This is a genomic window from Streptomyces sp. NPDC000151, from assembly GCF_040301705.1.
Taxonomy (GTDB): Bacteria; Actinomycetota; Actinomycetes; order Streptomycetales; family Streptomycetaceae; genus Streptomyces.
Map to the genome: position 1 here is coordinate 1 of NZ_JBEPFC010000009.1, position 57,671 is coordinate 57,671.

At 68.6% G+C, this 57,671-nt stretch carries 38 protein-coding genes and 2 pseudogenes (1 of these 40 running past the window's edge); 20 read left to right on the forward strand and 20 right to left on the reverse strand.

The genetic code is table 11. The annotated features are described in order from the left end of the window. A partial coding sequence (locus ABT381_RS04950) for an adenosylhomocysteinase (RefSeq protein ID WP_351587956.1) occupies positions 1 to 95 on the forward strand: 95 nt, incomplete at its 5' end. A 37-nt stretch (positions 96 to 132) separates the two neighbouring features. Here ABT381_RS04950 and ABT381_RS04955 read toward each other — a convergent pair. Together ABT381_RS04955 and ABT381_RS04960 are read right to left on the reverse strand one after the other, a co-directional pair. Continuing rightward, complete coding sequence (locus ABT381_RS04955; RefSeq protein ID WP_351587959.1) at positions 133 to 870, reverse strand: SDR family NAD(P)-dependent oxidoreductase; 738 nt, start codon at positions 868 to 870, stop codon at positions 133 to 135. Between the two features lie 270 nt (positions 871 to 1,140). Then, positions 1,141 to 1,764, reverse strand: a complete 624-nt coding sequence (locus ABT381_RS04960; protein WP_351587787.1) for a ScbR family autoregulator-binding transcription factor — start codon at positions 1,762 to 1,764, stop codon at positions 1,141 to 1,143. 131 nt (positions 1,765 to 1,895) lie between these two features. Here ABT381_RS04960 and ABT381_RS04965 point away from each other — a divergent pair, with 131 nt between their 5' ends. Next, the gene (locus tag ABT381_RS04965) at positions 1,896 to 2,831 is read left to right on the forward strand and encodes a ScbA/BarX family gamma-butyrolactone biosynthesis protein (RefSeq protein ID WP_351587790.1); all 936 of its coding nucleotides are present in this window, start codon (positions 1,896 to 1,898) and stop codon (positions 2,829 to 2,831) included. Positions 2,832 to 2,912: 81 nt separating this feature from the next. Here ABT381_RS04965 and ABT381_RS04970 read toward each other — a convergent pair whose 3' ends face one another. Then, a complete protein-coding gene (locus ABT381_RS04970; protein ID WP_351587793.1) occupies positions 2,913 to 3,677 on the reverse strand; it encodes an SDR family NAD(P)-dependent oxidoreductase in 765 nt (254 codons plus the stop codon). 223 nt (positions 3,678 to 3,900) lie between these two features. On the opposite strand from ABT381_RS04970, the gene ABT381_RS04975 reads away from it, so the two are divergent. The 3 genes from ABT381_RS04975 to ABT381_RS04985 all read left to right on the forward strand — a co-directional run bounded on the left by ABT381_RS04975 (position 3,901) and on the right by ABT381_RS04985 (position 6,180). After that, the gene (locus ABT381_RS04975) at positions 3,901 to 4,716 is read left to right on the forward strand and encodes an SAM hydrolase/SAM-dependent halogenase family protein (protein ID WP_351587795.1); all 816 of its coding nucleotides are present in this window, start codon (positions 3,901 to 3,903) and stop codon (positions 4,714 to 4,716) included. 92 nt (positions 4,717 to 4,808) lie between these two features. After that, positions 4,809 to 5,450: a class I SAM-dependent DNA methyltransferase gene (locus ABT381_RS04980; protein WP_351587798.1), complete on the forward strand. Its 642-nt coding sequence runs from the start codon at positions 4,809 to 4,811 to the stop codon at positions 5,448 to 5,450. A 67-nt stretch (positions 5,451 to 5,517) separates the two neighbouring features. Beyond that, positions 5,518 to 6,180 carry a class I SAM-dependent methyltransferase gene (locus ABT381_RS04985; RefSeq protein WP_351587800.1) on the forward strand — a complete coding sequence of 221 codons (663 nt, stop codon included), beginning with the start codon at positions 5,518 to 5,520 and terminating at the stop codon, positions 6,178 to 6,180. 56 nt (positions 6,181 to 6,236) lie between these two features. Here the strand turns inward: ABT381_RS04985 and ABT381_RS04990 are convergent, their stop codons facing one another. From ABT381_RS04990 to ABT381_RS05000, 3 genes are all read right to left on the reverse strand, one after another. Then, positions 6,237 to 6,905, reverse strand: a complete 669-nt coding sequence (locus ABT381_RS04990) for a hypothetical protein (RefSeq protein WP_351587803.1) — start codon at positions 6,903 to 6,905, stop codon at positions 6,237 to 6,239. Beyond that, positions 6,902 to 10,303 (reverse strand): CHAT domain-containing protein, encoded by a 3,402-nt coding sequence (locus tag ABT381_RS04995; protein ID WP_351587805.1) that lies wholly within the window; start codon positions 10,301 to 10,303, stop codon positions 6,902 to 6,904. The genes ABT381_RS04990 and ABT381_RS04995 overlap by 4 nt, the downstream gene beginning before the upstream one ends. 74 nt (positions 10,304 to 10,377) lie before the next feature. Next, positions 10,378 to 13,272 carry a helix-turn-helix transcriptional regulator gene (locus ABT381_RS05000; RefSeq protein ID WP_351587808.1) on the reverse strand — a complete coding sequence of 965 codons (2,895 nt, stop codon included), beginning with the start codon at positions 13,270 to 13,272 and terminating at the stop codon, positions 10,378 to 10,380. Positions 13,273 to 13,377: 105 nt separating this feature from the next. Here ABT381_RS05000 and ABT381_RS05005 point away from each other — a divergent pair, with 105 nt between their 5' ends. Further along, positions 13,378 to 14,292 carry an MBL fold metallo-hydrolase gene (locus ABT381_RS05005; RefSeq protein ID WP_351587810.1) on the forward strand — a complete coding sequence of 305 codons (915 nt, stop codon included), beginning with the start codon at positions 13,378 to 13,380 and terminating at the stop codon, positions 14,290 to 14,292. Between the two features lie 21 nt (positions 14,293 to 14,313). Continuing rightward, positions 14,314 to 15,924, forward strand: a complete 1,611-nt coding sequence (locus tag ABT381_RS05010; protein WP_351587813.1) for a carboxylesterase/lipase family protein — start codon at positions 14,314 to 14,316, stop codon at positions 15,922 to 15,924. A gap of 24 nt (positions 15,925 to 15,948) precedes the next feature. On the opposite strand, the gene ABT381_RS05015 is transcribed toward ABT381_RS05010, so the two are convergent. The 3 genes and pseudogenes from ABT381_RS05015 to ABT381_RS05025 form a co-directional block, all read right to left on the reverse strand. Next, positions 15,949 to 17,331 (reverse strand): esterase-like activity of phytase family protein, encoded by a 1,383-nt coding sequence (locus tag ABT381_RS05015; protein ID WP_351587816.1) that lies wholly within the window; start codon positions 17,329 to 17,331, stop codon positions 15,949 to 15,951. Between the two features lie 169 nt (positions 17,332 to 17,500). Further along, positions 17,501 to 17,941: pseudogene (locus ABT381_RS05020) on the reverse strand (caspase, EACC1-associated type); the annotation flags it as partial. Continuing rightward, positions 17,938 to 18,417: an effector-associated constant component EACC1 gene (locus ABT381_RS05025; protein WP_351587818.1), complete on the reverse strand. Its 480-nt coding sequence runs from the start codon at positions 18,415 to 18,417 to the stop codon at positions 17,938 to 17,940. The pseudogene ABT381_RS05020 and the gene ABT381_RS05025, both read right to left, overlap by 4 nt. Positions 18,418 to 18,453: 36 nt before the next feature. Between ABT381_RS05025 and ABT381_RS05030 the strand changes: the two genes are divergently transcribed. Then, entirely contained in the window at positions 18,454 to 18,954 is a 501-nt protein-coding gene (locus ABT381_RS05030) for a hypothetical protein (RefSeq protein WP_351587820.1), read from the forward strand. A 277-nt stretch (positions 18,955 to 19,231) separates the two neighbouring features. Here ABT381_RS05030 and ABT381_RS05035 read toward each other — a convergent pair whose 3' ends face one another. Next, a complete protein-coding gene (locus tag ABT381_RS05035; RefSeq protein WP_351587823.1) occupies positions 19,232 to 19,465 on the reverse strand; it encodes an SMI1/KNR4 family protein in 234 nt (77 codons plus the stop codon). Between the two features lie 276 nt (positions 19,466 to 19,741). On the opposite strand from ABT381_RS05035, the gene ABT381_RS05040 reads away from it, so the two are divergent. Continuing rightward, positions 19,742 to 20,125 (forward strand): MarR family winged helix-turn-helix transcriptional regulator, encoded by a 384-nt coding sequence (locus ABT381_RS05040; protein WP_351587825.1) that lies wholly within the window; start codon positions 19,742 to 19,744, stop codon positions 20,123 to 20,125. 135 nt (positions 20,126 to 20,260) lie between these two features. On the opposite strand, the gene ABT381_RS05045 is transcribed toward ABT381_RS05040, so the two are convergent. Genes ABT381_RS05045 through ABT381_RS05065 form a run of 5 tightly spaced genes read right to left on the reverse strand, consistent with a single transcriptional unit; the run spans position 20,261 to position 25,111 of the window. Then, on the reverse strand, positions 20,261 to 21,238 hold the full coding sequence (locus ABT381_RS05045) for a hypothetical protein (protein ID WP_351587828.1): 978 nt from the start codon (positions 21,236 to 21,238) through the stop codon (positions 20,261 to 20,263). A 31-nt stretch (positions 21,239 to 21,269) separates the two neighbouring features. Beyond that, the gene (locus ABT381_RS05050) at positions 21,270 to 21,824 is read right to left on the reverse strand and encodes a carboxymuconolactone decarboxylase family protein (RefSeq protein ID WP_351587831.1); all 555 of its coding nucleotides are present in this window, start codon (positions 21,822 to 21,824) and stop codon (positions 21,270 to 21,272) included. Beyond that, positions 21,821 to 22,360, reverse strand: coding sequence for a hypothetical protein (locus tag ABT381_RS05055; protein ID WP_351587834.1), 540 nt, complete (start codon positions 22,358 to 22,360; stop codon positions 21,821 to 21,823). Before ABT381_RS05055 ends, ABT381_RS05050 begins: the two co-directional genes overlap by 4 nt. Further along, complete coding sequence (locus ABT381_RS05060; protein WP_351587837.1) at positions 22,308 to 24,395, reverse strand: beta-ketoacyl synthase N-terminal-like domain-containing protein; 2,088 nt, start codon at positions 24,393 to 24,395, stop codon at positions 22,308 to 22,310. The genes ABT381_RS05055 and ABT381_RS05060 overlap by 53 nt, the downstream gene beginning before the upstream one ends. Continuing rightward, on the reverse strand, positions 24,392 to 25,111 hold the full coding sequence (locus ABT381_RS05065; RefSeq protein WP_351587840.1) for a 4'-phosphopantetheinyl transferase family protein: 720 nt from the start codon (positions 25,109 to 25,111) through the stop codon (positions 24,392 to 24,394). Before ABT381_RS05065 ends, ABT381_RS05060 begins: the two co-directional genes overlap by 4 nt. 701 nt (positions 25,112 to 25,812) lie before the next feature. Here ABT381_RS05065 and ABT381_RS05070 point away from each other — a divergent pair. Continuing rightward, positions 25,813 to 26,333, forward strand: a pseudogene (locus ABT381_RS05070) (transposase); the annotation flags it as partial. Positions 26,334 to 26,743: 410 nt separating this feature from the next. Here the strand turns inward: ABT381_RS05070 and ABT381_RS05075 are convergent. Beyond that, the gene (locus ABT381_RS05075) at positions 26,744 to 29,050 is read right to left on the reverse strand and encodes an NACHT domain-containing protein (protein ID WP_351587842.1); all 2,307 of its coding nucleotides are present in this window, start codon (positions 29,048 to 29,050) and stop codon (positions 26,744 to 26,746) included. Positions 29,051 to 29,966: 916 nt separating this feature from the next. On the opposite strand from ABT381_RS05075, the gene ABT381_RS05080 reads away from it, so the two are divergent. Both ABT381_RS05080 and ABT381_RS05085 read left to right on the forward strand, forming a co-directional pair. Next, positions 29,967 to 30,377: a hypothetical protein gene (locus tag ABT381_RS05080; protein WP_351587845.1), complete on the forward strand. Its 411-nt coding sequence runs from the start codon at positions 29,967 to 29,969 to the stop codon at positions 30,375 to 30,377. 151 nt (positions 30,378 to 30,528) lie between these two features. After that, complete coding sequence (locus ABT381_RS05085; protein ID WP_351587848.1) at positions 30,529 to 31,410, forward strand: recombinase zinc ribbon domain-containing protein; 882 nt, start codon at positions 30,529 to 30,531, stop codon at positions 31,408 to 31,410. A 118-nt stretch (positions 31,411 to 31,528) separates the two neighbouring features. On the opposite strand, the gene drmC is transcribed toward ABT381_RS05085, so the two are convergent. Genes drmC through drmA form a run of 3 tightly spaced genes read right to left on the reverse strand, consistent with a single transcriptional unit; the run spans position 31,529 to position 37,967 of the window. Next, positions 31,529 to 32,293, reverse strand: coding sequence for a DISARM system phospholipase D-like protein DrmC (gene drmC, locus ABT381_RS05090; RefSeq protein ID WP_351587851.1), 765 nt, complete (start codon positions 32,291 to 32,293; stop codon positions 31,529 to 31,531). Further along, positions 32,290 to 34,182 carry a DrmB family protein gene (gene drmB / locus ABT381_RS05095; RefSeq protein ID WP_351587854.1) on the reverse strand — a complete coding sequence of 631 codons (1,893 nt, stop codon included), beginning with the start codon at positions 34,180 to 34,182 and terminating at the stop codon, positions 32,290 to 32,292. The genes drmC and drmB overlap by 4 nt, the downstream gene beginning before the upstream one ends. Next, the gene (drmA, locus tag ABT381_RS05100; RefSeq protein WP_351587857.1) at positions 34,179 to 37,967 is read right to left on the reverse strand and encodes a DISARM system helicase DrmA; all 3,789 of its coding nucleotides are present in this window, start codon (positions 37,965 to 37,967) and stop codon (positions 34,179 to 34,181) included. Before drmA ends, drmB begins: the two co-directional genes overlap by 4 nt. 223 nt (positions 37,968 to 38,190) lie before the next feature. Here drmA and ABT381_RS05105 point away from each other — a divergent pair, with 223 nt between their 5' ends. Next, complete coding sequence (locus ABT381_RS05105) at positions 38,191 to 40,362, forward strand: UvrD-helicase domain-containing protein (protein ID WP_351587860.1); 2,172 nt, start codon at positions 38,191 to 38,193, stop codon at positions 40,360 to 40,362. 102 nt (positions 40,363 to 40,464) lie between these two features. Here the strand turns inward: ABT381_RS05105 and ABT381_RS05110 are convergent, their stop codons facing one another. Beyond that, entirely contained in the window at positions 40,465 to 46,107 is a 5,643-nt protein-coding gene (locus tag ABT381_RS05110) for a PDDEXK-like endonuclease domain-containing protein (RefSeq protein WP_351587863.1), read from the reverse strand. A gap of 319 nt (positions 46,108 to 46,426) precedes the next feature. Here ABT381_RS05110 and ABT381_RS05115 point away from each other — a divergent pair, with 319 nt between their 5' ends. The 7 genes from ABT381_RS05115 to ABT381_RS05145 all read left to right on the forward strand — a co-directional run. Further along, entirely contained in the window at positions 46,427 to 47,260 is an 834-nt protein-coding gene (locus ABT381_RS05115) for a hypothetical protein (protein WP_351587962.1), read from the forward strand. Between the two features lie 220 nt (positions 47,261 to 47,480). After that, positions 47,481 to 50,027: a GmrSD restriction endonuclease domain-containing protein gene (locus tag ABT381_RS05120; protein WP_351587866.1), complete on the forward strand. Its 2,547-nt coding sequence runs from the start codon at positions 47,481 to 47,483 to the stop codon at positions 50,025 to 50,027. Between the two features lie 15 nt (positions 50,028 to 50,042). Beyond that, entirely contained in the window at positions 50,043 to 50,267 is a 225-nt protein-coding gene (locus ABT381_RS05125; protein WP_351587869.1) for a hypothetical protein, read from the forward strand. A 249-nt stretch (positions 50,268 to 50,516) separates the two neighbouring features. Next, complete coding sequence (locus tag ABT381_RS05130) at positions 50,517 to 50,885, forward strand: hypothetical protein (RefSeq protein ID WP_351587872.1); 369 nt, start codon at positions 50,517 to 50,519, stop codon at positions 50,883 to 50,885. A 97-nt stretch (positions 50,886 to 50,982) separates the two neighbouring features. Beyond that, the gene (locus ABT381_RS05135; protein ID WP_351587875.1) at positions 50,983 to 52,992 is read left to right on the forward strand and encodes a serine/threonine-protein kinase; all 2,010 of its coding nucleotides are present in this window, start codon (positions 50,983 to 50,985) and stop codon (positions 52,990 to 52,992) included. Between the two features lie 180 nt (positions 52,993 to 53,172). Further along, a complete protein-coding gene (locus ABT381_RS05140; RefSeq protein WP_351587878.1) occupies positions 53,173 to 54,558 on the forward strand; it encodes a phage tail tube protein in 1,386 nt (461 codons plus the stop codon). A 277-nt stretch (positions 54,559 to 54,835) separates the two neighbouring features. Further along, positions 54,836 to 57,671, forward strand: the 5' portion of a protein-coding gene (locus ABT381_RS05145; protein WP_351587881.1) for a type ISP restriction/modification enzyme. It continues 467 nt past the right edge of the window; 2,836 of the gene's 3,303 nt are visible here — the first part of the coding sequence; the start codon lies at positions 54,836 to 54,838; the stop codon falls past the right edge of the window.

The following is a 57,671-nucleotide window of genomic DNA, read 5'->3' on the forward strand; positions in this document are numbered from 1 at the left end:
TCGGCGTCAAGCTCACCGAGCTCCGCCCCGAGCAGGCCGCCTACATCGGCGTCGAGGTCAACGGCCCGTTCAAGCCCGACCACTACCGCTACTGAGCCGTACCCGGACCCTGTACACGGAGGGCGGGGGCGCTCAGACCGCCGAGCAGCCCCCGTCCACGGGCACCACGCCCCCGGTGACGAACGATGCCTGGTCGCTGCAGAGCCAGGCGGCGGCGCGGGCGACCTCGACGGGGTCGGCCAGGCGGCGCTGGATGGCGCGGGCGACGAGGTCGGACTCCTGCAGCCCTGCCGCCTGTTCCAGGGCGCCCGTGAGCATGTCGGTACGGGTGGCGCCCACGAGGAGGGCGTTGACGCGGATGCCGTGGTCGCCGTACTCGGCGGCCGCGGTCTTCGTGAGCCCCAGGACGGCGTGTTTGGCGGCCACGTACGGGGCGATGGCACCGGTTGCGAACAGGCCTGCTGTGCTGGAGGTGTTGACGATCGCGCCGCCGGTGTCCTGGGTGAGCATGGCGCGGATCTGGGCGCGCAGGCAGTTCCACACACCGCGGACGTTGACGTCCATGATCCGGTCGAAGACCGCCTGGTCCGTCTCGTGAATCGGGGTGCCGAGCGTGCCCTGCCCGGCGTTGTTGAAGGCGGCATCGAGGGTGCCGAAGTCCGCCACCGCCACGTCGACGGCGCGGTCGACGTCGTCCTGGCTGGTCACATCGCCGGTGACCACCGCGGCCCGGCCCCCGGCGTCCTGGATCTCGCCGGCGAGGGTACGCAGCCGGTCCCCGCGCCGGGCCATGAGGACCACAGCGGCGCCCTCCTCTGCGAAGCAGCGGGCGGCGGCCGCGCCGATACCGCTGGAGGCGCCGGTGATCATGACGGTCTTACCGCCGAGTGATCCGGGGTTGCGGTCTCCGCCGCTCCTCTTCGGGGCCATCCGTCGTCCCGGATCGATGTGCTGCCCCTGACGTCCGGCTCCCGTGCGCGGTGTGGTTTCTGCGGCCTGTACTGGAATCGCAGATGTCATTCAGCCCCCGTATGTAGACAGCCACTGGATCGGATCATAGGGAGTTTCGGTTTGTCACCGTGGTGCTCATGTGTCATTTCACCGAGCCCACACAACCCCGATCGAGGAGCTGATGGGCCGTCAAGATGCCTTACCGCGGCTGATATCGAGGTCGATCGCAGCTCTCGCCTCCGGCGTGGCCAGGGCCGGCAGCAGGCATCCCCACATCTCGGCCACCCGCACCGGCAGGTCACGGTGGCCGGTCGCCATCTGGGCATGCATCTGCGCTCCCGTACAGGCGTTGACGATCAGGCGGGCGAGGGCGCCCCTGTCGCAGCCGTCGAGCAGTTCGCCGCGCTCCTCCGCCGTCGCCAGTTCCGCCTCGAAGATCCGCACCCACTGCTGGTGGGAGTTCTGCTCCGGACCGATGAACTCCTCCTGCTCCATCACCAGCCGCGCGCCGGCGAGCAGCACGGGGTCGTCCAAGAGCTGCCGGGCCCAGGCCAGGGTGATGTCGACGGCGTGCTGCAGGCCGACGGAGGTCCGCGGCGTCTGCACCCGTCCCGGTTGGTCCAGGACGATCTCGCGAGCCAGCGCCGCCTTGTTCTTGAAATGGAAGTACATGGCCCCCATCGTCAGACCCGCGCGTTCAGTGATCCTGGTGACGCTGGCGCCCGCGTAGCCCTGCTCGGCGAAGACCTCGGCCGCCGCCCGCACGATGGTGGCCCGGGTGTGGAGGGCCCGGTCCTGTCGCTGTCTTGACATGCATCTTTCCGGTCTGCTCTCGACAGAATAAATAACGTTCTCTATGTTACGGCACGCGGCTGGTTCAACTCCATCCCCAGTCGCACCAGTTGTTGCACACGACGTTCCACCCACCCATGAGGAGAACTCGTATGCCCGCCCCCCTCGCCGTCCCCGTCTCCGCGGCCCCCGGGACGGCCCCGGTCCCGGGCCGCCTCGTCCGCAAGCACCTCGCCGACGAGGTCCTGATCACCGACTGGCGTCCGGTCTCCGGTACCACCCACACCGTCACGGCCCGCTGGCCGCAACAGCACAGCTTCTACACCCCCCACGCCGACCGCTACAGCGCCCTGCTGCTGGTCGAGACCGTGCGTCAGGCTCTCGCCCTGCTCTCCCACGCGGCCTACGAGGTGCCGCTGGAGTACCGGCTCGGCTGGGACTACTGCTCCTGCACCCTCAGCCCCGCCGCGCTGGACATCCGTCCCGGCGACGGCGGGGCCGAGGTCGAACTGACCGTCACGCACGCCGTGGCCGCCGCCCGCCGCAAGGGCGGCTCGGTGCGCCTGGAGGCACAGATCACCGCGGTGCGCGACGGCGAGCTGCTCGGCGCCGCGCATCTGCGCTACACCTGCCATCCCCCCGCCATCTACGACCGGCTGCGCGGCCGCCACGCCGATGCCCGCGAGGCCACCTCGCTGGCCCTGCCGCCCGGCACTCCGGTGCCGCCCGAGCGCGTGGGCCGAACCCGCGAGGAGGACGTCGTCCTCTGCCCGACGGACCAACCGCGCCGCTGGCAGCTACGGGTCGACACGGCGCACTCCGTGCTCTTCGACCACGCCCACGACCACCTTCCCGGCATGGTGCTGCTGGAGGCCGTCGGCCAGGCCGCTCAGCACCTCGCCGGTCCCGAGCCCACCACGCCGGTGACACTCCGGACGCACTTCTCGCGGTACACCGAGCTGGACGCACCCTGCTGGATCGAGGCCACGCCGCTGGAGTGGCCGCAGCCCGACCTCGCCCGTACCGAGATCACGGGTACGCAGAACGGGCAGACCACCTTCACCACGCAAGTGGTGACGCGGCGCTGAAGGAGCGCGGGCCGGACATGGTGCGAGGGGGCGGCCGGCGGCCGCCCCCTCCCCCCTTGGCGAGATCACCCCATGCGGGGGTCACCACATGAACTGACCGCCGTCGACGATCAGCTTCTGACCGGTGATGTACTCGGCTCCGTCGCCGACGAGGAACTCCAGCGCCGACGCCATTTCCTCGACCGTGCCGATGCGGTCCTGCGGGATGCTCGTCAGCATGCTCTGGCGGTGCTCGGGCGCCGCGGTCCGCACCCGCATCTGCATGTCCTCGGTGTCGATCATGCCGGGGATGAGCGCATTGACGCGGACGTGGGGCGCGAGCTCCAGCGCCAGACACTTCGTCAGATGCAGCAGACCGGCCTTGCTGGCGGCGTAGTTGACCCCGTTGAAGCGGGGCCGGATGCCGGTCGTCGCGGCGATGTTGACGATGGATCCGCGTCCTGCCTCGCGCATCGCGGGGGCGAAGGCGCGCGCCAGGTAGAAGGGGCCCGAGAGGTTGGTGTCGAGGACGGTGTGCCACTCCTCGTCCGACATCTCGGCGAACGGCCGGTCGATGTTCCGTCCCGCGTTGTTGACCAGGACGTGCGGAGTGCCATGATCGGCGAGGACGCGTTCCGCGAGGCGGGCGACCTCGGCGCTGACGGAGACATCGGCCTGGAGCACCGTACAGGCCTCGCCGAGCTCCGCGGTGGCCGCACCGGCGGCCTCGGGGTCATGCCGGTACAGCGCGACGACCCGGTAGCCGAGCTTCACGAGTTTCCTGCTGAAAGCCAGTCCTATTCCCTTGGTGCCGCCGGTGACGACGGCCAGCCGGCCGGCACTACCGGCCATTTCGCGGGCACTCATGCAATCCGGTCCTCTCTCCTCGGGATTCCACGGAAAACTCTTCTGCTGCGGGCCGCTTGCGTCAATGTCCCTAAGGTGGCATCGGAGATTGTCACCATCGCCGAATGGTGCCGAATGGGCGCTGCGCAGCAAGCTGGTGAAAACCCAGCCGGAAACCCGGAACGAGTCCTCAGTCATCCCGGACGGACCCCGGAACATTCCTGGACCACGGAAGGTCGAATCGGTGAACAAGCCCATCATCGCTTACCTGTCGGACATCGGTAACCACGACGAGGCGCACGCGCTCGGCAAGGGCCTTATCAAGACCATTGCCCCGGACGCGGAAATCGTCGACATCACCCACCAGGTCACGCCGTTCGATGTGCGGGAGGGTGGCCTCTACCTGCTGGACGTGCCGGCCTCGTTCCCCGCGAACACCGTCATTTCCGCCTACGTCTACCCCGAGACCGGCACCTCGACCCGCACCGTCGTGGTACGCAACGAGAAGGGCCAGCTGCTGGTCGCCCCCAACAACGGACTGCTGACCTGGGCGCTGCAGGCGATCCCGGCCGTCGAGGCCTGGGAGGTGACCTCGCCGGACGTGATGAACCAGCCGGTGACGCCCACCTGGTACGGCAAGGACGTCGTGGTCGCCTGCGGTGCGCACCTGGCCGCCGGCGTCGACCCGTCCGCCGTCGGCCCGAAGATCGACGTGGCCGACCTGGTGACCCTGCCGACGACCGCCGCCGTCCAGCTGGAGGACGGTTCGGTACGCGGCGAGGTCGTCCGGATCGACAAGGCATTCGGCAACGTCTGGACGAACATCTCGCTGGACGCGCTGTCCGGCGGCGGCGAGCTGGAGGGCAAGACCCTGCGGGTGACGGCCGACGGTGTGTCCCTGGAGATTCCGTACTACTCCACCTTCGGCGAAGTGCCGGTCGGTGAGCCGCTGGTCTACAACAACAGCCGCGGCAAGGTCGCGCTGGGCCTGAACCAGGGCAGCTTCCTGAAGCGGTACGGCGTGGGCAGCGGCACTGTCCTCACCATCGGCGTCGCCTGATCCTGCCGGGCACCCGAGCGATCCATCCCACCTGATGCACCCTGCGCCTGGCCCGGTACCGGGCCAGGCGCCTTTGCGCGGAGGAGAAGCACATGGACAGCCAGGAGATCGTCGACCGCTCGCACAGCCTCGACGGCCGGCCCGACCTGCTCAGCGATTTCTACGGCGACTGGGCCACCACGTATGAGAGCGACGCGAGCAACATGGGTTACGAAGGCCCGCTCAGGATGGCCGACTTCTACCTCTCGCTCGCTCCCCGGCTGCTGCCCGAACCCGCCGGCACAACGGCGCTCGACGCGGGTTGCGGTACGGGCCTGATCGGCCCCGTCTTCAAGAAGCTCGGCATCGGCACGCTCGACGGCCTCGATCTCAACCACGACATGGTCACGCAGGCCGCCGGTACCGGCGCCTACCGCCACCTCACGAGCGGTACCGACCTCAACCTCGGCCTGCCCGAGTTCGCGGCCGACACCTACGACCTCACCGTCAGCTGCGGCGTGTTCACCACCGGACACGTGGCGCCGCACGCGCTGGACGCACTGCTCCGCGTCACCCGCCCCGACGGCGTGGTCCTGCTCACCACCAGCGCCAACTACCTGACCACCACGGACTTCCACGCCTACCTGACCTCTCGTCAGGCTGAGCACCGACTGACCGTGCTCGACTGCCTCGCCGACCACCGCTACCTGACGGACGAGCGCGCCCACTACTGGGCAGTGTCACCCACCAGCTGACCCAGCGCGGTGCGGCACTCGGCCGCTCCGGAGCCCGGCCTCAGCCGTGTCAGCTACTGTCGTCAGCATGGTCGAACACGATGCCCTCAGCGCCACCCGCGAGGCCTACGACGCTGCCGCCCCCACATATGCGCAGCTCTTCCGCGACACACTGCGTGACAGTCCCCTGGACCGCGCGATCTTGGGCGCCTTCGCCGAGGCCGTATGTGCGGACGGGGACGGTCAGGTCGCGGACCTGGGGTGTGGACCCGGCCACATCACGGCTTATCTGGACGAGCTGGGGCTGGCAGCGTTCGGCGTTGATGCCGCTCCCGCAATGATCGAGCTGGCTCGGGAGGCCTATCCGGGGCTGCGGTTCGACGTGGGCTCGATGACCGCGTTGGACATCGCTGACGGCGTGCTGGGCGGCGTACTCTCGCGGTGGTCCATCATCCACACTCCGCCGCAGGAAGTCCCCGCCATTCTGGCGGAGTTCCACCGTGTGCTGGCACCTGGCGGCCACCTGCTGATCGGCTTTTCGGCGAGCGATGGTCCGTCTCACCCGACGCAGGTCTTCGATCACGCAGTCGCGCCGGCCTATCGGTGGTCGCCCGATCACCTCGCCGCGATGCTGCGCAAGGCCGGGTTGGCCGAGGTGGCCCGGATGGTTCGCGAGCCACAGCCCACCGACCGACGGCAGTTCCAGGAGGTTCAGCTGCTCGCCCGCAAAGCCTTGGCAGCGGCTGCCTGACCGGACACAGGACCGTATCCACTCCGGTCCATATGCCGATCCCGTGTGGGGCCGGGTCACCCCGCGAGCACAATGGCGTGCGGCGACGGCGCGAGCCGTGCCCGGTAGCGGCGGACGCCCCAGCTGCGGTGTTCCAGCTCTGCCGCCACCAGTACCTCCGCCCTGTTCACCCGGCCCGGCACCAGCTCCACCAGCGCGGCCACCGGGTGGTCACCGAGCAGCGGGAAGCGCTTGACCCGGCGGAACTCCCACTGCGGGTTCGGCTGGGACGCGCCATGGCCGCGGACGATCCACTCTTCCCTCGCCTGCCCCTCACCCGGCGGCTTCTCCACCCCCACGTCCAGGACGCCGGCCTTCACCGTGAAGTGCACGCCCAAGCCGGAGTCGGCGACCGGGCGGCTGCGCTCGCCGGGGTCGATCAGCCTCGCGATGGGCTGCGCCCCGGGGCCGGGTGTGGACAGTGCGACGCCCAGGGAGGCATGGCGGAACGCGCCTTTGCTCTCCGGCGTCTCGGGGCGGAACGAGCACACCATCAGCAGGTGGCGGAACTCGCGGTCGGGCGTGGCGTTGCGGTAGGACCGCCAGTCCGCCGGAACACCCTCGTGGTCGGAGGGCAGCACGTCCCAGCCGAACGTGAGCCTGCCGCGCAGCGGACCGTCGTCGGCCGGGCTGCCGAGCGTGCGCTCCGGCACGAGTTCGACATCGTGCAGCCGGACTTCGGTCATGCGGTGGCTCCCTTGCTCAGGCCGTGCAGGTAGGTGAACGCTCCCCAGTCACGGTAATGGGGATACCGGGCGCGGGTGGCGAGTTGGGCGTCGCGGAAGGCGCGCTCCGGTCCCGCGCCCTGGGCAATCCGTTGGTGCAGATGGTGGTAGAAGTGCGTGGCCGGTTCCGGGCGCACGGGCCACAGGCACCCGACGACGGCCTGCGCTCCGGCGGTGATCAGTGCCGACGGGATGCCGCGGACGTTGTCCCCGCGGTCGAATCGGCCGAGCGCGGACTCGCACGCGGCGAGCGTGACCAGGCGTACGCCCCGCAGGTCGGCCTCCAGGAAGTCGTAGGCGAAGACCCGGCCGTCGTCGTCACCGTCCGGGGTGAGATAGAGGCAGTGCAGCCACGGAGCGTCCTGGTCCAATGCCCCGTGTACGGCGAGGTGGACGACGTCCGCCGTGGAGAGTTCGGCAAGCAGCCTCGCGCGCGTGGCCGCAGGCCCGGTGACAGCATCCGCGCCGACCGCCTCGGCGACCTTGCGCGCGTGCTCTTCCAGCCCCGGTTCTGCGTACAGACCGTACGGCACGCCACCGACGGCGGAGGCCAGTACCGCGGTACGACGCGGCCGTACGGGGCCTTCGACGGGTGACAGGGCTTCGAGGCCGGCGATGGTGGTGACGGTCCAGTCATCGGCGATCAGCCGGCCGCCGGCGCGGCACAGCGGTAGCGGCAGATAGTGCAGCGCGCCGTGCGGCCAGGCCAGGATCCGGTCCTTGCCCCGGGCACGCCACTGAGCCCACCGGTCGCCGCCGAGCGGCATGTCCGCCAGCAGTCGGCTGCCCTCCGGCGTCACATCGGCGAACAGCGGGTCGCGTTCGACCTCCGTCCGGAGCGCTTCGACGCGGTCCGCCACCGGGTGCCGGTCGTCGTTCTCGTCCGCGCCGTCGCCCAGCTGCACGACGAGTTCCCGGCCCTGCCTGGTGACCGCGAGCAGCACGGCCGCGCCGCTCACGGCCGCGGGCAGGAACCAGGTCAGCAGCACGGTCCGGTCGTCCAGCAACTCGTGTGCCCTCGCCCAGAGTTGCCGGTCGTCGATGAACGGTGCCGAGCGACGGCACAGCTCCTCGTCGATGAACGACGAGATACGCCACCGCAGATTGCGGGCGACCTGCGCATTGTCGTGGCCGCCGGGACGGTGGTCGGCGTCCAGCACGCTCAGCAGCTTCGGCGACGGATCTCCGGAGGCGGCGGGGCTCTCCAGGTCGCGCAGTCTTCCGATGAAGTGCTGGATGCGCGCGGGCAGCACGAGCGGACCCTTGATCCGCCACCACACGCCCAGCTGCGCCCCCTTGCCCGCTTGCTGCAGGCCGAGCAGCAGCCCCAACGGCAGCGTTTCGCTCTCCGCGGTGAACTGCCAGACCGCCGAATGCACGAGGTCGCGCAGCACCCCGCCGAGTGCGGGCGCGCCGCTCGCATCGAAGTTCGGTACGTCCACGATGATCGCGTACAGCGCGCCCCTGAGCTCTTCGCCGTGGAGATTGCCGACCTGCTGCACGAACGGCACCAGGCTCGCCCGCGCCAGTTCCTCGAAGCCGAGCGAGGCGTAGCCAAGTGCCGCGTAAGTGCGGTAGCCCCACGGGTACGGAACCGGACCGGGGGCCGGCTCACCCGCCTCGGCCGCCTGGTGGTACAGGTCTGCCGTCAGCAGCCGGACCTCCTCACTCGAACCGCCGCCCGCCTGCCGCAGGAGGCCGAGCCCCAGCGACGGCTGCCGCCGGTCGCGGGCGTGCGCGGCTGCGTGCAACAGGGCGGCCGTTCGCTGCCCCGGCGTCCAGGTTTCCGGGACGGTCGCCACGAGGGCCTGGTCAGGGCCGGGGCAGTCGGTGGGGTCGTCGGGCAGCACGTGCAGCCGCGCCTCGATCAGTTGCCTGCGGTGAGCGGGCCCCCACCGAACGTCGAGCCGGCCCGCCCAGTCCAGCGCGGTGCGCAGCAGCGGCCGGTCGGCGCGTTCCCGGCCCAGGTTGACGGCCTGGCTGATCACCTTCGCGGTTATGGTGGTGCCGCAGGCGGCGACGAAATCCGCCACGGGCGTCCCGAACACCGCCGAGAGCAGCCCGGCCACCGTTTCGGCGGGGACGCTCTCCACCACTCTGAGCAGGAACAACGCGACGTCCGGCGCGTCGAGAGCGGGTGAGCCGAGCAGCGCCGACAGCGCTGCCTCGGCAACGTCCCGGCGCACTCCGTCCTCGTCCGCGAGGATCTGTGCCAACAACGCGAGGAGCCGGGGCCGCTGTGTCCCGCCGTTCAGCTCCAGCGCCCGCAGCACCAGGCGTGCCGCCTCCGCCACCATCCGGTGGGACTCCGCCTGGAAGGGCTCCTCATCGGTGAACCAGGTGCGGTACAGGTCGGCCGTCAGCCGGGCGGACCACACCGTCAGCACCCCGCGGGCATAGTCGTCGGCGGCGAAGTCCTCGGGTCCCCGGGCCGCCCACCGCAACCGGGCGGCCGCCAGCAGCGCGGCCTCCAGGTCGGCGGGGTCGCTCAGCCCGGAGATCAGCCGCTCCGACACCTGGTCGGCCTCCTCGAACACGGAGCGACCGGCCCCGTTCGCGACCAGAGGGACGGCCGACTCGACGGTGTGCAGCGCGGCGACCCGCCAGTGGGTCTCCGACCCGCAGGCGTCGGCGACCTCCGCGACCAGCCGCCAATAGACGTACATGAACTCGACCAAGCCGCGGCCGTCGCGGAACTCGTCCCGGAACAGCAGGTCCAACATCCCACTGGTAGTGAGGATGTGATGCCCTGTCAGGCCCCGCCGCGTCTCCTCCACCACGCACGCCCGTCGCTTCGCCTCATCCAGCGACAGGAGCCGGTCGCACACGGAGAACGCCAGATCCATCAGCTCCCCGACAGGGTCGAGGACGAACCTGAGCGTCGGCTCGCCCGCCGCCTCGTCGCCCGGCCCGCCGAAGCGCACGGGACCGGCGCACACCAGCCCCTTCCGAGTCTCGAAGGCAAGCGCGCCGATCATGTCGTCCGTGGCGGGCAGCACGTGGGAGACGACCAGCATGACCCACTCCGAGGCGTCCGCCGCCTCCCGCCACCCCGGCGGCGTTTCCAGGGCGAGGTCGTACGCGAAGTGCGTACCGTCGGGGGCGAGGACGGAGAGCACACCTTCATCGTCCTGCATGACACACCACCGGGAATCGACCGGTTGGCCGAAGGGCAGTTGGTCCAGGGAGAGGAGCGCGGGAAGGCCCCACGCGGATGCCCGGGCGAAGAGGCTGCCGCCGGCCCCGTAACCGGTGGTGAAGGGGCTGATGTCGGCCGGCCCGACCGCCAGTCCGGCCCGCCGGACTCCGCCCACCTCCACCAGGAACGCCCACCCGGTGATACCCCGCGACAGTCGCACGCCGCCCCCCTTGGTGCCGACCGGTCACCGACGGGATCAACAGTGGCACAGAAGCTGCTCGGGCCTGCGCGGAATCACTCCCTCGCGGGAGGGCGGGCGCCCTCGACGAGGTCGCGGAGCTGGGAGCGGGCGGTGATGCCCAGCTTGGGGAAACTGCGGTAGAGGTGCGAGCCGACCGTGCGCGGAGAGAGGAAGAGTTTCTCGCCGATCTCACGGTTGGTCAGCCCGCGGGCGGCGAGCCTGACGATCTGCTGCTGTTGCGGGGAGAGTTCGGCGAGCGCGTCCGGAGCCGAGTCCGTGACGTCGAGGCCGGCGGCGCGCGACTCGGCCCGGGCACGCTCGATCCACGGTCGTGCGCCCAGGCGCCGGAAGGTCTCCAGTGCCCCGGTGAGCGGGGGCCGTGCTTCCGCGATCCGCCGGCGGCGGCGCAGCCACTCGGCGAGGTCCAGCAGGGCCTGGGCACGTTCGAAGGGCCACTGTTCCAGTGCCGGGTCCGCCAGGGCCGCCCGGAAGTGCGGTTCGGCGTTCTCGGGGGCGGCCAGCAGGCCGCGGGCCCGGCTGATCAGCGCGCGCAGGCGGGGCGAGGCGTTGTCCGCGAGTTCGCGTGCCGAACGCTCGACGATCGCGGTGGCCTCCGCTCGTCGGCCGCCGCGCACGGCGGCGGCGGCCAGGTCCGCGAGCGCCGGGTAGGAGGCGTGGTAGTGCACGGGCGCACCGTCCGCCGCGAAGACCGCGCGGAGCTGGTCGTACGCGGCCTCGTACGCGCCTTCCGCGGCTGATGCAGCGCCGAGCGCACGACGGGCGTAGACGGAGACCGAGCGGCTTTCCAGCGGATCGATCAGCGCGAGCGCGTCCTCGGCCCGTGCGCGGGCCCCCGCCGCGTCGCCCTGGAAAGCCAGCACGGTGGCATCCACCGCGGCCGCACAGGCCACGGCGTGGTCGAGGCCGGCCGTACGGCCGACCGCGGTGGTGCGCGCGCAGGCCTCACGGGCCTGTTCCCACCTTCCTCGTTCCACATAGGCCCAGGCGACCGCGCCGCCCAGCCCCTCCGGCAGCGGTCCCTGCAGTTTCCAGCGGTCGAAGGCTTCGTCGAAGGCGCGGACGGCGTACGGGGTCTCGTCCAGGACCCACGCCATGACGGCGACAGTGGTGAGCCGGTCGGGCCGGCGCTCCGCCTCGGCGGTCAACTCCGGTAGCAGGGCGAGGTGTTCATCCCTGCCACGGAAAGGGTCGGACACCGCCCGAACCCAGGCGCGCAGCCCCTCGTACGACTCGTCCTCGGGGAGGCGTCGCAGAAGGTCCTGGATGCGGTGTTGCTGAGTGTCATCGCCGGAGTAGAAGCGGACCACGGCGGCGTCGGCGAGGAGATCCATGGCGACGGCGGGCCGCGAGGCCGCCAACTGCTCTGCCTCATCAGCCAGTCGGGAAAAGACGACGCCATGACGCACTGTCAGTACCGCGAGCCTTCCGACCTGCACCGTGGCGGTGGCCAGCAGCGAGGGGTCGTCCGTACGGGCGCGTGCCTCGGCAGCCAGCTCCTCGACCCAGCCGAGGTCTCCGGTGAACACCGCCGTTGTGGCGGCTTCGACCAGCAGCCGGGCGCTGTCCGCGCGCCGCGGTGCGAGTTCCGCGGCGCGCTGCAGGGCCTTGGCCGCTGCCGCGTGGCCGCCGCGACGCCGGGCCCGGCCGGCGGTCCGCTCCAGTTCCGCCGATACGGCCCCGTCGGGGCGTGGCGAGGCGGCGGCGAGGTGCCAGGCGCGTCGGTCCGGTTCGTCCCGCAGCAGCTCCGCGAGCGCGAGGTGGGCCTCGCGGCGCGCGGCGAAGGAGGCGGCGTGGTAGACGGCGGAGCGGACCAGCGGGTGGCGGAACCTGATGTCCCGACCGGTGCGCCGGGCCAGCCCGGCCCGCTCGGCGGGCGGCCAGGCCTCGTCCTCGGCGCCCGGCAGCCCGGCCGGGACGGCGAGGGCCGAGTCGGCGGAGTCCATGGCGGCCAGGAGCAGCAGGGCCTGCGTGGTGGCGGCCGGGAGGTCGTGCAGGCGGGCGACGTACATCCGCTCCAGGTGACCGGTCACCGGGAGCGGCCCCGCGGCCGGCAGCTCCGACTCCGCGCCGTGTGCGGCCGCCGCCCTCGTCAGCTCGGCCAGCGCCAGCGGGTTGCCGGCGGCCTGGTCGAGGATCCGCGTCCTGGTCCGGCCGGTGGGACTCGCCGGCTGGAGATCCAGCAGGCGGTCGGCGGCGGCGCTGTCGAGCGGCCCGAGGGTGAGCGTCGGTACGTGCCGGTCGAATCCCGGGAGGTGATCGCCGGCGCGGGCCCCGATCAGCATGCGGACCGGATCACCCGCCAGCCGTCGGGCGGCGAAGGACAGTGCGTCCAGCGAAGCACGGTCGAACCACTGCGCGTCGTCCAGCACCACGAGCACCGGCCCCTGGTCGCCCAGGGCCGACAACAGGCTCAGAACGGCGACGCCGATCAGCATGGGGTCGGGGGCGGGGTCGGGGGCGGGGGCGGGGGCGGAGTCGAGGTCGGGGTCGGCCGTGGCCGTGGCCGGGCCGGTGCCGAAGGCGTCGTGCAGGGCCGCGCGCTGCCTCACCGGCAGCTCGTCCACGTCGGCCCGCACCGGCCGCAGCAGCTGATGCAGTGCGGCGAAGGCGAGCCGCGACTCCGTCTCGCTCCCGTCGGCACGCAGTGTGCGCACGCCGCTCGCCTCGGCCCGGAGCACGGCGGAGTCCAGCAGCACGCTCTTCCCCGTGCCCACGTCACCGACGAGCACCAGCACGGGCTCGGCCGCCGACGCCGGATCCACCGTACGGAAGAGGCGTGCCAGCTCCCTGTCCCGGCCGACGATGTCCCGACCGACGTTATCCCGACCGACGATGTCCCGGCCGACGTTGTCCCGGCCGAAGATCGGCTCCCCCGTGCCCGGCTCCGGTCCCGTGACGGTCCCGGTGCGCTCTGCGTGCCCTTCCACCGGGCAAGGCTACAAGCGGTGCGGCCGATGTCCGGGGACACGGGCGCCGAGGTGCAGTCACATGACGGATACCGGGCCCCCGAGAGCGCTCGTACCTTTCCTCTCATGGAACAGATCGAGCTCGGCAATGTCACCATCACTCGAATTCGGGAATACTACGGTTCCGTCGACATGACGCCCGACACCTTCTTTCCGGAAAGCCCGAAGGAGGCGTGGGAAGACGGCGCTTCCTGGCTGGCCCCGCATTTCCTGGATTCCGAGACCAATACCGTGAATTCCGCGATCCAGACCTGGCTGCTGCGCAGCGAGGGCAGAACCATCCTGGTCGACACCGGCGTGGGCAATCACAAGGAACGACCGTACTCACCGATCTGGAGCCACCTCGAAACGGACTTCCTGGCCAATCTCGCCCGGGCCGGCGTCGCGCCCGAGGACGTGGACATCGTCATCAACACACACCTCCACGTCGATCACGTCGGCTGGAACACATACCTGGACGGTCGGCATTGGGTCCCCACTTTCCCCAACGCCACGTACTTGATACCGAAGAACGACTTCGACTTCTGGAATCCCGAGAACGGCCACAAGCCGCTGCTCGGCCGCGGCAACCAGAACGTCTTCGAGGACAGCGTGGCCCCGGTGCACCAGGCCGGCCGGACACTGCTGTGGGAGAACAGCCACCGGATCGACGCCGGCCTCCGCCTGGACGCGGCTCCCGGCCACACCCCCGGCTCCTCCGTACTGACCCTCACCTCCGGAACGGACCGCGCGGTGTTCGTCGGCGACATGCTGCACAGCCCCGTGCAGATCCTGGAGCCGGACGCCAACAGCTGCTTCTGCGAGGACCCCGCCGGCGCCCGCGCCACCCGACGCAAGGTGCTGGGCTGGGCGGCCGACAACAACGCACTCGTGATCCCCGCGCACCTGGGCGGCCACGGCGCCGCGGAAGTGTCACGCGACGGGAACGCGTTCGCCATCAAGGCCTGGGCCCCCTTCACCCCCTACACCGACCAGACCTGAGCCCCGCGGAAAGGCACCACTGTGAACCACCACCCCGCCCCCGTCGTGACCACGGCGCAGGGGGCTGTCCGCGGCGTGCGCCAGGACACCACCGCCGCTTTCCTGAACATCCCCTACGCCGCCCCGCCCCGCGGCGCCGGCCGGTTCGCGGCACCCCAGCCGCACGAACCGTGGGACGGCGTACGGGACGCCACCGTGCCGGGCCCCAACGCACCGCAGTCCGAGCGCAAACTCGGCAACGTGGACATGTCCCCCTACTTCGGCGCCGGTTGGAGCCGCGGCGCGGACTACCTCACTGCCAACGTCTGGGCGCCTGCCATGACCGGGGGCGGCCTGCCTGCCATGGCTGGTGGCGATCTGCCTGCTACGGCCTGGGGCGGCCTGCCTGCCACGGCCGGTGACGATCTGCCTGCCATCGCCGCTGACGGTCTATCCGTCATGGCCGGTGGCGGTCTGCCCGTCATGGTGTTCGTCCACGGCGGCGGATTCGTCGCCGGATCGACGCGGTCCCCGATGTACGACGGCTCCGCCTTCGCCCGCGACGGCGTCGTCCTCGTCACCCTCAACTACCGGCTCGGCATCGCCGGCTTCCTCGACCTCCCCGGCGCGCCCGCCAACCGCGGTCTGCTCGACGTCGTCGCCGCGCTGCGCTGGGTGCGGGAGAACATCGCCGCCTTCGGCGGTGATCCGCACAACGTCACCCTCTTCGGCCAGTCGGCCGGGGCAACCATCGTCGGTGGTGTCCTCGCCACGCCCGAGGCCGACGGCCTCTTCCGCCGGGCGATCATCCAGAGCGGCAGTGGCCTGGGCGCCTTCACCACCGAGCAGGCCTACCGCGTCACCAGGGCGGCATCCGATTACCTGGGCATCGAGCCACACGCCGACGCCTTCGCGGAGGTCTCCGACGACGACCTGGTCGAGGCCGCCTCCCGGCTCGCGGGCATCGATCTGCGGACCGAGACGCACCGCGACCCGCTGATCGGGCTCAGCCCCTTCAGCCTTGTCCTCGACACGCAGCCCGCCGCGTCCGTCGCCGCCGGCCACGGCACCGACGTCGACCTGCTCATCGGCACCAACGCCGAGGAGGGAAACCTTTACCTCGTCCCCATGGGGCACTACTCCACCTCGACCGCCGAGGACGTCGACGCGGCGGCGGCCCGCGCGCACCCGGATCCCGCCCGAATCGTCGCGGCGTACCGGAAGGCGCGCCCCGAGGCATCCTTCGGCGAGCTGCGGTCCGCCATCATGGGTGACGCGCTGTTCGGCGCGGGTAGCCGCGCCCTGGCCGGCGCACATGCCGGCCACCCCGATTCCGGCACTTTCTGCTACGAGTTCGCGTGGCGCTCCGAGGCCGCAGACGGCGAACTCGGCGCGACGCACGCGGTGGAACTCCCCTTCGTCTTCGACCTCACACACCTTCCCCAACTACACGGCCCCCACGCCCTCCTCGGCCCCGGCAAGTCCCCCACGGATCTCGCCACCCGCATGCACGAGACCTGGATCCGATTCGCCACGACCGGCAACCCCGGCTGGCCCCCGTACAACAACGAGCACCGAACCACAATGCGCATCAACACCGAATGGACCGAGGTGAACGACCCCCACGACCGGGAACGCCTGGCCTGGAACTGACCCGCCCGCGTACCGCTCGGCTCGTCACCGATCCAAGCGCACACTCAGGGCGTAGACGCGGGTGATCTGTTCACTGCTCCCGTTGTCGTCCGAGATCAGGTACAGCGGGCGGTGTCCCTTGTCCGGGCCCTTGGTCCAGGGCTCGCCGAGAGCCATGCCTTCCACGTTCTGCAGCAGCGGGTTGAGCTGCTTGCTCGTGGTGGGGACGACGCCTGCGTCGCCCGCCGGGCAGTCCGCGAGATCTACGAGCAGGCGGCTGTGGAGGAAGACGTCGGATGGCTGGTCGTACAGCGCCGTGTGCTCGTCCACGCTCGCGGCGCCTTGGAGCGGGACATCGTAGATCCGGATGGTGTTGCCGATGCCGGCCACGTACTGCCGTTCCAGCGCCAGCAGCCGGTCGTCCCCGGCGGTGGCCAGTTCCGCGACGTACATGCCCTCACCGGTCTTGTACGCGTACTGCCGGTCGAGTTTGTAGGCGCCGCCGGGCGTGCCGCGATATCGCTGGATGCGGAGCAGGTTACGACCCCGGGCATCGCCGTCCGTCGCCAGCGGGCCTTCCATCGCGGCGTACAGATAACGTCCGTCTGCGGACGCCGCGAGCGACTCCAGGGTACGCCCGGCCTGCGCGTCCCCCTTCGGCCGAGCGCGGAACTGCGGGGGGATCGGCAGGGCCTTGCCCACCTGTTTGCCCGTAGTCATGCTGAAGCGCCGGATGGCCGGGCCCGTCTCGGACGCAACCAGTACCGTCTTGTCCCTCTTGCCACTGCGCTCGACGACCAGGCCCTCGCCGTCGAACCACTGCGACGGAGCAGTGCCGCTGCTCGGCGTACGCAGCGTCTTGGCCCGCTGCACCCGTGGTTCGAGCTTGGTCGCCCCGCCGAGACGCAGCGGGAAGATGCGCCCCGGGGCATTGTCCGTCAGCGCCCAGCCCTCCGTGGGGCGGGTGAGGGCGAGCGCTGAGAGACCTTCCACCTTTTCGCCCAATACCTGCTGTTTATCGAGTGCATCGGAGTAACTGAGCAGCTTCGCGCGGTCCGAGCACACACCCCCAGCGGGCTGAGGGTTACGCTCGTGCCACCAGTCGACCGCGCGTGGGACGACGGTGAACCCGGCGATCATGCCCAGGGCCAGCGCACCCGCCGTGAACCACCACAGCCGCCTTCGACTGGAAGGGGAGTGCGGCGGGGCCGGCTCTTGTGCCTGTGGTGGCGGGGCCACCGCCACGTTCCGTACGAACGACAGTGTGCCCACACCGCCGTCGTCCCGGACCTGCGGTTCCTGCTGCTGGGCGAGCTTCCGCCGCGCCATACGCTCGTGGACCGCCTCGAAGACCCCGTGCAGCGCCAGCATCTCGGGCCCGTCCGGCACACCCTCGCGCAGGACGCCGACGAGCTCCTCCGTGAACACCGTGCAGCGCTTGGGGTCCGGAGCGAGCGACTTGCGAGTGCCGGAAGAAGACGTCATCACATACGAGCCGGTCATGCCCTCCAGCGCCTTCCTCGAGGCGCGCGCCCTGGTCGGCGGCGTCGACGGCAGACATTTCGCCCTGGAGGAACCGGCCGCTGTAGCAGCAGTCGAGCAGCAGGACGCGGCGCTCGGCGGTGCTGTCGCGTATGGCCCGCCGAATATAGGAATCAGGGACGGAGGTCTCCGGCTCGTCCTTGACCGAGTCGGGCAGGGTCAGATACAGATGCTCCTCGTCCTCCCAGTCCAACAGGCCGTGTCCCGCGTAGTACACGATCAATGTGTCCGTGGCGATCTGCCCCGCCGCGCGGATCGAGCCCACCAGCTCCGCAGCCGACCGAGGATTGGGCACTGATGTGATGCGGCTCGCAGGGATGCCGAGAATTCTCTCGTCGGCCAGCACCACCGCGAGTTCGGTGAGGTTCCGCCGCACGCTGCGCAGTGGCTCCAGCTCTGTGTAGGCATCAACACCGATCAGTACGCACGCCGAGCGTGCCGGATCGATCCGCCCCAGGTGTCCAGGGGAGCCCAATGGCGTGTCGGGCGAGGTCATCGCTCGCCCTCCGGAGGCGCGTCGGCGTCTCCTCTGCCTTCCTGGCCCTCGCCGCCCGCCTCGTCCTCGTCCTCGCCCTCATCCTCCCCCTCATCCTCGTCCTCGTCGGACAGCACGGTGACGCCTGGGACGTCCCGACGGGCCACCTCAAGATCGCCAGGGGCGGCTCCACGGACACGAATGACAATCTCCGACCCGGGCCTGCGAGCCTGGCGCCAGGTGTCGTACGACATGAGCAACTGGACCAGCGAAACGACAGTCGACACTGACGCCAAGATGGCCTCGAGGCTGCCCCCCATCTCGCCGGGTCGCACCGCTTCACGTACCACGACCGTGGCGCTGTGCTCCCGTCGCCGTCGTGCATCGAGCAGCCATCTGTGCAGTAGACGCAGCTCGTTACGCTCGTTCCCGACACCGGCCTCATCAGGGCCACCGTGCTCCCAGCCGGAGTTCTTCTGCTCGAACGCGACCTTCACCAAGATCCCCCTGGAAGTCACTCACGCACCGCTTTTGTGACGCTGACACGCTATACAACTTCTTTTCCCAGTCCGGAAGTTACGCACCTCACCAAACTGCAGCGCCAGAAACACCAGCCGAACCCGTCAGGTAAAGATGGTGCAGCGGCAGCCCGGACCGCAGCAAGATCTGCGCAGAAATACAGCGATGCCGAGCAGGACAGCTACCGCTGCCGCCATCCCAACGAATACGCGCTGGCCAACCGCATCGACAACACCATCGACGCCATGCCCCGCGCCTGCATCGCGGCACCCGACATCGAGACACGCGCCGCACGCGGCCGAGCGGAAGCCCACCAAGATCTGCCCCGAGCGCTGGGCGACGCCGAGTGCACCGAGCGAGCCGCGCTCTACCGCCGGCTCGGTCTCACCTTCACCTACGACTCCACAAGCAAAAAGTGCTGGTGCCCGTGGACTACCAGTGAGTGTGAGTGTCCGAGGACCGACACGCTCCATACACACACGCCGGCACTTCGGGACGAACTGCGGCTGCCGTAGGGTGTCGGGCTGGGGCTGCACAGGTGTCGGTCGATGAACAGGCCCGGGTCATTCGTAAGGCCGCGAGCCCGCGTGGCCGCGGGCTACGACCGGCCTGGGTCACCTATTCCGCTCGTCGCCCGCCAGTCAGTCGCTCACCCTGCCCACCGCTGTCCGCGCGTCGACCACTCCCGGGCCCGGGCGGATACCGACGGAAGGCCCCAGACGGTGGAAAATGGGCGTGCAGGAGAGCCGCGACCGGCGACCGAGACAGAGGTCAGAATCAGATGGCCGGTTGTCACCGATACCAGTCCTCACCGTCGGACTCAAACGCTCGCACAAGATATTCCTGAAGAGTCTCGGCCACTACGGTTCGCGAGTCAGTTTCGTGGTCCCAGACCACAATAGGACCATCGGCACTACCTCGCCGCAGGGCGAACTGATCTCCACCGCCGTTGTCACCAAAGAACACAAGGTCACCAAATGGCTCGTAGAGTTCCGCAAAGGGGAGCGTCTCCCGGAACTCCGACACCGCCCCAGGAGATGTGCCGCACTCCTAGGGCCTCAGGGCGGTGGCCACCATCCCAGCAGTCAGGCGGATGCCACAGGGATGAAGTGTGTGACAGGCGGACGAATAGGTGATAAGGCGTCATTGACAGATCTGCTTCTCATGTCAACCGACTGATAAGGTTCGCCTGCGATCGAGCGAACGTAGCCCCTTAGGTCTCATATGCCGCCCCAACGCCCCGGGAACGCGCTTCCCTTTCTTCTCCTCTCGGCATTCCGTGTCCTCATTGACGAGTTGCACGTGCGCCTCGCCGACTTGGGGCACCCCGATCTGCGCCCGGCGCACGGCATCGCCATGCAAATGATCAGTGGGGGCGGGAGCATCACCGATCTCGGCCGACGGCTCGGGGTCTCCAAGCAGGCCGCCAGCAAGACGGTGGCAGGGCTGGAGAAGCTCGGTTACGTACAGCGGAAGGCCAGCGCCAGGGATCAGCGTCAGGTCGAGGTGACTTTGACGGCACGTGGCGTGGAGGCGCTGACCTTGTCGGGTGACATCTTGAACCAGTTGCGCGACGAATGGGCGGCGGAGGTCGGCGAAGACGACATGACTCTGGTCCAGGACGCACTGGAGAAGGTGGGACAGCCCGACGGGTTGGATCGCATCGTGGGGTGGCTGGGAGCCTGACTGCCGCCGGCCTACCGGGACGCCCACCACTTCTCAGGCCCCCTGTCCGGTTGCCGGTGTCCCGGGAAATGACAAACAGGCGCGTGCCCGTGCGACTCAGGTGAGTCGCACGGGCACGCTGCACGAAGCCAGTCGTCAGTGGTGCCGTTGCACCGACTCCGACTGCGCGCGAGTGTCAGTGACCCCCGCAGGGTCCTCGGCGCTCTCGGGTGCCGTCCGCTCCACGAACTTCTCCAGCGTGAACGTCATGTCACCGTTCGAGCCGTAGCGCGTGCACATCTGGGTGGGGTAGTACCCGGACTTCTCCACCGCCGGTGTCTGGGGTATCGATCGGCACGCCGCTGAAGGCTTCGTAGCGACGATCCAGTCCTTGTTCAGCACCGGTTCCCAGAACGTGATGTGCCCGTCCCACGTACCGTAGGAGAATGCCTGAGTGAACGGATCACCGTTGGCCGGAGCCGCATTGGGGTCGATGAGGTGGTTCCCCATACGACCCGCGGCTCCGGGCAGCCCCCAGCCCTCAGGAGCGTACGGTGCCGGCACGGTCTTCTTGGCCTTCGCGTCGTCATCGCAGTTGATGACGAGATTGCACGGCCCGTTGCGTATCTGATTCCGGGCCGCGAAATCCTGGATGAAGAAGTGCAGGTCGAAGTGCGGCTTGTCGAAGACATGCGTGGGACCGTGACCATGCATCTGCCAGTTGAACATCAGCCACTTGAACGGCAGACCGTCGAGCTTCGGGAACCACAGGTCACGCTCGTGGCCACTCGCACAGTCCGTTTCGAGGTCGATGCCGCCGCCGTCCTTGTCGAAGCACGTCTGACCGTCATGGCTCGGCGCCGACGGCAGCGACTTCATGGCCGCTGCGTCGACTCGGACGGCGAGCACTTTCGGATGCCGGGCGGCGTCGGCGGCGTACAAAGTCTCGACGAAGCCATCGCCGAGCGAGACCTTGTTGAACGACGTCAGAGCCGGCAAGCTGCTCGCCTCGGCCGGCTCCGCTGCCACAGAACGGGCCGCGCCGGTGGCCGAGACCAACGGCGCGAGCCCGAGCAGAGCAGCAACGCTGAGCCCGAGACCGAGCAACCAGCGCCCACGTACTTTCCTCATCATCGACCTGTCCCCCCGCTGTGTCTCTCGGTTCTCAGTGCTCTGCGTGCCACTCGAAAGCCTTGAAGGGCTCGTCGACCGGTGCGTCAGTCATGCGGTTGGCGTAGGTCGAGATGGTGTAGACGCCCAGCCCCAGCACGACCTCCAGCGCGTTCCGCTGGGTGTAGCCGGCGTCGAAGAATGCCTTCATGGTCTCGTCGGCCACATGTCCGTGGCCTTCCATCACCGCGAGGGTGAAGACCCGCATGGCCTCCAGCTTCGCGTCCTCCAGCGGCTTGCGGGCGCGCAGGGCCTCGATGAGGGACTGGTCGGCGTTGCTGCGCTTCAGCATCGCGCTGTGCATGGCCACGCAGTAGTGACACTCCACTGTGGTGGCCATCGTGAGGATGAAGACCTCGCGCTCGATGGGGCTCAAGGTGGTCTTGTTGAACAGCGCGTTACCGTTCATGAAGCCCTCGAGCAGCTCCGGCGACTCGGCCATCAATGCCACCGGCGCGGGCACAAAACCGAAGCCCTTGGCGGTGTTCTCCATGATGGGACGTGCGGCTTCGGGGGCCGACGAGACGTCGTGGCGGGTGAAAGCGGTCACGATGAGTTCCTCTCTGAACTGTGTGAGCCGAGCGACGGGACTGCCGTTCGGTGGTCTGAAGTGGCCCAGGCGTCGCGCACCGTCGTGATGAGTGCATCGAGCTGATCAGGGCGCAGAAGGGAATAGTGGTCACCTTCGAAGGTGTGGACGGCGACGTGCTCGGTGAAATGAGTGGCCCATGCCGAGGTCACAGCCTCGGAGGCGCCCTCGCTCGCGCGGATCAGCACGACCGGTGACCCGTAACTGCCCGGTTTGTGGTCGGCAAGGGCGCGGGCGTTGGTGACGAATCGGGAGAGCAGTCCGTCGATCGTCTCCTGATCGGTGTCGCCGTCCAGCAGTTCGCCGGCCCGCAGCCGTTCGACCAGGGCCTCGTCAGGATTGTCGACTTGTTCCAGGTCGTACCCGGCCAGTGGATCGGGCGCGCCGGCGATATGCGCGACGTCCCGGGCGAACCACTCGAGCAGCCGTGCGCGCGACGGGGCATCACCGTGATCGTCGGGGTGCTCCATCAGGTCGATGGCGACGACCGGGGCCACGGCGAGTCCATGCGCCGTCAACCGCTCGGCCCCGGCCGGCCAGCCGCTGCTGTGCTGCCGCGTAGTGTGCGACGACACGACCGCCTTCGTGTGCCGTGAGCGCATCGACGGCGACCGCACCGGCGATTTCGCCGAGCGAGTGCCCGACCACCACGGTGGGGTGTACTCCGCGGGCGGCCAGGCTACGGGTCAGCCCGACCTGGATCGCGTAGATCGCGGACTGGCACACGGCCACGCCGTACGGTTCGAGGTCGGCCCCAGAGGCGAGCAGTTCCGTAATGGAGGTCCCCAGCACCGGCGCCGCGCCGCGGTCGCACTCGGCGACCGCGGCGCGGAACACCGGGTCGGACCGGAGCAAGTCACGAGCCATTCCGGCCCATTGACCGCCGAAAGGTGAGAGCACGAACACCACGTCGCCGGTCTGCTGCATACCGTCGGACAGCGCGGACCGGTCGCCGTCCCGGACGGGTGAGGCGTCTGTGACAGCGGGCTCCCGCTGATAGGGGCCGACCACGACGTGCGCATTCGTACCGCCCCAGCCGAAGCTGCTGACCCCGCCCAGCACAGGCTCGCCGGACGGCAGGGACACCGAAGTGGACGGCACGGCCAGGTTCAGAGCATCGAGATCGATGTGAGAATTCACCTCACCGGCCAGGATGCACGGCGGGACGACGCCGTGGTGCATGACGAGAGCCGCCTTCACGAGCCCCGCAACGCCCGCGGCCCCCTCGAGGTGCCCGATGTTCGCCTTGAGCGTGCCGAGCTGGACGGGCTCCGCCGCTCCTTCCAGAGCGCCGGCCAGGGCAGCCGCCTCGATCGGGTCGCCCAGAGGCGTACCGGTGCCGTGTGTCTCGACGAATCGCACCTGTCCGGGGTCGGTCCGGCCCCGTGCATGCGCCTCCTGAATGACATCCTGTTGTGCGCGGGGGCTGGGCGCTGTCAGCCCATTGGTGTGCCCGTCGTTGTTGACCGCGCTTCCGTGCAGCAGGCACCAGATGTGGTCGCCGTCCCGCTCGGCATCGGCGAGCCGCTTCACGACCAGCGCTACGGCGCCCTCGCCACGGCCAAAGCCGTCCGCTCGGTTGGCAAAAGCCTTGCTGCGTCCGTCGGGCGCGAGTCCGCCGAAGGCGATGAGGTCGGCCGTGGTGGCTGCCGACTGAAGGAGGTTGACGCCTCCCACGATGGCAGCGTCGATTTCGCCCAGTCGCAGGGCCTGGGCGGCCAAGTGCACGGCCACCAGGGAGGACGAGCAGGCGGAATCCAAGGTGACCGACGGCCCATGCAGGTCGTAGAGGTAAGAGATCCGGTTCGCGACCATCGAGAGGCTCGAGCCGGTCGCCGTGTGCATGGTGTGCCGCCCCGGCCGGGATACCGCGCCGTGCTCGTTCCAGATGCTGCCGACGTAGACGCCCGTCGCGCTGCCGTGCAGGCCCGTACGGAGCAGCGAAGACGTCTCGATCGCCTCCCAGCAGACCTCGAGGAAGAGCCGCTGAACCGGATCGAGTGCCGATGCTTCGCGTGGGGTGAGATGGAAGAAGCAATGGTCGAACTCATCGAATTGCTGCCGCAGGTATCCGGCGTCGAGCGCCGGCGCCCGGCCGTCGGCGAAGCGCCCCTTCGGCGCCGGTCCGATTGCGTCCTGGCCGGCCAGGACCAGTTCCCACAGCTGCGAGACAGTGTCGGCGCCCGGCAGCCGCGCCGCCATGGAGACGATCGCCAGTGGCTCGGCTGGTTCCCCGCCGATGCGTCTTCGCCTTCCCGCTGCGGCATCGGCGGCCTTCTCCCTGGACACCGCAGCGGCTGCGAGCTTGTTCACGGTGGGGGCAGCCCACACCGTAGCGACGGCCAGGTCACGCCCGAGGCGCAGCCCCAGACGCCCGACCATGGCCGCGGCAGCCTGGGAGCTCATCCCAACCGAGGAAAAGGTCGCATTGCGGTCCAGTTCGTGGGCCGGTACGGCCAGTTCTTCAGCTACGTACGCCGCGATCCACTCGGCAACATCCGCTATCGTCCACGTTTCTTCCGTGCCCGTCATGCGCACCGCCCCATGCCGGCCGCCGTCTCCAGGACGACTGCGGTGAAGACCAGGGAATCCGTAACCAGCCAACGCCCGGTGACGTCGGCCGGCAGCCCCGGGGCCTGGCGGGTGCGGTGCAGGCGGGCGTCAAACCTGCCGCGCCAGGCACCCTCACCGAGCCGGCACAGCCCCCTCAGCTCGATCCGCAACTGCGCGAAGTCAAGGAGGCTCGCGCCCAGTCCGTAAAGGGCCTTGCACGCCGCTTCCTTGGCGGAAAAGGCAACCGTCTCCGGCCATAAACCGGGATCGGTCGGCCAACCACGTCGTTCTCCCGGCGTGGCGATGGCATTGACAAGCTCATCGGCGAGCGGACGGTGCGGTTCGGCGTCAATGCCCAGCGCGCGAACGTCACGGCGGGCAGCCACGGCGGCGGCACGGAACCCCGAACAGTGGGTGATCGAACCGGTGAACCCCTGGGGCCAGGCCGGTGCGCCACTGGACGTACGCACCAAGTCAGTGGATGGCGCCCCTACTGCGCTCAGCACCTTTCGCGCCAGCGCTCTGCCCGTCACGAACTCGGCGCGCCGTGCAGGCACCGCCCATCCGAGCGACTCCAACTCGCGATCAGTGGCCCCTGATGACACATCGCAGGTGGACTGAGCCACTTCGACACCGACCGGCACGATGTCCGCCATCAAGCCTTTGATGCCTGGATCCAGAAGTCGAGCAAGCACGTTGAAGACCCTCCCCCCGTATCCCCAAGAGGTCGTCAACCCGGTTGACGGTATCAGGCGAACCAGGGTGCTCAGCGGCATTATTGGCCCGGATTCACCCTGCCTTGAGGCGGAATCACCGCCTCCTCACGGCATCACCCACTGCGCGCCCACCACGCATATGCCCGTGACCTGCACCGCTCCGCACCCCACTCCCCCGCTTCACTGCACACGCACGTGATCTAAGTCACTCCAGCGGGCGGCGTCTCGGACAGTCAGCGCGCAGTCCCCTCGAATCTGCACCCCACCCAAGCACCGCCCGAGGCAGTCGGCGTTCAGAGCGCATCAAACCCTCTGCCGCCGCCGTCGACGTCAGGCGTTCCCGTCGGTCCCTTGATTCAGTGTCGAGCGTCCCTTCAGCACCGAAGGGACCATCCAGACCGGGCCATAGCACTGAGCGGCGGCGAGCAGAACGAGCAGACGTCCGCTCGCCAGGACCTCAGCCCGCAGGCCTCGACAAAGGGGGGTGTTGGTCATGAGCCGTCAAGAACAACGGGACAGACGCAGCGTGCCCGTCGGGCGGAGCATCACGGTGGGGCACGAGGGTCTCCTGCACTCGGGGAGATGTCGCAATCGCCACCGAAGTCAGAGGGTCTGAGGATGATCCTTTGGAGTGGACACCCTGATACTTGGATCTTGGTGGTCCAGGGAGGCATGTCCAGGTGGGACGCCAGTCTCCGTACCGGGAGGAGTTTCGGAAGGACGCCGTCGCGTTGTACCGCGCGTCCGACGGGAAGCGCACATATGCGGCGGTGGCCGCGGATCTCGGGATCACCGGGGAGACGCTGCGCACGTGGGTCCGCAAGGACACCGGCCGGTCCGCGCCTGAGCCATCGGGCGGCAGCACGCAGAGCCCGGCCGAGGAACTGGCCCGGCTGCGGGCCGAGAACCAGCGGCTGCGACACGCGGAGAAGGAGTGGCAGATGGAGCGCGAGATCCTGCGCCGGGCAGCCGACTATTTCGCCCGGGAGGTGAAGTGAGCTCCCGCCGCTGGGACTTCATCTCTGACAACTGCGCCGACATCGGTGTGAAGCGGATATGCCGGGCCCTGGGCGTTGCCCGTTCCGGCTGCTACCGGCACCAGGCCACCACGCAGGCCCGCGCCGAGCGCCAGGCCGAGCAGACCGCTGCGGTCGCCGAGACCCGGGAGATCCACGCCGCACACCACGGAGCCTATGGCGCCAGACCCAGCTGGAACTCTTCCGCTGGCTGGCCTACTACAACCGGCGTCAACGTCACTCCACCCTCGGCTATCTCACACCAGCCGAGTTCGAACAACAGTTGATCTCGTCACGTACGCTGTCACTCGTCGCATGAAACCCGGTGTCCACTCCCGAGGTTGAACCTCAGCCCAGCGGGCAATCAGTTCGCGCCACACGTTGCCCCCTTGTGTTTACATTCGTACGGATCATCGTATTCGGGACTGGAACCAATTCCCGAGTACGTCGTCGCCTGGCCGGTACCCCCAAGGCATCCGTCATTCGGGCGCCAGCCCTGCATGCGAGCTCGCTGAGCCTCCGGGCAGACGGGTGGACGGGTGGACGCATCGAGTTCAGCGTCAGGCCGCCCGGCGTTGGCTTCCGCTTCTGCAGGTCAGTTTCCGGCAGGGGCGGGGATGTTCGGGTGATCGGTGAGCCACTGCTGGAGTTCGCGGTGGCGGAACTGGTAGGCGGTGCCCGACAGACGCATCAGCCCGGCGGCACAGCACCAGTCGAGGAACGCACCCAGGCGCCACGGCAGCTTCCCCCGGGCACAGATCAGGAAGACCGCATATCGGCGCAGGGGGGCAGCCCTGACCATCGTGGCAGCCAGCCCGACGGCCAGTCCTATAGCCACACCGCTGAAGGGAGCCAGGCTGAAGGGGGCCAGATCGAGTGCAGCGATCTCGATCCCCCCGGAGAGGGCGATATCTTCAGGCCACCAACTGGGGAGAATCTCGCTCGCGTACCGACTGGGCGTGGCGGTGCCCTTGCGCCCTACGCCAGCGACGCTCAATAAGAGGGTCCCGACCAGTGCGCTCGAGAAGCCGCTCGCGACTCCGGCCAAGACGGCGCGCGGCAGGACCCTCCGCATGACGGTGCGCGGGGAGGCCGTCGCGGCGGGTTCACCGGACGCTCCGTCCACGAGTCCGCCGAGGACGCCGCCCACGACCCCGCCCACGCACCCGAGCACGAGGCCGACCAGCGGCATAACCAGCGGGCCCGGGACTTTGCCCAGGCCGAGAATGCCTAGCTCCAGTGTCACAATCGAGTCGAGAGGACCCTTCCCTAGCGCCAAAGCCACACCATTCATGGCGAGCCCGCCGCTGATCCCCCATAGGAGCCCCATCAGCAGCCTCCGCCCCAGCCCGGCCCAGAACCGGCGCAGGCCACTGCGGGACCTCAGCAGTCTCCACTCAAGGTGTCTTGGTACGGGCTGCCGGGCACGTACCGCGGCCAGACCCGCGAAGATACCGAACGCCAAGGCGACCACCAGAGCCGTGAGAATGACGAGTAGCAGGCAGACCAAAAGACCCCAAAAGGTGCTGGATGCATAGAAGTCGGTGAGGGACGGGTCGGTGGAAAGGAAAAGGAGCAGGAGCAGGAGCAGGGTGGAGATCCACGGCAGGAGTGCCGCAGTGGCGGTGAGCAGGCCGTCGGCCATGCGCACGCGGAGGCGTCCGGCCAGCGGCCAGAGTTCATGGAGAACCAGGTCGGTGCCCGGTCGGGCATCAGAGGGCTCGGGCTGGCCCGGCGCGTCGAGGTGGGTCGCGAGGCGGGCGAGCCATCGGTGGACGCGGGCGGTGTCATAGCGAGGGTGGGGGTACAGGGTGCTGGCGGCGGGGATGAAGCGGGCCAGCAGGTGCTCGTCAAGTTCCTCGGGGGTGGTGTGCCGCAGGAGTTCGGCGGGGTCACTGTCACGGGCGTACACGGTGGCCGCGAGGCACAGCCGCCACGGTGTCGACAGCGTGGTGGCCAGCGGACCGGTCGGGTCGTCGCGCAGTGCTGTCAGGACGGGTTCCCAGCGCGCGGGGGTGCCGGACCGGCTGAGCAGATAGGCGTGTGCGTCCAGAGCGGGGACGGCGTCGATGTCGACGCGCGCGGCGTCCAGCAACCGGGTGTGTGGCGCGAGGGCGTCGTAGTGGGCGGCGCGGCAGGTCAGTACGAGAGGGCCGGCATCGCGGCCCTCCTGATAGGCGTTGAGGGCGTCCAGCGCGGCCAGAGCGCGGGGAGCATCGGGAGAGGGAGTGCCGTCCGGCTGGGTGGGGTCCATCTCGTCGAGGCCGTCGAGCACGGGGAGCACCCGGTGGTGGCGGACGAGTGCGTCGGCCATCGCCGCGGGCCAGTCGTAGACGTCGACGAGCCGGCCAACGAGCAGTTCACGCACGGGGATGCTGGTGTCCCATTCGGCCAGGGACACCCGTACCGGCACCGGTTCGTCCTCGCCGCGCTCTTCGAGCAGGGCGAGCATCAGTTCCAGGGCCAGGACGGTCTTACCCGAGCCCGCGGCGCCGGTGACGACCAGGCGGCGTGGGCGGGTCTGCCGGTAGTAGGCAGCCACGTCCGGAACGGTGAGCGTGCCGTCGAACAGGCGCCCCGTGTCCGCGGGCACCGTCGCGGCACGGGCCGGGGCCGCCCGGACGGTGAAGGTGAGATTGATGCGCTGCGTGTCGTTGCCGAGGAGCTGCCGCCACTGTTGCTCCTCGGACTTCTTGATCTGCGTCGCCAGGGTGGCTGCCCAGTCGCGTGAGCGGTTCGCCAGGTCACCCTCCGGGGCCCGGCGCAGAGCCAGAACTGCGGCCAGCAGCCCCGCGACCGCGATCGGTAGCCCGAGTAGTGCGGCCGTGTCCGCGGGGTCCAGCTTCTCGGCACCCCACACCTGCCGCACCGCGTAGATGAGGCTGGCTCCCAGCAGCACCACAGCGCAGACGCCCAGCCGTATCCACCGACGCCGATGCCCGCCCCCCGATCCCCTCCCTTGCCATGGTTCACCCGTTCCCGGCAATCACCGCACCGTGCACGAGGCCGATTCTCTGGCAACGGGCTTTCAGAGATAAGTACATGACGGAACATTACGGCTGTGGAGACTCGGTGGTCCACCGTGGCAACACGGACCCAGGCCGCGGGCCTGCTCGCCCAGGCCGCCGAGGCCGTCCGGGCGGCGCCCCCACCACCGCATTGCCACTCGCCCTCGCCGCACGGAACACCAAGCAGACCGGCTACATCGCCAAGGAGGGGCACCCGAGCCTCGAAGTCAGAGACTTCACCACCGGCCGACTGCGCTACTCCTCCCCCAGCGGAAACATCGACAGCTCGGAACTATTGGCAGGCGGTGAGCTCCTGGTTCAATCGGCGAATCCCATCCCGATCCAACTCGAAATATCAGCATCAGGGATCGCGGCTTCAAGCTGACGAATGTGCTGGAGAATTCCCGCTGCAGGCGTGCGGACGGCCGTGATGAGATGAGATCGTCTCAACGAAAGGATGAGATGACCCGGACCACCCCGCCGCGGCCCCTGGACATTGAGCAGATCTTCCCCGAGCTGGCGGCCCACCGTGCGACCAGCACTCGCCTCCACCCTCGACCCGGGGCGCCGAAACCTCACGACAGCTCCGTCGGCGGGCCGCTGTTGTGGCCGGCGGACGAGCCAGCAAGGTACCGATCTGGTCCAGGTGTTGTGGTGCCCGTTTGATGGTCACGGTCGGCAGGGGACGGTCGCCGTCGACGTGCGGTGGCGCGACTCCTCACGGTGTGAGGAGTCGCGCCACCGCTCCCGGAAGTCGTCGGATTCGACGGCTACGTACCCGAGCCCTGCGTCATCGCCCCCGAGCAGGTCGTGGAGCACGAATACATCGAACTGCTCGACGTCGACCTGCAAGAGCGCATCGAGGAATGGGAGATGCGGCTTGAGGAGGAAGCCGAGAACGATGAGGAGGACTTCCTCAGCTACCAGGGCGACCTGTCCATCGCCCCAGGGTGGAAGGTCGGAGGCTTCGCGGCGTGGAATGTGACCGGCCCGGCCAAGATCACCTGCTCGTGCGGCAGTCACATGCGGCTCTTCCTCACCATCGCCACCTATGAATGGGGCGGCGTCGTCTCCAGCTGGACCCCGGTGGAGGATCCCCGGGCCCCCACCCCTCAGGACAACAAGCATCCGACGGAGGTCCGCCCTGGTAGGGACGGTGCGCTGAACATCTTCGCATGCGCGGCTGACCCCCGGCACGAACACCAAATCGTCCTGCAGTGACCTGACCGCCACTGCTTTCACCGGCGCCCAGCCTCGCCCGCCGGCATTGCCTTCCACCTACGGCACTCCGGGCACCGGGTCAGCTGGGAGACGCCGTTGCGGTTGCCGCCCGGCCGCGTTCGCGGAGGTCTTGCGCGCGCCGGGCCTGCCCATGACCGACGCGAGGCGGCGTTTGCCGACGGCAACGAACGCGGCGGGTTGTCTGATGCTGACGGGCCTGTTCGAGTGCGCGTGTACCGCAGCCCACCCTCGGCTGCACCGCACCAGCAATCCATACCTCTTCCGCGGCCTGATCACCCACGGGCTGTGCAACCGCCGGATGCAAGCTCAGTGGTCGCACGGCGACGCGTACTACCGCTGCCGGTTCTCCGAGGAGTACGCCCTGGCCAACCGCAAACAGCACCCCCGCAACGTCTATCTGCGCGAAAGCTGGATCACCCCGCCGCTCGACGACTGGCTGGGCAAGGTCTTCGCCCCGCACCGGCTGCACAACACCATCGATCTCATGACCGCCACAGAGGAACTGCCCGACCACGACGACACGGCCATCGCCGCGGCCCGCGTGACCGTCGCCGACTGCGAGGCCAAACCGGCCACCCGCCGCGCCGCACTCGAAGCCGGCGCCGACCCCGCCCTCGTCAGCCAATGGATCACCGAGACCCAGGCCAAACGCGCGGGCGCCGAAGCCGCACTCCGCACCACCACCGGCCGACCAGACACGCGCATGAGCCGAGACGAGATCACCCGGCTCGTACACGCGATCAGCGACCTCGTCGCCGTCGTACGCCAGGCCCGGACCGAAGACAAGGCCGAGATCTACCGGCAGCTGGGGCTTCGGCTCACCTACGACTCCGCACGGATGACGGTGCGGGCCGAGCTCACACCAGGCCCGCAGGGCCCACCCAGCCTCAAGAACGACAAATCCCCACGGTCTCAGAGAATCCGTGGGGAAATGGTCCGTGTCCGAGGACCGACACGCTCCATACACACATGCCGCTACTCAGCGATCGGCTCCAACTCCCCTGATCCGTAGCGTCGGTGTCCGGTGTCCGGCCTCAGCCGCCGACAAAGTCGATCGTGAGCTGACCAGCAGGTACCAAGGTGAACCGCCTCTGTGCCATCGACGCACCGAGTCATAAGCACTCACCCGCTCACAGCACGAGGGGCAGGAGTACGCCCAGGCGCTGCAGTTCCTCGATGTGCTCCGCCGCGCGTCGTGGTGCCTCGCCGCCTTTTATCAGCGCTCCGGCCTCGATATTGCGCCGGGCCGCCGACTCAGTCAGGTTGGCACTGCCCAGAAAGAGCAGGCGCCGGTCGGCTACCGCCAGTTTGGCGTGCTGGCGCGAGTGCGCGGCCGTGGCCGGATCACGTGCCCAGTGCCAAATACGCAGCCCCGGTACCGTGGCGAACGCATCGGCCGGTTCCCGGCCGGAGAGGAGACCGCCGGCCCCTGCCAGTGTCTCGACCACTATGTGGATCTCGACTCCTCTGGCCGCGGCCTCGGCCAGAGCCCGCGTCAGTGCCGGGTACGGGCGAGCTGCGTACGTCATGGCCAGGAGTTCCTCCCGCGCTTCGGCAATGACTTCGACGAGTACCTGAGCGGTCGCACGCACCGGAACGGCCGGCGTCGAGGGGCCGCTCCATACTGTACGAACCTGAACCCTGTCCCGCGCATGGAGCGTGGCAGCCACATAGCCACGGATGTAGGCGGCCGCCTCGGCGTTGGAGACCGACTCGGCCTCCAACGCGTCGTACAGCTTCGCCACCGCCTCGTTGACCCCTGGAGTCACCAGTTCGGTCAGCGCTCTTTCCCTCCGGTCCTCACGTACCAGCAGGCCGGCGAGGTCCTTGCTGCGGGAAAGGCCGAGGGCCACGACCGCGTCCTCGGCGGCGGCCTCGAACTTGGGCCTGCTCACGGCAGCAGACCAACCGGTGTCAGCACCTGCTCTTTATCTCCTGAGAGTGGCACGAGGAAGCGTCGGTCCAAGAACCGGTTACCGCGCTCGCACGTGGTTTCCGATACGAAGAGGCAGACATGGCAGGCCGCTCCGTGGAGGTAATCGGCCGGATCGTGCGGCAGACGCTCCGAGCACAGCGGGTCGGCCGAGCAGTGCGAGGCATCAGCCAGGGAACGGCGCAGGATGCGGTCGAATTCGCGCTCCTCGGCCAGGGACACGAGGCCCCCAAGGGTGCCCTCGGAGTCAGGTACAGCGGTGTAGATGAGGATGCCCGATTTCGGGTTCTGCTCGTCACCCGCGTAGACGCGTTCGGCGAGTGAGGCCGAGTTGTAGCCGCATTCCAGGGCGATCGTGCGGATGAGCAGGTGGGACAGTGTATGCAGGGCGATGTACCGTACTCCGGGCCAACCGTAGTAGGGGTCGAAGTCGCTCGTCTTGCGGTCCGACCTCCGGTTCACGCGGAAACGGCCGAAGGCCTGCCTGTGGGCCTCCATCTGCGGTGACTTTTCCACGCGGGCCACCCAGTCGGCCATGAGGTCGTCCCGTACGCGGAGGAAGATGCCCTCGCCTCGGACCTCGCTGGCCGGCACCCATGTCTGCGCACCGCGGGACAGATCCACCCTCGTGGCGATCTCCGGTGATTCGGGGTCGGGGGCGTCGAGCCGGGTGAAACCGATCAGGGCCCGGGCCTCGCGCAGCCGCTCGACCTGACGGATGTCGGAGAACAGTTCCCCGAGAGTGGACGGGACGGGGACCCTCCTCAGCGCGAAGTCGTCGCTGGGCGGTGGAACAGGGCCGGAGAGGGCGTCCCACTCGGGCCCGAAGAGGTCGGCCTGTACGTCGGGGGCGGAAGGTGCCGGTGCGCTCGTCCCCTCCTTCCGCGCCACGATGGCGGCGACAACCGCATCGGCGTCGAACCCCTTGAGGAAGCCGAACTTGGGGATGCTCGCCACGAAGTCGTACTGGTTTCTTTCCCCGATGACCTGCAGGTCAGGCCAGTGGTCGTCAAGGAGCTTGTCGATGTCACTGCTCTGGCCCTGCGGCAGGGCCAGAGCGCTGAGAGTGAGCGGAAACCACTGATTGGACGCACCGGCCACCATGAGGACCGGGTCCTGCTCACAGCCTCTCGCCGCATACGTGCCCAGATGCGGGTGGCGTCCGCGGCACCGGGGCAGATGACGGCGGCCTCGTTCACCCATCGCCTCGCGGATGTTGCGCTTCTCGCCGCACGCGACGCATTCGATGGTCACGTTGGCGGCCTGGTTGCCGCCGTGGTCCTTCATGCGCAGCTTGGGACGCTCCGCCCGGGAGCAGCTCTGTCCGTGGTGGACGTAGGGCGTGTACGGGAACTCGTCGAGATGTCCGGCGGTGCAGACAAGGGTGAAGCGAGCGGCCACGGCGAGTGGCTTCCCCTTCTTGCAGTCGTGGAGGAATTTGGCCTCGTGCGGTGTCCGCGGATTAGAATTGATGAAGGCGAACTCACCCGAGTCCACGGCGGCCAGCACATTGCAGGCAGTGCAACGCAGCCACTGGGGGAACGGCGTAACCGGCACTCCGATGCCCTGTGCGGCCCAGCCCTTGGGATCGGTGTCCCCGCCTTCCAGCCACGGTGCAGCGCGCAGCTGCTCGATCTGGCCGCGCCCGTAGCGTTGGAGTGATCGGTTGACGGCAGCGCGCAACCGGGGCTCGTCGATATCGTAGTCGGTGATGCCCGAATAGCTCCAGGACTCGAGCCCCTTGACGAGTACCGAGAAGTTCGGCAGGTCGACCAGGGAGCCGATGCCGGCGGTGAACATGAGGTGGCTGGGACGGACCGCGCCGACCCTGCGATTGCCGTTGACGCTCATCGCTGTCCCTTCCTTGCCGTGCCGGAGCTCGTGGGTCCGTACTCGTCACTGTCCACGGTGGCCGCCACGTCAGGATCGGTGCCGGAGTCGGAATCGGATGCGCCGAAGTGCCAGTCCGGCCCACCCCCCGACGAGGACTCCTCGAAAAAGGCTCCGCCACCGGGCAGCAGGAGGTTGATTTCGTTCTCCGTCTCACGCATCGACATGCCAACGGTCAGTTCTGTCCACTGGGACCCGTCCGCCCTGCGGAGAAGGCCGCTGACGACTGTCTTCTTGCGCTTCTCCTTCCGGTACCCGAGGGTCGCTGAGCTCTCCTCGCGCTTTCGCCGCCATTCGTCCTTGAGCCGATCCAGGCGCTCGCTCAGGTATTGGCGGGCCCGGTCACCCGGCGCCACCCGCTCGGCGCGCTCCAGGAGTCGGCGCTCGACGTCCTGGGCAAGCGGCCCGTCGAGGTCGACCCACGAGGCGTCCAGGTTGCGGGACGTTTCGTAGGCCGCCTGACGAAGGGCGGCGACATAGGTGGCGGCCACTCCTCTGTCGAGGGCACGACGGGTGAACGGGGTGACGGACAGCGCTTCGACCTGGCGGTAGAAGGTGGCGTGGTAGTGCTCGAAGTCCTCGTAGTGAGCGAGGTCGCGGGGCCGTGACCAGTTGTAGAGGGTGACGACGAGACCGGGCCGTGCGGCATCACGGCCCACGCGCGACGATGCCTGGATGTACTCGGCAGTGTTTTTGGGCTGGCCGACCACCAGCATCAGGCCGAACCGGGAGACGTCGACGCCCACCTGCAGCATGGAAGTGGCGAGGACGACGTCGACTGCCTGCTTCGCGGTCGGCGTCATGGTGGCGCGGGGCAGGCGCTTCTCCTTGTGGGCGACCGCATACTCGCGCAGAAAGGCACGCCGCCGGTCGGAGGTGTCGCGCTCGGGGTCGAACTCGACCTCCAGGCGCTTGAGGGCCGCACCGACGTCGGCCGAGGAGATGCGCGAAGTCAGTTCCTGGATGCTGAGCATGCCGGCGCGGCCCACGATGCGGTCGGCCAGTGTCTCCTGGCCTCTGCGACTGCCGTTGGAGCGCACTCGGGTGGTGATGTCGTCGTCCATGTACCGCCGCATGCCGGCGAGTTCACGGGTGGCATTGAAGTACCCGACCAGCGTCATGTAGGGATCGGCCGGCTTGCCGTAGTCGTCGAAGAGCTGCTGACCGGCCAGGAGCAGGATCTCGGCGACGCGGATCTCGGCTGCCTTGAGGCGGGTGCCGTGCGCGCACACACCCAGGTAGCGTCGGCCGGGATTCTCCCGGCTCAACTCGACCTGCCGGGAGAAGAAGGTGTCGCCGACGTCGAGCACCTGCGGCGGGAAGACGGCAACCTTGCGGCCGAAGACACCGAGCACCTGGTCGGCGGCCCGTTTGGTGGTCGCGGTGGAGGCGACGATCTTGGGCCCGACTTCGTGACGCTGTCCCTGGCCGTCGGTGAAGCTCCAGCTGCACAGCTGGTCGACGGCGGACTCGAAGAGGCCGACGATGGTGCCGAGCGCCCCGGATATCAGATGCAGCTCGTCCTGGATGATCAAATCCGGGGGACGGAGTCGGGTGACCGGCTGTGCGGTGACGCCGGGCAGGTCCCCCTTGGCGTGGTGGCGACTCCCGCATCCCGTCTTGGCGTCGAGGTCCTCGTGTCGATAGCCGTGCCGGGGGCAGAGCTCCGTGACCCGGCCGAACAGCAGCCCGGCATACCCGTTCCAGGGGAGCTGGGCGAACTTGTCCACCGTGGCGATCAGCAGCGCCGGGGCCAGCCGGTAGATCTCCTCGTCGACGGTGAGGACGGGGATGCCTTCACCGGGTGCTTCACGCCGTGAGAAGGGGCAACGGTCCGTACCCTCCCCTCGCGAACAGTACAAGATGACCCGGCGCCGCCCTTCGTCGTACTCCATGTGGGAACGGGCCGTCAGTCCACTGCCGCACCAGGGACAGGTGAGGACCTGAAGAACGCGTGCGTGCTTGTCACTCGCGCTCTCCCTGGCGTCAGCGATCTGTTCCTTGGCCTCCTCGAACCAGTTGGGCGAGACGGAGGTGCCCACCCAGAGACCGATACGGAAGGGAGTGGCGCCCCAACGGGCATCCCTCGCATACTCCTCACGACGCAGCACTTCGCAGGCGCTGACCAGGGCGGCGGCCCGCTGAAACTGCTGGGCGGTCAGCAGACGCAGGGTGTAGCGCATGAGGACACCGACACCCGCCTCACCGCTGCGCGCCTCTGCTCCCGAGCCGACGGTGCCCTGCAGCCGTCGCAGGGCGAAGGTATAGGCGGCGAGGCCGAGGTACGCCTCGGTCTTGCCACCGCCGGTCGGGAAGAACAGCAGGTCGACGAGTGCTTCGCGGCCGGTGCCGCGATGCGGGTGGCCCGCGCTGGACAAGGAGTCGAGGTTCAGCAGGACGAAGGCGAGCTGGAACGGCCGCCAGCTGGCCGCTTCCTTGCCCCTGGCGTACACCTTGTCGTACGCCTCCTGGTACGAGTCGCGCTCGTCCTCACGGCCTGCACGGGCAGCGGCGATGGCGGTATTGCGGCGTTGCAGTGCCATGGCGCGGTTGGCGAACCGGAACGCTTCCAGGGCGACGTCGTCGGCCACGAGCCGGTCGATGCCCAGCGTGATGCGATCGCAGATGTCCAGCGCCTGCTCGATGGCGGCATTCGCCGATTCACGCAGATCGTCCGGGAGCGAGCGGGCCTTCTGACGCTGCTGATCAAGCCAGGTGCTGTAGCCGTCGGCCAGCGGTGCCAGGGCGGCACTGAGTTCGTTCCTGCGGGCCGGTACCGCGAATGCGGCGAGTTCGTCCATGCCCAGTTCGAGCCCACGGAGCAGGGCCTGCTCATCGACGGTCGGTGCGGTGGTGGACCGTACGTCGTAGTCCGGAAGCCAGGTCGTGATGAGCCGGTGCGCGTTCCGCTCGCCGTCACGTACATGGGCGCGGACGGCGACGTTGCGGCCCTTGGCGTGGCTGAGGCTGTCCCGGTAGAGGAGCCGGAGGCGCCGGTCCTCGGCGTCCTCCGTCGCATTGCCGTGGTGTGCGGGATCGAGCGGGTCATCAACGGGGAGGAACACCGCGGCTTGGTCGTCGGGGAAGGCGGTGACCTCCACCTGGGTCTGGAACAGCCAGTGGGCGTCGCGGGCCTCACGGCTGTCCTGCTGGCGGTTCACCAGAGCAAGTTCGACGACGCGCAGGTCCTCGGTTCCGGCCCGGCGGATGTGCCGACGTATGCGCACCTCCAGGGAGACGGCGCCGCCTTCGAGTTCCACAGTCCGCTCGACTTCGCCGGTCACGTCGATGTCCACGGGGTGCTCGACCTGCTCACGCGACCAGACCCGGCGGGTCGTGCCCCGGTCCGTGGCTTCCTCGGACTGGGTGTAGCGGCCCCAGCGGACGTGGGCGCTCAGCGTGCCGACGGACGCGGGGACGGTGAACGATAACCCCATGGAGGAGGCCCAGATGTGACCGGCCGCCTGCGGGGTCAACCGGTCCTGAGGAGCGGCGTCATCACCCTCCTGTTCGTCGCCCGAGTCGCCGTCCGCGCTCTGGGCCGCCACGAGCGCAAGATCGTCTCCCGTGACGGCTTGGGGCTGCGGTCCGAGCATTCCGACCAGGTAGCGGTCGCGCGGCCCGGAGGAAGCGCTCGACAGGGTCTCGGTCTTACCGTCCCAGGGGCCCAGCAGATCGCGGCGGATATAAGTGACGAGCTTGTCCCGCACGGTGTACGAATCCCCGGCACGGAATGTCTGGGGCACGTCTTCGAGCGGATGCGGGACAGCGGCCTGGAAAGGCTGGGCCGGCATGGAGTGGGTCCTCTCGGACAGGTCCGGTGAAGCACGAACAGATATCGGTCGTAAGGCAGCACCTTAGAGCGTTGACAGAGTTCACACAATAACTTCGTCGGGCTCCATCGCTCTCGGCGGAGTACCTCTCTAGGCTTGGCCTCGACCTTCAGTCCCTCCGTCATCCGAGGACGCCATGCCCCGACTCGCCCTCTCCGACGACTTCGTCGCGGACCTCATCTCACTGCAGAGACCCGTGCAGAAGGACGTCAACGACGCGATCCGGATTTTCCGGAGCATGACCGTGCCCCAACTGCACGCCAACAAGGGCATGCACCTGGAAAAGCTCGAGCGAGCGCGTGATCCCCGGATTCGCACCATACGCATCACCAGGTTCTACCGAGGCGTCCTGCTGGCCCCAGATGACGGGAGTGACCTGTTCACCCTGCTCCGGGTCGCCCCGCACGACGAGGCAATCAACTGGGCCTGCAAGCGGGCCTACTCGGTCAACGGCGCCACCGCGGGGCTCGAGGTGCGCAATGCCGAGGCCCTCGAACAGATGGAAACTTACTTCGGGACCAAGGCGGTCACCACCCCGACCCGCCTCTTCGAGAAGTACTCCGACACCGTGCTGCGCGATCTCGGCATCGACGACCAAGTTCTACGCCTGGCCCGAGTCTGTGTGACGGCCGACGATCTGACGGTCATGGCACCGCCGATGATGCCCGCAGACCAGTACGAGGCGCTGTGGTTCCTGGCGGACGGCCACTCCCCCGAGGACGTATGGGAGCAACTGATCGCCCCGCGAGGGCAGTCGGTGCGCACTGCGGAGAACCGACCAACGGTCACTCTCAGCGAAGCGATCCTCAACACGCCCAATCGCATAGTGGAGGTGACAGGGCCCGGCGAGCTGGAGCGCATTCTCACCGAGGACTTCACCCGCTGGCGGATCTTCCTCCACCCCGCCCAGCGCCGGTACGCCTACCACCCCGGCTTCAACGGTCCCGCGCAGATCACCGGCGGCCCCGGGACCGGTAAGACGGTCGTCGCCCTGCACCGCGTCCGGCATTTACTGCGTACCGGTCGCGAGGGAGATCGCATCCTGCTGACCACCTTCACAAATGCCATGGCATCCGCCTTGCGGGACAGTCTGGCGCTCCTGCTCGGCGACGCCGACACCCATCTGCTGGACCGGGTCGACGTCACGACGGTGGACGCGCTGGCCTCCCGCGTCATTCGAGAAGCACGGGGGAAGTCGCCGAAACCACTGTCGGCCGCCGCGGAGAAGAGCGCCTGGAAGCGCGCCGCGGCTCGTGAGGAACTCCCGTGGACGGAGCAGTTCCTGTCCCAGGAGTTCCGCAAGGTCGTCCTGGCACAAGGGCTCCGCACGCCCGAGGAGTATCTGCGGTGCGTACGGCGGGGGCGCGGCACGCAGGTGGGGCGAGTGCAGAGAGCCCGATTGTGGCGCGTGATGGAAAGGTTCGCGGCAGACGTAATCTCGCGCGACTCGGCGACGTACACCCAGCTGTGCGACCAGGCAGCGAGCTTTCTAACGGCTGGCGCACCGCGCTACCGTCACGTCGTAGTGGATGAGGCTCAGGACCTCCACCCGGCCCAGTGGCGGGTGTTGCGCGCATGCGTGACTCCCCAGACCGACGACATGTTCCTCGTCGGCGACCCCCATCAACGCATCTACGACTCGCGCGTCTCACTGCGCTCACTCGGGATCAGCGTCCGAGGGCGTTCCTCCCAGCTGCGCCTCAACTACCGCAGCACAGAGGAGATCCTCCGCTGGTCCACGTCCCTGCTCGACGGCCGGCCCGTGGGACGGCTCGGTGAGGACGACGAGCAGGACGGCGGCCTGGACTCGCTGCGCGGCTACCGCTCCGAGCTGCACGGCCGCGTGCCGACAGCACACGGGTACGCCGGCCAGGAAGAGGAGCTGCGGGCGTTGGTCCAGCAGATCCGTACCTGGATCGACGAGGATGGCGTCAAGGCCTCCGAGGTGGCCGTGTGCGCCCGGTTCAACACGATGGTGGACGCGGTCATCACGCGTCTGCGGCGGGAGCGTGTACCGGCGGTCGCAGTCAAGGACGATCCGGGTCCGGATGTGTCCGGCGTGCGGGTGGCAACCATGCACGCCATGAAGGGGCTGGAATTCCGATGTGTGGCCGTCGTCGGGGTGACGTCGAGCGTGCTTCCGTTCGCCCCGCATGTGACACCGGCCGAAGTGGATCCCGTGCAGCACCAGTCGGATCTGCTGGCCGAGCACTGTCTCCTTTTCGTGGCATGCACGCGGGCCCGCGATGCGTTGACGCTCTCGTGGAACGGTGAGCGGAGCCGCATGCTGGACCCCGTCGCTGGCTGAGACGTAACTGGCCCGCTGCCCTGGCCCGGACACGACCGGGCGGCGGGTCCGTCGTGGGCCCGGCATCACCGAGCCCCTTCGGCAAGCTTCCGTTCGGTCCCCTCAGAACCGAACCTCCCGGACGACAACAGTACGCGTCCCACCCTGCGGAGCGTGGTACGAGATCTCACGCCCCACCGGCTGCCACATCAGTGCCTGCCCCAGCGGGGACGACGGTGAAACGGTGTCCACCTCATCGGTGGGTAGTTCGGCCACCGCATACAGGGTTCCGTCGTCGACCTGTCCGTCGAACTCGAGGACCAACAACGCACCGGGGATCACCGTCTTCGGACGGTCGCCCTCGCCACCCACACGGATGGCGTCGAGAAAAGTCCGCAGGAAGGCGAGGCGCTTCGTGCAGCGTTCACGCTGATCCGCCTGTGTTTTCCGCAGGAAGACGAGGTTGGCCGCGTCCAGTCCGTCGGGCGCCTCGTCGGGCGCGTCGACCGCGAGTTGCAGTTGCCGCATCTCGTCGACCAGCCGATGGAAGGCCGCCGCAGGAATCTTCCGCACAGGAAGTGAAGCCTGGCCTTCTTGGGAAGTTGCAGGTGCGGCGGTGTCCTCAGCCTGCTCCTGCTCTGGGACCGCGCCTTCCCGGTCCTCTGCCGTCTGAGCACCAGCAGGCTGATCCTGCATCCACACGTCCTGCGCGGGGGCTTCGTCCCCGTGCTGGTCCTCATGCATCGGCTCTATGCCCAGCCGGTCGATCTCCGCCCACAGCGGCGCGAGCGCCTGCTCCCGGTCGAGGTGGAACCGGCTCCCGCGGATGCGGACGAAGGTCCAATCGACACGTTCCAGGTCGCGCTGTCTGGCGGCACCGGTTGATGCGTCCTCGCCCTCGGCAAAGACGTCGCCGTCGCAGGCGACGGCGAGCCTGCGTGTCCCGCCTTCGACGACCAGATCGATCGCGTGGCGTCCGACCCGGTAGCCGGGCCGCACCCGGTAGCCGCGTCCGATGAGCTCCAGGTACACCTGCTGCTGGAAGAGGCTGTCGAACGATTCGTGCCGCACGTCCGGCAGCACCTCGCCCGGGACCGTGACGGTCTCCTCGTCCGTGGGGCGGGTGAGGTGGTCGAGCCACTGCCGACGCAGGTCGTTCTCGTGGAAATGTTCGGGGCGGGCGCTGTGGAACACCCACACCTGGTCCTGGGCACGGGAAGCGGCTACGTTGATGCGCTGCTCGTACGTCTTGCCGGTGAAGCCTCCCGGCACGGTCCCGGCGGCGGTGGTGGCCGAGTTGACGCAGGAGACGAACATAACGTGGCGCTCGTCGCCCTGGAAGTCCTCCGCGTCACCGACCCGGATGCGTCGCTCCTCGCGCTGCTCGTAATCGAGTCGTTCGGCGAGCAGGTTCTCCAGCTCCGTGAGGTGCGCCTTGCTGGCGCGCATGCTGATGACGCCCATGGTCCTTCCGTCGTACGCGGGGTCGGCGCAGCAGCGCGTGATCGCGTCGACAAGCGCCTCGGCCTCGGCGATGTTGACCAGCCGCGTGTTGTTTCCGGAAGCCTCGCCCTTCTCCACGTACACGGTACGGACCGGGGGCAGCCGGTCGGCACCGTACTGTCGCAGCGGCTGCAACTGCCGGTTGTAGCAGAGCTCGTTGGAGAATGAGATGATCTCCGGCATGCACCGGAAGTGCTCCTTGAGCATGAGTGTGCCGCGGCCCGCGGACAGCGCCTCGGTGAGGTCGAAGAAGCTGGACTCGGGTCCGAAGAGGCTGCGCACGTCCGGCTCCAACGCGGTGAGCAGCCGATCTCTGAGATGGAAGTACTCATCCTGCTTGAGGCCGACGTTGGAGGGGCTGACCTGCTTGCTATCACCTACGACGACCATTCGGTCGGCGAGCCAGCTCAGCAGCATGGCCTCTAGGCCGGACTGGCTGGCCTCGTCGACGATGACGACGTCGAATATGCCTGGCCGGTCCATGGGCACGGTCTCCGCCACCGCGTGGACTGGCATGATCCAGGCCGGCACGGCGGTCTGCGCCTTCCGCAGTGCGGCCTGTGCGTCGCGCCGGTAGCGGTGCTGGTACTTGCCTTTGATACGCCGTGCGGCCTGCTGGTACGCGCTGAGTGCGCGGGACTGGTCGCCGGTCAGCAGTCCGAGACAGCGGTGCCAGGCACGGGCGGCGGCGAGTCGCGCGAGCATGATGCGCGCCTCGTCGTCGGCCTCCGTCAAACGCGTGCGCAGCACGCGTTCGGCCTCCGGATCGGTGAGCCGCTCCATGCGGTCCCACCACGCGGACCATGCCCAGGCCTCGGCAAGAAGCGGCAGCCGGACGTCCCAGGCCTCGTCCTCAGCGCTGTCGGTGATCCGCTCGGCGAGCGAGGGGAAGTCTTCCCGCGCTCGTACGAGTGCCGCCTGCTGCTCGGCCCGCAGCCGGACGGCATCGCGGACCTCGGACATCTCGCGGCTGAACTTGCGGTAGCCTTCGGGGTCCTGGGCGCGCACGCTGTCGAGTGCGCGGACGACGGCGGGTGATACGTCCGGCCGCTCGCTCCAGGTGCGCAGCACCTCCTCGGTCTCCTCGATGACCCTACGGGAGCGTTCAGCGGCACGCAGGGTCGTCGCCGCCCGCAGTACGGCTCGTACGGCGTTTTCGACGGCCGGGTCGTGCCAGGTGGCGCCGGTGAGTGCTGGGGAGATAGCAGCGGCGGTCAGCACGTCAGTGCGGGCAGCTGCGACGGTGAGGAGCGCTTCGAGGGCCTCGGCGTCCTGTCGGAGGCGGGCGAGTCGCGGACCGTGGCCCTGCCAGGCAGCGGCGGGACTGCCCCACTCGGACTCGACCTGTGACAGGCGCAGCTCCAGCTGAATGCGTGCCAGCACGAGAGCGGCGGTGCCCGCATCCTCCGGTGCCCGCCCGTCCACCCGAACGGCTTCCGCGAACGCCCCGGCGGTCTTGGCCAGCTTCGACCGCATGCCGAGCGGCCCACGCAGCTTCTGGCCCTGGGCGAGCCCGTCGTGCAGTGCGGTGGCCTGACCGAGTGCCGTGACGGGGTCGAACTGCTCCAGGCCGCTGACCATCGCCGTACCCAATGCGGTGAGCGAGGCGTCCACGGCCGCGAGAGCGTCGGTGACGGCTGCCTGCCGGCTACGGGCCTGCCAGTCTTGCCCCGCAGTGACTTCCCGCAGCAGCTCCTCAGCCCACGGGCCGGCCGCTGCGGCGAGCGACGCTGCGCGGGCCCGCGAGGCGGTGAAGGCGTCGAGAGCGGCTGCGAGCCGCTGCTGTTCGTCTTCTCCGAGGTTTCGCACCGCCGAGTCGTATTCGCCGCTGAGCGGGTCCTGCCGCACTGCGGCGTGTGCCGCCTCCGCAGAGCGCACGACGGTGACGGCTTCCTCGAAGTCGCCGGGGTCGGGCAGCTCCGACAGGCTGGGTACCTCGGCCGCGAGAGCCTGCTGGTGTGGAGTGAACGCGCGGGTCGCATGCAGGAGGCGCAGGGCGTCGTCAGCGCTCAGAGCGGGCTGTTCCTGCGGAACCGGGCCGAGCCAGTCGTACCTCTCCGCCTCGGACGTGAGGCGCTGGGCGATCTCCTGGAGGCTGCCGCTGTAATCGCCGATCTCCGCCTCGAAACGGTGGGTCTCCTGCTCACGCAGGAGGGCCAGATCGCGCAGCATGGCCTGCTGGGCGGAGCGTGCCCTGGCGAGCCGTGACTGGAGCGCACGGATGTCCCGCTCCGAGGCCTTCGGGTCGTAGCCGGCGTACTCGCTGAGGATCCGCTGTACGGACGCCTCCAGCTCGCGCTGGGCGGCCGCCCCGTCCTCGGTGCGGCTCACGCACAGATCACGGATGGACTCCGGCAGCTTGTCCCGCAGTACGCGCAGGGCCCGAGGGGTGTGGCTGGTGATGAGGACACGCTTGCCCTGCGCGAGAAGGTCCGTCACCAGGTTGGCGATGGTGTGCGTCTTGCCGGTACCGGGCGGCCCCTGCACCACGACGAGCCGGTTGCCGCGCAGGCGTTCCGCGATCGTGCGCTGCTCCTCGTTGGCGGGCAGCGCGAAGTACACCTCACCGCTGTCGGCCTCCGCACCATCACCCTCGGCCGCCGCGCGTTCGGCGGCGGTCAGTGCGCCGCCGCGGCCCGCGAGATAGCCGAGCAACTCGGTGGGGGACGTACCGGCATCGATCTGCCGGGCGATGGCCTTCAGGGCATCCATCGTGGAACGGCGGTTGCGCTCGCGCAGGACCAGCGCCGGCGTAAGTGCCACCTGCGGCACATCGAGCCGAAGCGGTTTGACGCGTTCCACCATCGACGAGTAGCCCCCGGCGCTGTGCGCGGCGTTGACCCAGCTGCGCAGCGCCGTGTGGAGGGCTTCCAGGTGCTCTGGGTCGGTGACGTCGGAGGCGTTCTCCAGCACCTCGACGATCTGCTCTCGCACCGGGCCCGGAACGTGCTGGGCCCCTTCCAACATGCCCTCTTCGAGTTCCAACCCGCTGCCGGTCGGGTCGGGTGCCGCGGTGAGCGTGCCGGTCGACGGGTCGAGTCGAAGAGTGGCCCGATGTGTGACCAGGTGTCTTTCGACGCGCTGGCCGACACTTGTCTGCCAGGTGAGCCGGCCGAGCCCGAGTACGAGTTCGTAAGCTTCCCCCAGGTTGGCGGCGTCCTCGTGGATCTTGTGCAGACGGTCGTACAGCTTGACGAGAGGATCGATCGCGCGCCGCCGCTCCGCCCAGGCCAGCCACTCCTCTTCCCAGGCGGCGTAGAGCTTCTCGATCTTCTCCCGCTTTGGGTGCTCGTCCAGCTCGTGGTACGTCTTCTCCAGGGGGATCCCCCCGGACCAGTCCGGGTACTCGGGCTCGATGCGCCGCCTCAAGTGGGGAGCGCGAGTTTGCTGGAAGTCACGAATGCGGGGCTCATCCACCCAGGGCGCGAGCAGCGGTTCCGGGTGCGGGGCCTCTTCGCGTTCGGGACGTACGACCGTCAACCAGGCCCCGCCGTCCGTGGCAAGAGCGTCGTCCAGCATCACTTCGACGCCCGGGGTGTGCGGCAGGTCCTCGAACCACACGACGCCGGCCGCGCCGTCGAGCGTGCGCACGGGCCGCGCCTTCGACTCCTCGGCCTCGGCGAGGAACCGGAAGATCTGGCGGACACGTACGGCGTCGGTTCCTGCACCATAAGAACTGTCGAGGTCGTCCGCAGGCTCAGGCTCGACATTCGTGAACAGGGAGTCCTGCTGGTTACCGAAAAGCGCGCCCTGGTCCGGTAGCGGTGGGGACGTGACGCGTGCGAGGGCCACACGAGGGTCCGCAGAGGCAGGCGGACCTGCATCGGCCGTGGTGAAGGTGACGCTCCCACGCTCGTCCCGGCCGGTGAACCGCACCTCTATGTCCAGCTCGGCGGCGGTACCGGCGGGAATGCTGTAGGCCCAGGTCACCGAGGTCCTGCGCCCCTTGCGCAAGGTTCCTTCGAGCTCGTCGTCGAGCACTTCGGTCTTGTAGTCGTGCACCTGTCGGCCGGTCTTGCCGTACGGTCCGCCACGCACCAGCAGACCCACACCCTCCAGATCGATGGGCCGATCGGTGCCGTTGCTCAAGTAGAGGGTGCATCGCACAAGGTCGTCGCCTCGCCGGTACCCGTACGAGTCTTCGGGATCGACCAGCTCGTACGGCACGACGTCGTCGACCCGCACGTACAGCCCGTCGTCGTACTGATAGACGGAACCGACCGGCTGCACACCGTCGAACGGGCTGCGCTCACTCTGGCTCACTCGCCACCCCACCACTACTGAGGGCCACATGGTGGCCGTTTTGCGAAGTCCCCGCCCTGGCCACAGCAAGATGTTCACCAGCACGCCCCCCGGCGGACTGACTCTCTAGTGTGAACTGAGCACACGAAGAGAGTAGCAGCCATTCCGCTCGCTCGACTCGCCCCGGGAGTCGCACAGTTGACTGGACGGCCACGCCGGATGCGCCGATCACCGACTGCCATAGTCACCGGCGTTAGTTGACTTAGTTCACAGGCGTATGCACTCTATCCCCAGAGCCCTTATCCGATTCCACCCCTAGAGGAGGCTCCGCGCCGTGCGCATGGAAGTGCTTGACATCTCACCCGAGTTGGCAGCCGAATGGCTCACCCGCAACACCAACAACCGACCGCTCAGCAAGAGCACGGTGCAGCAGCTCGCCGGCCAGATCCAGCGCGGCGAGTGGCAGTTGACGCACCAAGGCATCGCCTTCGATGAGGACGGCGTGCTCATCGACGGTCAGCACCGGCTGGCCGCGATCGTGAGAGCCGACGTCACGGTTCCCCTGACCGTCACACACGGGGTACCGCGCACCGCCTTCACGGTCATGGACACGGGGCGCAAGCGCACGGGCCGGGACGCCCTCGCTCTCGCGGGCGAGGCCAACGCGACGCACCTCGCCGCGGCCCTGCGCGGGCTCCACCTCTACCTGAATGCGCCGAACTCCGCATGGAGCGGCGGCTCTTCAGCGACCAGCAACGATCAGCTCCTGGCCATGCTCGACAAGCACCCCGGCCTCCGGGAGGCGCTCCACCACGGCATCGCCCTCAACCGTGCATGCCGTATCACCGTCACAGCCGCGACGATCGGCTGGTACGTCACCAGTGAGGCACGTCCCGACGTCGACCAGTCCTCATGGAAGGACGGCGTCGTCACCGGTGCGCGGCTGGAGTCGGGCGACCCTCGCCTCACCCTGCGCAACACTATGCTCAGCCTGGCCGCGGGCAAGGCGCACCGTCGTCGCGACGACTCACGCGAGCACCTGCTCTACTACATCAAGGCGTGGAATGCCTGGGTGGAGGGCCGGTCCATCAAGCTCTTGCGTCGGTCTCCCAACGAAAGCATGCCCAGGATCTCCATGTACTCGGGGCTGGCGCACGCGTACACGGAAGCCTGACGGGCGACATCTACGGCCGCGCGGTGGAACGGCAGTCGAGCACCCACAACCGATCGGCCTTCTTCATATCTCATGTCGCTCAGCTCACATAGGCGGCAAAGAGCCACGAAAGCCCTCCAGTGTCGACAGAGTTCGCTTATTTTTGAAATGACCGCTGTCCCCAGGGTCGGGCCGCCGGACAGGTCGGCAGGACCTGCGCACCAGCAGGGAAAGGAAGCGCATGCGCGCACAAGAAATCACCTTCCTCAAGCTCGTCCAAGGGGAGAAGCAGTTCCAGGTACCGCTGTACCAACGCACGTACAGTTGGGGCAGGGACCAGCTCAAGCGGCTCTGGGAAGACGTCAGCGAACTCGTCGACCAGCACCTTTCCGGGGAGACCGGGGCGCCGCACTTCCTCGGCTCGGTGGTGCTGGCCCCCGGCCAGCTCCAGGCCGGCGGCGTGCAGAGGTGGCTCGTCGTGGACGGACAACAGCGGCTGACCACGCTGATGCTGGCGTTCACCGCTCTGCGCGACCACCTCAGGGACGTGGGTGACGAGCGCGGTGTGGCCAGGGCGCACCGGCAGGTGCTCGTCAATGAGTTCCAGGAGGGCCTAGACCACTACCGGCTGCTTCCCACGCAGGCGGACCGGGAGGCGTATATCGCCTGTGTCCAGTCCCGGGCGGAGGCCGGCGGCAGCGACAACATCGGTGCGGCCTACCGCTTTTTCCGCGGCGTGCTCGCCGAGGGCCAGGAAACCGGCGGCACAGAGTGGGTCGGCACCGTGGAGACCGCTCTGAAGGATCTGCTCTCGATCGTGGAGATCACCGCCGAGTCCGGCGACAACGTCTACCGCATCTTCGAGTCGATCAACAACACGGGCGTCGGACTCAGCCAGAGCGACCTGCTGCGCAACTATGTGTTCATGCTTCTGCCAAAGCGGGGCGAACGGGTCTACGAGGAACTGTGGCTGCCCATGCAGCAGAGCCTCGGCCCCAAGAACCTCGAATTGCTGGTCTGGCTGGACCTGATCGTCCGCGGTCACCACAAGACGAAACAGAGCGAGATCTACCGGGAACAGCAGAAGCGACTCCAGCCGCTGGCCGGTGACGAGAAGGCATTGCAGCGCGAGATCGAGCAACTGGCTGAACGGGGGAAGCGGTTCCTGCGCATCATCGAACCGCACCGCGAGACCTCGCCTGCATTGCGCGCCGTGCTGGAGCGCCTCACGGCCTGGGGCGGACAGACCCACTATCCGCTTGCCCTCCACCTGCTGGACCTCGTCGACGCCGGCACCACTACCCCCGATGACGCCACACAGGCGCTGCTGTACGTCGAGTCGTACCTGGTGCGCCGTCTCATCTGTCAGACGCCGACCACCGGGCTGAACAGGATCTTCATGGAGGCCCCGAAGGAGCTGGAATCCGACCGTCCGGCCGCCGAGGCCGTCCGGCGGTTCCTGTCCGGCCGACGCCGGAGGTGGCCGAGCGATGAGGAGTTGCGCCAAGCGATCCGCAGCAAGCCGTTCTACTGGAGCGGCCGGCCCTTGCAGCGCAGCTACATCCTGCGCCGCCTGGAGGAGAGCTACCGTCCCGCCGAACCGGTCGACTTCGCCAAGGCGTCCCTCAGCGTAGAACACATCCTGCCCCAGCGACCGGCCCCGAAGTGGTTCGAACTGCTCGCCGAGGAGACCGAGCCGGAGCAGACTCCCCAGGAGCTGCACGACCTTCTGGTGCACACTCTCGGCAACCTCACACTGACCGGCGAGAACTCGAAGCTCTCCAACTACCCCTTCGAGCGCAAGCAGCAGATCCTGGAGTCGAGCGCCCTGCGCATGAACCTGGAGATCGCCGCTGCGCAGCGCTGGGGCAAGGCGGAGATCATCGACCGCGCGGAGCGTCTCACCGAGCGGGCGGTGGATCTGTGGCCCGGACCGATCGGCGGAGTCAAGCCGGCCGGGGAGGAGTGGCCGGGTTGGGCCGACTTGCGAGCGGCGCTGGTGGCGATGCCGAGCGGCGCATGGACGACGTACGGTGACATCGCGGAGCTGATCGGCAGTCACCCGGTGCCTGTCGGCGGATATCTGAGCACCAACACGTCGGTGATCGGTGCATACCGGGTTCTCACAGCGGAAGGGAAAATTTCCACCTCCTTCCGCTGGCCGGACGGCGTCGACAGACAGCCGCCACAAGAGTTGCTGACCAGCGAGGGCGTGAAGTTCGACTCCTCCAATCGGGCGGACCGTTCGCAACGTCTGACCGCTGCAGAACTCGCCACCCTGCTGGGCAAGGACGTCGCACAACCGGTCGCGGACGACCCGCTTCCCGACGCAGCGGACACCGAGGCGGCTGCGAGGTTCCGTGCGCAGTTGGAGGAGCACGCGCCGGGATCCGTCACCGGGGTGCTGGCCGCTCTCGACTACTGGCGCAGCCAGGGCGGTTACCTCAACTACGGCCGATACGAGGAGACCAGCTGCTTCCCGGTGCTGGATGCCGGGACGAGTGAGCGGCCCCACGTGCTGTGGCCGATCGCCATCTACCCAGTGAGCGGAACAGTCGAGGTCGTCTTCCAGCATCTCAAGCACCGCAGCCCTTTCGACGACACAGAACAGCGCCGTGAGCTGCTGCACCGCCTCAACAAGATCGACGGAATCGACCTCCCCGAGGCGAAGCTGGAGCTTCGCCCGTCGTTCCCGGTCCAGGTCCTCGCCGAGCACAGTGACGAGGTCTGCGGAGCGCTGGACTGGTTCGTGCACACGGCGGCGCTGAATCTGGCGCGTAGGGCCTGAGAAGGTTGCTCGGAGGTGGACAACGCACATGCAACTCCCATACGACATCACAATCGGCTACGCATCGGGATCTCTCCCGCCGAGGGGCTCGCGGAACTTCGCATGATGATGTGGCCGGCGTACGTGGCCCCGCAGGGACGTACTCGCATCAAGAAGAGCCTCACCATCGCTGATCTCGCTCAGCTCGCCGCCGCAGCCGCCGAGTTGCAGTTGCAGTTGCAGTTGCAGTTGCACCAGTAGTCGTGGGTGGAGTGGACCCTGCGCTACAGGTCCAGTTGGTACGCGTCCGTCGGCAGGATGACGAGTGGTCGGAGTCCTTGTGACCGATCACGGCCGTCTGCACGAGACAGTGGTGATTCATGCACTGAGTTTACAACGGAATCACTTGAAATCACCGATCCGTCTACCCTTTTGAGGGCATGACGCGTAGTCTCTTGGCGCACGGGTCGACCGCGGGGAGTCGTCTCGTGCACGGGGAGGGAAGGGCACATGCACAAGGGCAGCCTCGAGTACGAGCAGGCCTTGGACACCGTCGTCAACATCCTGCGCACCCGTGCGCGGAGCGGCGCCGGGCCACTGCCGTACGGCGACCTCAGCGCCGCGCTGGAGCGGCTCGGTCACCATGTCCCGCCCCACGAGGGCCCGATGCCGCGCCTCCTGGAGGACGCCTCGGCACGGGACAACCCGGACGGATCGCTTCCGCTGCTGTCCGCCCTCGTCGTGCTGAAGGACAGCCGCTGGCCGGCCGCCGGCTTCTTCAAGCTGGCCCACCGCGCGCCGTACGACCGGCCGGGCGACGACGCGCTGTTGTGGACCCGCGAACTCAAGGCGCTCGCCGAGTACTACGCCGACCACTGACCGAGCGTCGAGCCGGCGACCATCGGCCACATGCTGCGCCTGCGCCTGCGCCTGCGCCTGCGCAAGCCTCCGGCACCGCACGAAGAAGGAACCATCTGTGAGCGAAAACGGCTCCGGCGGAAGAGTCCGGCCGGCGCGACCTGGCGACCCCTCCCGCATAGGTCCGTACCGGATAGTCGGCCGTCTCGGCGCGGGAGGCATGGGCACCGTCCACGCGGGAGTGGCCTCCGGCGGCACGCGCGTGGCGGTGAAGGTCGTCCACCCGCAGCAGGCCCAGGAAGCCGAGTTCAGGGCCCGCTTCAGGCGCGAGGTGGAACTGTCCTCCCGCGTTACCGGCCCGTACCTGGTTCCCGTGCTCACCGCCGACACGGACGCGGAGACCCCCTGGCTGGCCACTCCCTATGTCCCCGGCCCGACCCTGGACCGGCACGTGCTCGACCACGGCCCGCTCACCGAAGGCAGTCTGTACGCGCTCGCGGCGGCCACCGCGCAGGCGCTTGCCGCCGTCCACGCGGCCGGCGTGGTGCACCGCGACGTGAAGCCGCAGAACGTCATTCTCACGCCCGCCGGTCCCCGCGTCCTGGACTTCGGGATCGCCCACGCCGCCGACGGCACCAGCGTCACCCGCACCGGGGTCATGACCGGCACCCCCGGGTGGATCAGCCCGGAGCAGTACCGCACGGGGAACACCGGTCCCGAAAGCGACGTGTTCGCCTGGGGAGCGCTCATGGCCTACGCCGCCACCGGGAGGCTGCCCTTCGGGACCGGCGCGCCCGACGTGGTCGCGTTCCGCGTGATGTCCGGCGAGCCGGACTTGGAGGGCGTTCCCGCGTCCCTGCGCCAGGCCGTGGAACGGGCGCTGGCCAAGGAACGGGAGGGCCGCCCGTCGGCCGCCGAGGCCGCCGAAGAGTGCGCGGCCCTGCTCGCCTCCCAGGCCACGCAGGTGGTGGGAGCCCACGCGATGCCGGCGACGGCCGTGGACATGGTCACGGCCCTGTGGGACGTACCGGCCGGGGACGATCCGGCGTGGCAGCAGCCTCCGCGCCGTTCGGGGAAGCGACCGGCGACCGCCGTCATCCTCGTGGCGGCCGTCATCGGCGGCCTGGCCGCGGGAATGGTGTCTCTGAAGCCCGACGAAACCAAGCCCACCGGGCACGCGGCGCGGTCCTCGGCCTCGACGGCCTCCCCCGCGGCCGGATCCGGGCAGCCGTCCGCGAGCGCCGCGGGAGGGAGCAGGGCGAAGAAGGGGCAGCAGACCGCGAGCGGCGACTCGGCGAGTGCGGAGACCTGGGCCCAGGCGCGCAAGGCGCAGGGCCAGGGCGAGCACGACGTGGCGAGTGCGGTCCTACACGACCAGGGTGTCGAGGCCGGGCATCTAAGCCCAATCGAACTGATCCCGGGGAGTGTGAAGTTCCACGAGGCGCGCCAGGAAGTCTACTTCTCGTACGAACTGTCCTCCGACGAGCAGAGTGAGGTGTACGCGGAGACGCAGACCGCCAACCTGATGTGTGTGACTCTGCACGACCTCGTCCTCCGCGTCCACCCGGACCTGCCGTACCGCACATACGTCCTGGTGCGGGACGAGAAGGGCCAGGACCCCCAGGTGACGTGGCAGGACGACTTCACCGCCGACTCGGCGTGCCGGTCAGCCATCGACGGCGACACCGGGGAGGACCCAGGCACGGCCGCGCCGGACGACTGGAAGCCGGACAATGCCGGTCTCGCGGAGGCGATGAACCCCAGCTCCGACGGCACCGAGATCCGGGTCGCGGACCGCACCGCCGAGAACGTCATCGAGCAGACCAACGCGATGAGCAGAACGCTCGGCACCGACCGCACCCTCGACGGCGACGACATCGCCATCGGCTTCGACCCGGCGGGTTCGGCGATGTACGTGTGGTCGAACTACGTGGAGTGGGACCAGGGCCAGGTCGAGACGTGGGCGGACATGGCCGCCGGCGAGGCCTGCCGGGCCCTGGTGAATAAGCGGGAGAACTCGGGCGACGCATGGCCGTACACCCGTTACGCAGTGGCGGAGACTGGGGCGTCCGGATACCTGATGATCCGCTGGGGTTCGGCAAAGACGGAGGCCGACTGTCCTGCTTGATCAAGGATTGCCGAGGACGACCGCCGGCCGGGAAATCCCGACGTGTTTTCGGTCGTGCGGTTACCCAACCTGCCGTTATTCCTCTGCGTCGGTCTACGGCTCCCCGTACGATCCTCTCGCCGCCCGTACACCGGTGCATACCGAAGCACCGCTCATGGGCGTTCGACAGGGAGGGACCACTTGACCACGTTATCCGGCGCGAGACCGCGCGCCGTCCTCGCCACTCTGGGGATACTCGGCATGGCGCTGGCTGCCGCCGTGTCCCCCGCAAGTGCCGTTGACGTAGCGCCGACCGTACCCACTCAACTGTTCAACGGCAACAGGCACTGCTCGACCGATGCGCAGGAATCCACCCACCTTTCGGCCCGCGACGGTCTGGTGGTCGAGGGCATCCCCGGCACCACCGACAATCACTCGGTGACCGTGCAGTATCAGATCTGGCCGGTCGACGACCCGGCGCAGATCACGACGGTTGCCCGCGAATACGCCACACCGAAGTTCGAGGCTCCTGCCACCGTGCCCGCCACCGCGCTCACCGACGGCCAGGCCTACGCCTGGCGCGCACAGACCGTGGCCGGGAGTGCGGCCTCGAACTGGTCGGCCTCTTGCTACGTCACGGTCGACAACACCCGCCCGGCGCAGGCGCCCACCGTCTCCTCGCCGAACTACCCGCTGGACGAGTGGAGCCAGGGCGGCGAGCCGGTCAGGTTCACGCTGGACGCCAACGGCGACGACGACATCACCGGATTCCAGTTCACCTGGCACCAGAGCTTCCCGGTCATCGGCACCAACATCGGTGAGTACGGCATCCCCGAGCCCGTCGACCCGTACTCGGACTCCAAGTACTTCAAGCGGGCCGACGCCCCCGGTGGTTCGGCGACGCTCAGTCTCGTCCCACCGCACGGCTCCGGTCCGATGACACTGTGGGTGCGAAGCCTCGACCGGACCTTCAACTCTTCGACGATCACCAGCTACAAATTCTTCGTCCGTTCCACGGCACCCACCGTCACCCCGGCCGTCCCGTCCCCCGAGTTCGGCAGCAAGACCACGTTCACGCTCCGGCCCGACGCGGCGCTCCAGTCAACGAGCCCGGTCGTCAGCTACTCCGTGAAGAGCATCGGCGGCCAGGACGGTGACAAGACCGTCGACGTCGTGGCGGAGGCGGACGGAACAGCTCAGGTGGAGATCACGCTCGACGGCCTCTACGGTGGGTTCCTCCAGGTGACCAGCAGGAGCGCGAACGGCTGGGTCAGTGACGCGGCATCGTGGAGCATCAGCTACGACACGACTCCCACCGTCGCTTCGGAGACCTACCTCGAGAACGAATCGAGCGGCGGCGTTGGCATCCCGGGCACTTTCACCTTCGCACCGAAGGTGGGAGACGTCGTGAGCTACACCTACTCCTTCGACGGTGGCCCGGAGACCACGGTCGCCGCGGGCGACGACCACACCGCGAGCACCGACTGGACTCCGGACTCGGACGGCGGCCACTACCTGTCGGTCTCCGCGACAACTCGCTCCGGCATCCAATCGGCTGTCTGCGACCGCTCCTTCACCGTGAACTGATCCCACCGACTGATCTCAGCCCGCACGCCCGGAACCATCGAAGCCGCCGGTGGGTCCGGGCGGTCGCGGTGCCCGTTGTCACCCATGTTGGAGAGAGACCCTCACCGGCGTCGTTGGCAGCAGCACCGCGACGTTGCCCGGCGCTCACAGGCGCAACCGTGCTGCATCGACGCACCCCCTGTGCACCCATGCCATTTCTGTTTTCTCTGCCTCATACTGCGCAGACAGGAGGGTCTCGTGTCATCTACGGGACTGGGGTGCGGGAGCTGGGGGGCTCATGTCCGACGCACGTCTTCAGTGGCTCCAGGAAGCTATTTCCCTCTTCGGCGCCGCGTGCAAGCGCAACCTGGCGGGCCCCGGTGACCGCGAGGCGGCCATCCGCACCCCGCTGGAGCAACTGTTCCGCACCATAGCCGCGCACCATGCCATGGCGGAGGCCAACTGGCACCCGGAGACCCGCATCCCGCATCTCGGAGTGCGGCCCGACTATGCCGTACGCGTCGGCAAGCACGTGACCGGCTACATCGAGGTGAAGCGGCCCGGCAAGGGCATTCACCCCGACTCGTTCACCGGCCACGACAGGAAACAGTGGGAACGTCTGCGTGACCTTCCCAACCTCCTTTACACCAACGGAACCCACTGGCGCGTCTTCCGCCACGGTGTCCAGCTAGGCGACGAGGTAGCGCTCTCCGGACCACTCAAGATCGCCGGCGAGAAGCTGGCAGTCGCTGACCTCGCCTCCTTCGACGCGCTCACACAGGCCGTGCTCGGCTGGAAGCCGCCCAGGACCCGGCGGGTCTCGGTCCTCGTCCAGCACATCGCCCCACTGTGCCGTCTGCTGCGCGAGGCTGTACGGGAGCAGCTCCGGGCCGAGTCCGCACTGGACGCGGACGATCCCACCGTCGACCGGCCTTTCACCGGTCTCCGCGGTGACTGGCGCCGGTACCTCTTTCCCACCGCGGACAACACGACCTTCGCCGACGGATACGCCCGGACGATCACCTTCGCACTGCTCCTCGCCCACACTGAGCGCATTCCGCTCACCGGCACGACCTTTCACGAGATCGGCCGCCGCCTGAACGCGGGCCACGCCCTGATGGGCAAGGCCCTCCAGCTTCTCACCGACAACGTCAACGAACGGTTCGAGGTGACGCTCGACCTCCTCGCCCGCACCATCGAGAATGTCGAATGGGAGACCATCCGGCAGGGCGACCGAGACGCCTACCTCCACCTCTACGAGTCGTTCCTGTCCGTCTATGACGACAGGCTCCGCCAGCGCAGCGGCTCCTACTACACCCCTCACCAGGTGGTGGAGGAGATGACCCGCCTCACCGAAGAAGTGCTGCGCACTCGCCTGGGCAAGACGCACGGCTTCGGAGACGAAAGCGTGCACATCGTCGACCCCGCCATGGGCACCGGCACCTATCTGCACACCATCATCGACCGGGTGGCGCAGCAGGCCGCCGAGCGCCAGGGCAGAGCCATGAAACCCGACGCGATCGGCCGCCTCGCAATCCGCCTGTACGGTTTCGAGCTACAGATGGGCCCCTTCGCCGTCGCCGAACTCCGCACCGCCGACCTGTTGAAGAAGCACGGCGCCGAGTTACCACCGGGCGGCCTCAACCTGTACGTCACGGACACGCTCGACGACCCCTACGTCCAGGAGGAACAACTCGCCTCGACGTACGCGGCCCTTTCGGTGACACGCGCCCGCGCCAACCACGTCAAGGCCAACGTCCCCGTCACCGTGGTCATCGCCAATCCGCCATACGACGACAAGGCCGAGAACCGGGGCGGCTGGATCGAGAAACGGGTGAAGGGCCAGGGCCGCCCTCCCCTGGACGACTTCCGGTATCCGGGGAACGGCCGGTACGAGCACGCGCTCAAGAACCTGTACATCTACTTCTGGCGCTGGGCCACGTGGAAGGTCTTCGACGCTCACGAGGACGACCGGCACGGCGTCGTCTGCTTCATCACCCCGTCCGCGTTCACCAGCGGCCCCGCCGGGCGCGGCATGCGCGACTACCTGCGCCGGACGTGCGACGAGGGGTGGGTCATCAATCTGTCGCCGGAGGGGCAGCGGTCGGACGTGGCCACCCGAGTGTTCCCGCACGTCGCCCAGCCGCTGTCGATATGCATCTTCGTACGGCGGGCAGACCGCGACTCCGACGGGCCGGCGCGCATCCGCTACCGGGCACTCCACGGCAAGCGGGCGGAGAAGTTCGCCCAGCTTCGGGCGTTGCACTTGGACGACGAGGGGTGGCGGTACACACATACGGAGCACATACGGCCTCTTACCCCGGCGTCCTTGTCGGGGTGGGACGACTATCCACCGCTGGAGGCGCTCTTCCCCTGGGGCAGCCCGGGCAGCAAGGCCAACCGGTCCTGGGTCATTTCGCCCTCGAAGTCAGTCCTCCAACGTCGCTGGGCACGCGTCACAGCGGAAGCGGACCCTGAGGTCAAAGCTCTCCTGTTCAAGGAGACGCCGGATCGCCGGCTCAGCATGCGGCTACCCGCCCTGCCAGGCTTCCCACACCGCAACCGAAGCATGGAGCAGGAGGGCGACACGCGCCCTCGGCTCCTTCGGATTGCCATGCGCAGTTTCGACCGCCAGTGGATCGTCGCCGACAATCGGGTACTCGACCGCCCACGGCCTGACCTGTGGGAGTCCTTGCAGCCGGGTCAGGTATTCCTCAATCAGCAGAGCAGCCATGAGATCAGCAGCGGCCCTGCCCTGGTGGCAGCCGCACTGCTGCCGGACACCCACCACTTCAACGGCCGGGGCGGCAGAGTGCACCCCGTCCTCCACCCGGACGGCAGCGCCAACGTACCCACCGGACTGCTCCGGTACCTGGCCTCCATCCTCGGTCTCGACGAAGTGGCGGTGCACGACCTCGCCGCCTATGCCGTGGCCGTCGCCGGGCACAGCGCCTTCACCGAGCGCTTCGCCGAGGAGTTGCTCACTCCCGGCGTCCGGTTACCCCTCACCCGTGACCCGGCGCTGTGGAGCGAAGCAGTCCGCATCGGTCGCGAGTTCCTGTGGGCGGCGACCTACGGTGAGGCCGGCCCACCGGCCGACGCGGTGGCGTCCGCTCAAGACGGTGTCGGCTTCC

Bases quoted from the DNA above. Each gene is read 5' to 3' on its own strand.
- ABT381_RS04955 (WP_351587959.1), bottom strand. From the start codon at position 870: ATGATCACCGGCGCCTCCAGCGGTATCGGCGCGGCCGCCGCCCGCTGC.
- ABT381_RS04960 (WP_351587787.1), bottom strand. From the start codon at position 1,764: ATGTCAAGACAGCGACAGGACCGGGCCCTCCACACCCGGGCCACCATC.
- ABT381_RS04965 (WP_351587790.1), top strand. From the start codon at position 1,896: ATGCCCGCCCCCCTCGCCGTCCCCGTCTCCGCGGCCCCCGGGACGGCC.
- ABT381_RS04970 (WP_351587793.1), bottom strand. From the start codon at position 3,677: ATGAGTGCCCGCGAAATGGCCGGTAGTGCCGGCCGGCTGGCCGTCGTC.
- ABT381_RS04980 (WP_351587798.1), top strand. From the start codon at position 4,809: ATGGACAGCCAGGAGATCGTCGACCGCTCGCACAGCCTCGACGGCCGG.
- ABT381_RS04985 (WP_351587800.1), top strand. From the start codon at position 5,518: ATGGTCGAACACGATGCCCTCAGCGCCACCCGCGAGGCCTACGACGCT.
- ABT381_RS04990 (WP_351587803.1), bottom strand. From the start codon at position 6,905: ATGACCGAAGTCCGGCTGCACGATGTCGAACTCGTGCCGGAGCGCACG.
- ABT381_RS05005 (WP_351587810.1), top strand. From the start codon at position 13,378: ATGGAACAGATCGAGCTCGGCAATGTCACCATCACTCGAATTCGGGAA.
- ABT381_RS05045 (WP_351587828.1), bottom strand. From the start codon at position 21,238: ATGATGAGGAAAGTACGTGGGCGCTGGTTGCTCGGTCTCGGGCTCAGC.
- ABT381_RS05060 (WP_351587837.1), bottom strand. From the start codon at position 24,395: ATGACGGGCACGGAAGAAACGTGGACGATAGCGGATGTTGCCGAGTGG.
- ABT381_RS05085 (WP_351587848.1), top strand. From the start codon at position 30,529: ATGACCGACGCGAGGCGGCGTTTGCCGACGGCAACGAACGCGGCGGGT.
- drmB (WP_351587854.1), bottom strand. From the start codon at position 34,182: ATGAGCGTCAACGGCAATCGCAGGGTCGGCGCGGTCCGTCCCAGCCAC.
- ABT381_RS05105 (WP_351587860.1), top strand. From the start codon at position 38,191: ATGCCCCGACTCGCCCTCTCCGACGACTTCGTCGCGGACCTCATCTCA.
- ABT381_RS05115 (WP_351587962.1), top strand. From the start codon at position 46,427: ATGGAAGTGCTTGACATCTCACCCGAGTTGGCAGCCGAATGGCTCACC.
- ABT381_RS05120 (WP_351587866.1), top strand. From the start codon at position 47,481: ATGCGCGCACAAGAAATCACCTTCCTCAAGCTCGTCCAAGGGGAGAAG.
- ABT381_RS05130 (WP_351587872.1), top strand. From the start codon at position 50,517: ATGCACAAGGGCAGCCTCGAGTACGAGCAGGCCTTGGACACCGTCGTC.